The organism is Mesorhizobium sp. CNPSo 4661, from assembly GCF_057784215.1.
Genome location: NZ_JBWGIO010000018.1, coordinates 1 through 54942 on the forward strand (window position 1 = coordinate 1; position 54942 = coordinate 54942).

61 protein-coding genes and 2 pseudogenes (1 of these 63 only partly in view) are annotated in these 54942 nt (G+C 62.8%); 36 read left to right on the forward strand and 27 right to left on the reverse strand.

The features are described 5' to 3' along the window. The 5 genes from AC0YKC_RS25385 to AC0YKC_RS25405 form a co-directional block, all read left to right on the forward strand. Positions 1–288: aminotransferase class I/II-fold pyridoxal phosphate-dependent enzyme (locus AC0YKC_RS25385; protein WP_488513068.1), on the forward strand; the 288-nt coding region annotated here is incomplete at its 5' end. Positions 289–357: 69 nt separating this feature from the next. Then, positions 358–546, forward strand: a complete 189-nt coding sequence (locus AC0YKC_RS25390) for a hypothetical protein (protein ID WP_488513069.1) — start codon at positions 358–360, stop codon at positions 544–546. Positions 547–549: 3 nt separating this feature from the next. Then, complete coding sequence (locus tag AC0YKC_RS25395) at positions 550–1272, forward strand: phosphoribosyltransferase (protein WP_488513070.1); 723 nt, start codon at positions 550–552, stop codon at positions 1270–1272. A gap of 205 nt (positions 1273–1477) precedes the next feature. Beyond that, positions 1478–2011, forward strand: a complete 534-nt coding sequence (locus AC0YKC_RS25400) for a flavin reductase family protein (RefSeq protein ID WP_320293781.1) — start codon at positions 1478–1480, stop codon at positions 2009–2011. A 99-nt stretch (positions 2012–2110) separates the two neighbouring features. Beyond that, entirely contained in the window at positions 2111–2935 is an 825-nt protein-coding gene (locus AC0YKC_RS25405; RefSeq protein WP_488513071.1) for a universal stress protein, read from the forward strand. 135 nt (positions 2936–3070) lie between these two features. Here AC0YKC_RS25405 and AC0YKC_RS25410 read toward each other — a convergent pair whose 3' ends face one another. Further along, positions 3071–3223: a hypothetical protein gene (locus AC0YKC_RS25410; protein ID WP_488513072.1), complete on the reverse strand. Its 153-nt coding sequence runs from the start codon at positions 3221–3223 to the stop codon at positions 3071–3073. Between the two features lie 60 nt (positions 3224–3283). Between AC0YKC_RS25410 and AC0YKC_RS25415 the strand changes: the two genes are divergently transcribed. Next, the gene (locus AC0YKC_RS25415) at positions 3284–3496 is read left to right on the forward strand and encodes a hypothetical protein (RefSeq protein WP_488513073.1); all 213 of its coding nucleotides are present in this window, start codon (positions 3284–3286) and stop codon (positions 3494–3496) included. A 250-nt stretch (positions 3497–3746) separates the two neighbouring features. Here the strand turns inward: AC0YKC_RS25415 and AC0YKC_RS25420 are convergent, their stop codons facing one another. The 6 genes from AC0YKC_RS25420 to AC0YKC_RS25445 are packed head-to-tail and all read right to left on the reverse strand — an operon-like array spanning position 3747 to position 8127. Next, positions 3747–5009, reverse strand: coding sequence for an ABC transporter substrate-binding protein (locus AC0YKC_RS25420; RefSeq protein WP_488513074.1), 1263 nt, complete (start codon positions 5007–5009; stop codon positions 3747–3749). A gap of 50 nt (positions 5010–5059) precedes the next feature. After that, a complete protein-coding gene (locus tag AC0YKC_RS25425; protein WP_488513075.1) occupies positions 5060–5488 on the reverse strand; it encodes a DUF4440 domain-containing protein in 429 nt (142 codons plus the stop codon). A gap of 5 nt (positions 5489–5493) precedes the next feature. Continuing rightward, a complete protein-coding gene (locus AC0YKC_RS25430) occupies positions 5494–6549 on the reverse strand; it encodes an aldo/keto reductase (RefSeq protein ID WP_434723570.1) in 1056 nt (351 codons plus the stop codon). After that, positions 6546–6905, reverse strand: a complete 360-nt coding sequence (locus AC0YKC_RS25435; protein ID WP_434723571.1) for a TIGR04076 family protein — start codon at positions 6903–6905, stop codon at positions 6546–6548. Before AC0YKC_RS25435 ends, AC0YKC_RS25430 begins: the two co-directional genes overlap by 4 nt. Before the next feature lie 3 nt (positions 6906–6908). Next, positions 6909–7397, reverse strand: coding sequence for a DUF3830 family protein (locus AC0YKC_RS25440; protein ID WP_488513076.1), 489 nt, complete (start codon positions 7395–7397; stop codon positions 6909–6911). Position 7398: 1 nt separating this feature from the next. Beyond that, complete coding sequence (locus AC0YKC_RS25445) at positions 7399–8127, reverse strand: GntR family transcriptional regulator (RefSeq protein ID WP_320293743.1); 729 nt, start codon at positions 8125–8127, stop codon at positions 7399–7401. A 138-nt stretch (positions 8128–8265) separates the two neighbouring features. On the opposite strand from AC0YKC_RS25445, the gene AC0YKC_RS25450 reads away from it, so the two are divergent. From AC0YKC_RS25450 to AC0YKC_RS25475, 6 genes and pseudogenes are all read left to right on the forward strand, one after another. Further along, positions 8266–9066, forward strand: coding sequence for an ABC transporter ATP-binding protein (locus AC0YKC_RS25450; RefSeq protein ID WP_320293742.1), 801 nt, complete (start codon positions 8266–8268; stop codon positions 9064–9066). After that, positions 9063–9830, forward strand: a complete 768-nt coding sequence (locus tag AC0YKC_RS25455) for a branched-chain amino acid ABC transporter ATP-binding protein (RefSeq protein WP_488513077.1) — start codon at positions 9063–9065, stop codon at positions 9828–9830. The genes AC0YKC_RS25450 and AC0YKC_RS25455 overlap by 4 nt, the downstream gene beginning before the upstream one ends. Further along, positions 9827–10735 carry a branched-chain amino acid ABC transporter permease gene (locus AC0YKC_RS25460; RefSeq protein WP_488513079.1) on the forward strand — a complete coding sequence of 303 codons (909 nt, stop codon included), beginning with the start codon at positions 9827–9829 and terminating at the stop codon, positions 10733–10735. The genes AC0YKC_RS25455 and AC0YKC_RS25460 overlap by 4 nt, the downstream gene beginning before the upstream one ends. After that, on the forward strand, positions 10732–11709 hold the full coding sequence (locus AC0YKC_RS25465) for a branched-chain amino acid ABC transporter permease (protein WP_434723576.1): 978 nt from the start codon (positions 10732–10734) through the stop codon (positions 11707–11709). The genes AC0YKC_RS25460 and AC0YKC_RS25465 overlap by 4 nt, the downstream gene beginning before the upstream one ends. Beyond that, positions 11706–13004 (forward strand): NAD(P)/FAD-dependent oxidoreductase, encoded by a 1299-nt coding sequence (locus AC0YKC_RS25470; protein WP_488513160.1) that lies wholly within the window; start codon positions 11706–11708, stop codon positions 13002–13004. Before AC0YKC_RS25465 ends, AC0YKC_RS25470 begins: the two co-directional genes overlap by 4 nt. 423 nt (positions 13005–13427) lie before the next feature. Continuing rightward, a pseudogene (locus tag AC0YKC_RS25475) lies at positions 13428–13607 on the forward strand (hypothetical protein); the annotation flags it as partial. A 358-nt stretch (positions 13608–13965) separates the two neighbouring features. Here AC0YKC_RS25475 and AC0YKC_RS25480 read toward each other — a convergent pair. Then, a complete protein-coding gene (locus AC0YKC_RS25480) occupies positions 13966–14163 on the reverse strand; it encodes a hypothetical protein (protein WP_320293737.1) in 198 nt (65 codons plus the stop codon). Between the two features lie 698 nt (positions 14164–14861). On the opposite strand from AC0YKC_RS25480, the gene AC0YKC_RS25485 reads away from it, so the two are divergent. Both AC0YKC_RS25485 and AC0YKC_RS25490 read left to right on the forward strand, forming a co-directional pair. Further along, a complete protein-coding gene (locus AC0YKC_RS25485) occupies positions 14862–15152 on the forward strand; it encodes a DUF982 domain-containing protein (protein WP_488513080.1) in 291 nt (96 codons plus the stop codon). A gap of 441 nt (positions 15153–15593) precedes the next feature. Further along, the gene (locus tag AC0YKC_RS25490) at positions 15594–15893 is read left to right on the forward strand and encodes a DUF1236 domain-containing protein (RefSeq protein WP_320293735.1); all 300 of its coding nucleotides are present in this window, start codon (positions 15594–15596) and stop codon (positions 15891–15893) included. A 397-nt stretch (positions 15894–16290) separates the two neighbouring features. Here the strand turns inward: AC0YKC_RS25490 and AC0YKC_RS25495 are convergent, their stop codons facing one another. The 4 genes from AC0YKC_RS25495 to AC0YKC_RS25510 all read right to left on the reverse strand — a co-directional run bounded on the left by AC0YKC_RS25495 (position 16291) and on the right by AC0YKC_RS25510 (position 18242). Continuing rightward, positions 16291–16800, reverse strand: coding sequence for an Hsp20/alpha crystallin family protein (locus AC0YKC_RS25495; RefSeq protein WP_488513081.1), 510 nt, complete (start codon positions 16798–16800; stop codon positions 16291–16293). 84 nt (positions 16801–16884) lie between these two features. Next, positions 16885–17361: an Hsp20 family protein gene (locus tag AC0YKC_RS25500; RefSeq protein WP_434723577.1), complete on the reverse strand. Its 477-nt coding sequence runs from the start codon at positions 17359–17361 to the stop codon at positions 16885–16887. A 241-nt stretch (positions 17362–17602) separates the two neighbouring features. Then, positions 17603–17881 carry an usg protein gene (locus AC0YKC_RS25505; RefSeq protein ID WP_488513082.1) on the reverse strand — a complete coding sequence of 93 codons (279 nt, stop codon included), beginning with the start codon at positions 17879–17881 and terminating at the stop codon, positions 17603–17605. A 13-nt stretch (positions 17882–17894) separates the two neighbouring features. Then, the gene (locus tag AC0YKC_RS25510) at positions 17895–18242 is read right to left on the reverse strand and encodes a hypothetical protein (protein ID WP_320293731.1); all 348 of its coding nucleotides are present in this window, start codon (positions 18240–18242) and stop codon (positions 17895–17897) included. A gap of 331 nt (positions 18243–18573) precedes the next feature. On the opposite strand from AC0YKC_RS25510, the gene groES reads away from it, so the two are divergent. The 5 genes from groES (at position 18574) to AC0YKC_RS25535 (ending at position 21619) form a co-directional block, all read left to right on the forward strand. After that, the gene (gene groES / locus AC0YKC_RS25515; RefSeq protein ID WP_320293730.1) at positions 18574–18888 is read left to right on the forward strand and encodes a co-chaperone GroES; all 315 of its coding nucleotides are present in this window, start codon (positions 18574–18576) and stop codon (positions 18886–18888) included. Positions 18889–18950: 62 nt separating this feature from the next. Then, complete coding sequence (groL, locus tag AC0YKC_RS25520) at positions 18951–20579, forward strand: chaperonin GroEL (RefSeq protein ID WP_488513083.1); 1629 nt, start codon at positions 18951–18953, stop codon at positions 20577–20579. 67 nt (positions 20580–20646) lie between these two features. After that, positions 20647–20859, forward strand: a complete 213-nt coding sequence (locus tag AC0YKC_RS25525) for a hypothetical protein (RefSeq protein WP_488513084.1) — start codon at positions 20647–20649, stop codon at positions 20857–20859. Between the two features lie 72 nt (positions 20860–20931). Next, positions 20932–21333, forward strand: coding sequence for a helix-turn-helix domain-containing protein (locus AC0YKC_RS25530; protein ID WP_320293727.1), 402 nt, complete (start codon positions 20932–20934; stop codon positions 21331–21333). Beyond that, positions 21314–21619, forward strand: a complete 306-nt coding sequence (locus AC0YKC_RS25535; RefSeq protein WP_320293726.1) for a DUF982 domain-containing protein — start codon at positions 21314–21316, stop codon at positions 21617–21619. Before AC0YKC_RS25530 ends, AC0YKC_RS25535 begins: the two co-directional genes overlap by 20 nt. Before the next feature lie 362 nt (positions 21620–21981). On the opposite strand, the gene AC0YKC_RS25540 is transcribed toward AC0YKC_RS25535, so the two are convergent. Continuing rightward, positions 21982–22935 carry a LysR substrate-binding domain-containing protein gene (locus tag AC0YKC_RS25540; RefSeq protein WP_488513085.1) on the reverse strand — a complete coding sequence of 318 codons (954 nt, stop codon included), beginning with the start codon at positions 22933–22935 and terminating at the stop codon, positions 21982–21984. Between the two features lie 126 nt (positions 22936–23061). Here AC0YKC_RS25540 and AC0YKC_RS25545 point away from each other — a divergent pair, with 126 nt between their 5' ends. The 8 genes from AC0YKC_RS25545 to AC0YKC_RS25580 all read left to right on the forward strand — a co-directional run bounded on the left by AC0YKC_RS25545 (position 23062) and on the right by AC0YKC_RS25580 (position 32213). Further along, positions 23062–24102 carry an aromatic ring-hydroxylating dioxygenase subunit alpha gene (locus tag AC0YKC_RS25545; protein WP_488513086.1) on the forward strand — a complete coding sequence of 347 codons (1041 nt, stop codon included), beginning with the start codon at positions 23062–23064 and terminating at the stop codon, positions 24100–24102. Then, complete coding sequence (locus AC0YKC_RS25550; RefSeq protein ID WP_488513087.1) at positions 24099–25211, forward strand: 2Fe-2S iron-sulfur cluster-binding protein; 1113 nt, start codon at positions 24099–24101, stop codon at positions 25209–25211. The genes AC0YKC_RS25545 and AC0YKC_RS25550 overlap by 4 nt, the downstream gene beginning before the upstream one ends. Positions 25212–25264: 53 nt before the next feature. Further along, positions 25265–26392 carry a histidinol-phosphate transaminase gene (gene hisC, locus AC0YKC_RS25555; protein ID WP_488513088.1) on the forward strand — a complete coding sequence of 376 codons (1128 nt, stop codon included), beginning with the start codon at positions 25265–25267 and terminating at the stop codon, positions 26390–26392. A gap of 149 nt (positions 26393–26541) precedes the next feature. Continuing rightward, entirely contained in the window at positions 26542–27876 is a 1335-nt protein-coding gene (locus tag AC0YKC_RS25560; RefSeq protein ID WP_488513089.1) for an FAD-binding oxidoreductase, read from the forward strand. Continuing rightward, positions 27869–29836, forward strand: coding sequence for a DUF2817 domain-containing protein (locus tag AC0YKC_RS25565; RefSeq protein WP_488513090.1), 1968 nt, complete (start codon positions 27869–27871; stop codon positions 29834–29836). The genes AC0YKC_RS25560 and AC0YKC_RS25565 overlap by 8 nt, the downstream gene beginning before the upstream one ends. Before the next feature lie 72 nt (positions 29837–29908). Further along, on the forward strand, positions 29909–30703 hold the full coding sequence (locus tag AC0YKC_RS25570; RefSeq protein WP_320293719.1) for a transporter substrate-binding domain-containing protein: 795 nt from the start codon (positions 29909–29911) through the stop codon (positions 30701–30703). 111 nt (positions 30704–30814) lie between these two features. Next, entirely contained in the window at positions 30815–31522 is a 708-nt protein-coding gene (locus AC0YKC_RS25575) for an ABC transporter permease (RefSeq protein ID WP_320293718.1), read from the forward strand. A 4-nt stretch (positions 31523–31526) separates the two neighbouring features. Further along, on the forward strand, positions 31527–32213 hold the full coding sequence (locus AC0YKC_RS25580) for an ABC transporter permease (protein ID WP_320293717.1): 687 nt from the start codon (positions 31527–31529) through the stop codon (positions 32211–32213). Positions 32214–32305: 92 nt separating this feature from the next. Here AC0YKC_RS25580 and AC0YKC_RS25585 read toward each other — a convergent pair whose 3' ends face one another. The 5 genes from AC0YKC_RS25585 to AC0YKC_RS25605 form a co-directional block, all read right to left on the reverse strand. Next, positions 32306–33505 (reverse strand): mandelate racemase/muconate lactonizing enzyme family protein, encoded by a 1200-nt coding sequence (locus AC0YKC_RS25585; RefSeq protein WP_320293716.1) that lies wholly within the window; start codon positions 33503–33505, stop codon positions 32306–32308. 9 nt (positions 33506–33514) lie between these two features. Next, entirely contained in the window at positions 33515–33841 is a 327-nt protein-coding gene (locus AC0YKC_RS25590) for an NIPSNAP family protein (RefSeq protein ID WP_320293715.1), read from the reverse strand. Positions 33842–33942: 101 nt separating this feature from the next. Beyond that, positions 33943–35301, reverse strand: coding sequence for a mandelate racemase/muconate lactonizing enzyme family protein (locus AC0YKC_RS25595; RefSeq protein WP_488513091.1), 1359 nt, complete (start codon positions 35299–35301; stop codon positions 33943–33945). A gap of 60 nt (positions 35302–35361) precedes the next feature. Then, positions 35362–36528, reverse strand: a complete 1167-nt coding sequence (locus AC0YKC_RS25600) for a mandelate racemase/muconate lactonizing enzyme family protein (RefSeq protein ID WP_488513092.1) — start codon at positions 36526–36528, stop codon at positions 35362–35364. A gap of 47 nt (positions 36529–36575) precedes the next feature. Continuing rightward, positions 36576–37286 carry a GntR family transcriptional regulator gene (locus AC0YKC_RS25605; RefSeq protein WP_320293712.1) on the reverse strand — a complete coding sequence of 237 codons (711 nt, stop codon included), beginning with the start codon at positions 37284–37286 and terminating at the stop codon, positions 36576–36578. 215 nt (positions 37287–37501) lie between these two features. Here AC0YKC_RS25605 and AC0YKC_RS25610 point away from each other — a divergent pair, with 215 nt between their 5' ends. The 6 genes from AC0YKC_RS25610 to AC0YKC_RS25635 all read left to right on the forward strand — a co-directional run bounded on the left by AC0YKC_RS25610 (position 37502) and on the right by AC0YKC_RS25635 (position 43979). Continuing rightward, entirely contained in the window at positions 37502–38983 is a 1482-nt protein-coding gene (locus AC0YKC_RS25610) for an ABC transporter substrate-binding protein (protein ID WP_488513093.1), read from the forward strand. A 79-nt stretch (positions 38984–39062) separates the two neighbouring features. Further along, a complete protein-coding gene (locus AC0YKC_RS25615; protein ID WP_488513094.1) occupies positions 39063–40022 on the forward strand; it encodes a carbohydrate ABC transporter permease in 960 nt (319 codons plus the stop codon). Beyond that, positions 40019–40909 carry a carbohydrate ABC transporter permease gene (locus AC0YKC_RS25620; RefSeq protein WP_320293710.1) on the forward strand — a complete coding sequence of 297 codons (891 nt, stop codon included), beginning with the start codon at positions 40019–40021 and terminating at the stop codon, positions 40907–40909. The genes AC0YKC_RS25615 and AC0YKC_RS25620 overlap by 4 nt, the downstream gene beginning before the upstream one ends. 12 nt (positions 40910–40921) lie before the next feature. Next, entirely contained in the window at positions 40922–42019 is a 1098-nt protein-coding gene (locus tag AC0YKC_RS25625; protein WP_488513095.1) for an ABC transporter ATP-binding protein, read from the forward strand. Between the two features lie 29 nt (positions 42020–42048). After that, entirely contained in the window at positions 42049–43212 is a 1164-nt protein-coding gene (locus tag AC0YKC_RS25630; protein ID WP_488513096.1) for a mandelate racemase/muconate lactonizing enzyme family protein, read from the forward strand. A gap of 23 nt (positions 43213–43235) precedes the next feature. After that, on the forward strand, positions 43236–43979 hold the full coding sequence (locus AC0YKC_RS25635) for a ribonuclease activity regulator RraA (RefSeq protein ID WP_320293707.1): 744 nt from the start codon (positions 43236–43238) through the stop codon (positions 43977–43979). A gap of 139 nt (positions 43980–44118) precedes the next feature. Here the strand turns inward: AC0YKC_RS25635 and AC0YKC_RS25640 are convergent, their stop codons facing one another. The 3 genes and pseudogenes from AC0YKC_RS25640 to AC0YKC_RS25650 form a co-directional block, all read right to left on the reverse strand. Further along, entirely contained in the window at positions 44119–44712 is a 594-nt protein-coding gene (locus AC0YKC_RS25640) for a DJ-1/PfpI family protein (RefSeq protein WP_320293706.1), read from the reverse strand. Between the two features lie 67 nt (positions 44713–44779). Further along, positions 44780–44979: pseudogene (locus tag AC0YKC_RS25645) on the reverse strand (ABC transporter substrate-binding protein); the annotation flags it as partial. Positions 44980–45138: 159 nt separating this feature from the next. Continuing rightward, entirely contained in the window at positions 45139–45837 is a 699-nt protein-coding gene (locus AC0YKC_RS25650) for a GntR family transcriptional regulator (RefSeq protein WP_488513097.1), read from the reverse strand. A 231-nt stretch (positions 45838–46068) separates the two neighbouring features. Here AC0YKC_RS25650 and AC0YKC_RS25655 point away from each other — a divergent pair, with 231 nt between their 5' ends. From AC0YKC_RS25655 to AC0YKC_RS25665, 3 genes are read left to right on the forward strand one after another with little or no spacing between them, the layout of a single operon-like run. Beyond that, positions 46069–47295, forward strand: a complete 1227-nt coding sequence (locus AC0YKC_RS25655) for an iron-containing alcohol dehydrogenase (RefSeq protein ID WP_488513098.1) — start codon at positions 46069–46071, stop codon at positions 47293–47295. Positions 47296–47310: 15 nt separating this feature from the next. Continuing rightward, the gene (locus AC0YKC_RS25660; RefSeq protein ID WP_488513099.1) at positions 47311–48798 is read left to right on the forward strand and encodes an NAD-dependent succinate-semialdehyde dehydrogenase; all 1488 of its coding nucleotides are present in this window, start codon (positions 47311–47313) and stop codon (positions 48796–48798) included. After that, positions 48798–49631 (forward strand): alpha/beta hydrolase, encoded by an 834-nt coding sequence (locus AC0YKC_RS25665; protein ID WP_488513100.1) that lies wholly within the window; start codon positions 48798–48800, stop codon positions 49629–49631. The genes AC0YKC_RS25660 and AC0YKC_RS25665 overlap by 1 nt, the downstream gene beginning before the upstream one ends. 45 nt (positions 49632–49676) lie before the next feature. Here AC0YKC_RS25665 and AC0YKC_RS25670 read toward each other — a convergent pair whose 3' ends face one another. The 6 genes from AC0YKC_RS25670 to AC0YKC_RS25695 form a co-directional block, all read right to left on the reverse strand. Continuing rightward, positions 49677–50420 carry an amino acid ABC transporter ATP-binding protein gene (locus AC0YKC_RS25670; RefSeq protein WP_320293701.1) on the reverse strand — a complete coding sequence of 248 codons (744 nt, stop codon included), beginning with the start codon at positions 50418–50420 and terminating at the stop codon, positions 49677–49679. Then, positions 50417–51391, reverse strand: coding sequence for an amino acid ABC transporter permease (locus tag AC0YKC_RS25675; RefSeq protein ID WP_320293700.1), 975 nt, complete (start codon positions 51389–51391; stop codon positions 50417–50419). Before AC0YKC_RS25675 ends, AC0YKC_RS25670 begins: the two co-directional genes overlap by 4 nt. 54 nt (positions 51392–51445) lie before the next feature. Continuing rightward, on the reverse strand, positions 51446–52279 hold the full coding sequence (locus AC0YKC_RS25680; RefSeq protein WP_434723593.1) for a transporter substrate-binding domain-containing protein: 834 nt from the start codon (positions 52277–52279) through the stop codon (positions 51446–51448). Positions 52280–52481: 202 nt separating this feature from the next. Beyond that, positions 52482–53309: an alpha/beta fold hydrolase gene (locus AC0YKC_RS25685; RefSeq protein ID WP_320293779.1), complete on the reverse strand. Its 828-nt coding sequence runs from the start codon at positions 53307–53309 to the stop codon at positions 52482–52484. Between the two features lie 2 nt (positions 53310–53311). After that, positions 53312–54388 carry an LLM class flavin-dependent oxidoreductase gene (locus tag AC0YKC_RS25690; protein WP_488513101.1) on the reverse strand — a complete coding sequence of 359 codons (1077 nt, stop codon included), beginning with the start codon at positions 54386–54388 and terminating at the stop codon, positions 53312–53314. Positions 54389–54420: 32 nt separating this feature from the next. Next, on the reverse strand, positions 54421–54942 hold the 3' portion of the coding sequence (locus tag AC0YKC_RS25695) for an aldehyde dehydrogenase (RefSeq protein WP_488513102.1). 990 nt of this gene lie beyond the right edge of the window; only the last 522 of its 1512 coding nucleotides appear in the window; the start codon falls outside the window, past its right edge; it ends in the stop codon at positions 54421–54423.

Consider the following 54942-nt stretch of genomic DNA (forward strand, 5'->3'; position numbering starts at 1 on the left):
CCGGTGCTGGTCGGCGACCCCGAGCTTTGCAAGATGGCGAGCGACCGCCTGCTTGGCGTGCACGGCATCTACATCCAGCCGATCAACTACCCGACGGTGCCGCGCGGCACCGAGCGGCTGCGCATCACGCCGACGCCGTTCCATTCGGACGCGCTGATCGCCGAATTGCAGGACGCGCTGGTCGAGACCTGGGATGCGCTGGGCATCCCCTATGCCAGCTCCGGCCGTCCCGCCGTCGCCAAGACCGACCGGATCATTCCGCTCCTGGTGAACAAGGCAGGTGGGTGAAAACCACAGGACGCCGAACTTGATCCCCGCAACGCGTGTGGATCTCCGCAGACTTGAGAGCCAACGACGATGACCCACTCGGTTTCGCACGCTTCCATCCAACATGCCGCCGACCAGGCGCAGCAATGGGTGAACGAGCTCGCCAGAGATCTGAGCTGGAACGAGCAGAGCGCGTTCCGATTGTTGAAAGCGGTCCTGCACGCTTTGCGCGACTGGCTCTTCCGGAAGTCGCTCCGTCAATTGTGGCCGGAGAATTGACCTATGTTCCGCGATCGCCAGGAAGCCGGACAGATGCTCGCATTCGAGCTCGCCAAACTGACCCTGCAAGATCCGATAGTCATGGCTTTGCCGCGAGGCGGCGTTCCCGTCGCAGTTGAGGTGGCCAAGACCCTCCAGACGCGACTCGATCTGATCCTCGTCCGCAAAGTCGGAGCGCCGGGAAACCCCGAGCTGGCGGTCGCGGCCATCGTCGACGGGGATCCCCCGGACGTTGTTCTCAATCGGGAGATCGTTGAAACCTATGGGCTGGGCGACGATGCGCTCCGGGCGCGGATTGCGAAAGAGCGTCCGGAATTGGCGCGCCTCCGCATGGCGTATCGCGGCGGCGAGGCACCTTTGCCAGTCGACGGCAAAACCGTGATCATCGTTGACGACGGGGCTGCCACGGGCACGACAATGAAAGCTGCCATCAGGGCGCTGAAGCGACGCTCGCCGCGAAAGATCATCGCTGCGCTTCCGGTGTCGCCCCCAGATACCGCGACCGAGCTGGCTCAGGAAGCCGATCTGGTCATCTGCCTGAGTCAGCCGGCTCGTTTCCGCGCGCTGAGTTATTACTACATGAGCTTCCCACAGCTGACGGATCGGGATGTTCTGGATGCCATGAATATGGTCGCGCAGTCGGGACCAGTCGCTGGCAGCGGCAACGGAAAACAGCCCGCCGCGCGCTCCGCCAGAGCACGACGAGAGGCAGACACCAAGGAATAGGCGTCATGCACATTCGGACGCTTTCCTTGCAAGGGCGGGACACGCTCAAGCCGGCATCGATCGTGATCAATCGGTGCCGGTTGTCACGCTGGTCCGAGCGCCCTCCCCGCAACCCGGCATCGAAGCTTTGACCCTGATCAAGGCGAAGGAAGATATTGGCGGCAACAAAGTCGATGGGGGAAGAAGTGCAAAGCGAGGGATAAAGATGAAGGAACTGCCGCTTGCCGAAGTGTATCGGCTCATCGAGCCCGGTCCGGTCGTCCTGCTGACGACGAGGTCCAAGCGAGGCCGCGCGAATGTCATGGCTATGTCCTGGCACATGATGGTGCAAATTGCGCCGCCGACGATTGCCTGCATCGTGTCGAGCGGCGACTTCTCGTTGTTCGCCTTGCGTCAGACAAGGGAGTGCGTGATAGCAGTGCCTCCCGTGGGATTGGCGGACAAGGTCGTCAAGGTCGGCAATTGCTCTGGCCGCGACACGGACAAGTTCGCAACGGCCTGGCTGACACCGTTGCCCGCCGAGCGGGTGTCGGCGCCGCTGGTGGCCGAATGTTTCGCCAATCTCGAATGTCGCGTCGTCGATACGCGCATGGCCAACAGGTACAATCTATTCGTTCTGGAAGTCCTCAAAGCCTGGATCGATCCGGCACAACCGAAGCCGAAAACAATCCACCACGTTGGAAACGGTGCCTTTACGGTGGACGGCGAAGTGATCCATTTCGAGTCTCGGATACCTTGAGGGTCCGATGCCGCGACATTGATCCCCATCAAGGTCTGGTGCCCTGACCACGGGGTAGCGTCAGCTCACCGAAACCATTCAACGTGTGAAGGCGATTCGATGAGCTACAAATCCATTCTCCTGAACCTCGGCATCGATGGTTCAATCGAAGAGCTCACGCGGGTCGGTATCGAGCTTGCCAAGCGCTTTGACGCGCAGCTGATCGGTTTCTGCGCCGCCGACGCTCCGCTGCCCGTCACGATGGCACCCGAGGGTGCTGCCATCGCGGCGGAGCTGTGGGAGCAGGCGCGGGATGAAATCCGGCAAAGGCTGAATGATCGCCACTCCAAGTTCGACAGCCTCGTCGCCGGAGCAGTCACGACGGACTGGCGGCACACGGTCGAGAATCCAGATCATGCCCTCGCTAGAGCTTCTCTTCTCGCTGACCTCGTCGTCACGGGCGCTTCGCTCGGCGCATCCACAGGCGATGCATACCGTATGGCCGATCCGGGCAGTCTGATGCTTCGCGCCGGCAGACCTGTGCTGGTCGCCGCCAGGGGCGCTGCGAGCTTGCCGCTCGGCCAGGTCGTCGTCGCCTGGAAGGACACACGCGAGGCAAGACGCGCCGTGGCAGACGCGGTGCCACTGATGGCCATGGCCAATGAAGTCACCGTGGTTGCGGTCGATCGCAATCCGGCTGATTGGATCAGCGACGGCGTCAGGGACGTTGCCAGTTTCCTCGCCAGGCACGGCATCAAGGCGCGCACCGAAATCCTAAAGTCGGACGAAGAAGGAAATCGCCTCGTAGACTTCTTGGCGTCCGTCAAAGCGGATCTGGTCGTATCTGGTGCCTACGGTCATAGCCGAATGAGGGAATGGGTGTTTGGCGGGGTTACCCGTTCGCTCCTGGATGAGGTCTGGCTCAATCGGCTGATGTCGAGTTGAAGCCAGCTGAATGCATGCCGCTGAGATTCACTTGCGGAAGGGTGTGAGAACAGCGTTGGAGATGGCCGATCGACATGTCCTTGACTTGGATCGAGCAAAGGACGCCGTTCTGTCAGTCGGCCTGTTCGGAGGCTGCTACTTGGGGCAGAAGGCAGAGTGCAGCGCCTCTACGACCGTCAGCACTTCCGGTCTGGTGATGCGGTAGTGGATGGTCGTCCCGTCGCGGCGGGCTAGCCGGACGAAACCCGTCTGGATCGGGCTTTTGAGCAGGCGCGGCAGACGACGCAAACCAACGCGACACTTACCACGCAGGATGCCGATAACCACTTTCGCCACAGCGCTGTCATCGTGATCGCACCGACCGATGCCAAGGCAATGCATCGCGAGGACATTGCCCACGCCAGTGAGGAGCGCCAGGCGCTGATGGCCAAACAAACGGCCATGCTGGTGGATCTCGCGAATCAGAACACGCAGTTGACCGAAACCATCAAGGCTCTCACCGAGCGTGTCGAGGCATTGACGACCGAGCTTCACAGGCGATTGATCGACGCGGCGACCTGAAAGAAAGATCGCACGCTTTCCATTTGCGCCTGGCTTGGCAGAGCGTCGACTAAAGCATGTCTCCCGAAAGTGGGCCCGGTTTCGGGACAAAGACATGCTTAAAATCAAAAACTTAAAGCAGGTCGCGTGAATTCTTTTTCACGCGACCTGCTTTAGGTCGACGCCGAGTACCGGTCCAGATGGTCGGCCGTCTCACGTCCTCCCGCACGAAGACCCCGGATCGGGCGACCCGGGGTCTTTCGCGGAGGGGTTATTTGTTCAATTTCGCCTGCAGCGCGTTGACGTCATCCGTCGTCATCTCGCCGTCGGTCGTCACCTTGCCGTCGACGATCTTCCACAGCCGGAACGGCCCGGTGATGTCGCCATATTTGTCGAAGGAAACCGGGCCGATGACGCCTTCATAGCGGATCGGCTTGCCGTCCTTGATCAGGCCGAGTGCCTTGGCGAATTCCCCCTTGCCGGCATAGATCGGCGTGCCCGTCGGATCGACCGCCTTGTAGATGGCGTCCTTGATCTTGGCCGGCTCGTCGGAGCCGGCGATGGCGATGGCAAGCCCGACGATGGCGCCGGCATCGTAAGAGCGGTCGGCAGCCGGATTCGACGGCTCGATGCCGGAGAACTCCTTGTAGTTCTTGTTGAAATAGTCGGTCGACGGGGTCGGGCTGGTGCCGGAGGATGTGCCATAGGCATCCTTGAGATAGTCAGCCCCAACGGAATCGATGAAATCGGGGCTGTTCATGCCGTCATTGAGCAGGAACTTCTGCACGCCGCCCTGGGAGATCCAGGTGCGGGCGACGGTGGCGCCGTCGACCGGCGTGCTAACGAGATAGAGCCCGTCTGGTTCGCCGGCCATCGCCGCCGTCACTTCCGAGGCATAGCTCGACTGCTTCTCGTTGTAGGGCGTGTCGGAGACGATGGTGCCGCCGAGCGCTTTGTAGGCGCGCGAGAACTCGGCCACCATGTTGGCGCCGAAATCGTTGTTGACGTGGATGATCGACAGCTTCTTGAAACCCTTGTCGATAGCGTATTTGGCGGCGGCCACGCCCTGCAGCGCATCCGAGGTGATGGTGCGGAAGAAGATGCCGTTGGTCTTGCCGTCGCGGCCGAGCGCGGTCAGCGTCGGCGAGGAGGACGCGGGCGACACCTGCACGATCTTGGCCGGCGCGGTCACCGAGGTGAGGATCGGGATCGAGACTGAGGAGATGATGCCGCCGATGATCACAGGTACTTTCTTGACCTGCACGAGCTGGGTCGCGGCGTCGACCGCCACATTGCCCTGGCTCTGGCTGTCGCGCGTGTCGGTCGCGAGATCGCAGCCGCGCACGCCGCCGGCGGCATTGATGTCGCGAAAGGCCATCTCGACCGACTTGGCGCCGGCCTGGCCGTATTCGCCGGCCGGGCCGGTCAGCTCCATGACGAGGCCGACGGTGATCTTGCAATCGGCGGCCTGAGCCGCACCTGCCAGCGTGACGAGAGCAATCGCGCTGGTGAGTTTCAGTATCGTGTTTCTCATTGTTGTTCCCCTTGAGTTACTCGACAGTGGTTTGATCTCTTGAGCCTGTTTCAGCGTTCCGGCACCTGCAGCCAGGTCTCATGCAGATGTCGCCATTCGACGCCGTTGGGCGCCGATGAACTGGTGGTGAAGACGGCGCTCGACTGGCGGCGGCTGCGCTTGCCGTCGCGAAGCTGCGCCTCGACATAGAGGACGACGATCGTGTCGTCAGTCTGCCAGCCGGGCCGGATATCCTCTATCGAAATCGCAAGGCCGTCGTCGCAGGTGGCGCGGCTTTGCCTGACATGGTCGACGACGGCGTCGCGATCGAGGACCGCACCGCTCGGCGCGACCATGGTCAAGCCTTCGCCCATGACGGCTTCGAAACGTGCGAAGTCGACAGTGTCGGCGCGCGCGGCGACGAACCAGTCAACGAAGAAGCGGTGCAGGTCGACGATCTCGGTGCTGGCGCGGGAAAACAGCGAGGCCTCCTGGCTCATGGCGCTCATACCCGGCCAGCATTCAGATTGTAGTGCATGATCGAGCCGTGGCGGCCATAGCGGTCGCGCTCCAGCGTGTAGACGTCGCCTTCGAGACCTGGGCTTTGCGCGATCACCGCCCCGATCGCCGCCTTGTCTTCAAGGCTCAGTTGCACGTCCATGATTGCCGCGTTGGCAAGCGCATGCGCCTGGTTGCGGGCGCCCACGATGACGGCCGCGACCTGAGGCTGTTGCAGCACCCAGGCGCTGGCGATGGTGGCGATGTCGACGCCGTGGCGGTCGCCGACCACCTTCAATACGCGTAGCAATTGCTGGAAGAGATCCCAGCCGCCGAAATCGTCGATGATCAGCTTGTATTTGACCAGCGAACGGTTTTCGAGCGGCGTCGCCGGTTCGGCAGCGCCAAGCCATCGATCGCTGAGGAAGCCGCCGGCGACGGAACCGTAGCAGAGGAAGCTGACGTCGTTCCTGGCGGCAAGAGCTGCAAGGCTGCCCGCCGGCCGCTGGTCGAGCACGGAATATTGCAACTGCTGACTGACCAGCGGAATGCCCGCCGCGAGAATCTCGGCGAGCCGCGGCGTGTCGAAATTGGTGGCGCCGAGATTGCGAACCTTGCCCTCGCGGCGCAGTTCGTCGAGCCAGGCCATAGCCTCGACATAGCGAGGTTGCGCATAGTCCCACCAGTGGAACTGCACGAGGTCGATGCGCTCGGTCTTCAGCCTGCGCAGCGACTGGTCGACGATTCCCCTGATATAGTCGCGGCTGATGCCGGCCAGCCGCTCGAGGTCGGGCACCAGCTTGGTGTGCACCTTCATCCTGGCGGCGGCATCGAGGCCGCGTTCGTTGGCAAGCCGCAGACGCGTGGCGCCGATCAGTTCCTCGACGCCGGTGTAGATGTCGGCGCAGTCATAGGTGAAGATGCCGGCGTCGAACGTGGCGATAAGATCGGCCACCGCCTGCTCACGGTCTATCGCGCCATGGCCGCCGGCCAGTTGCCAGCCGCCGCGAATGACGCGCGAGATGGTGTAGCCCGAGGCGAGTTCGAAAGTCTTGGCGGTCATTTATGCTCCGTCTTCCCGGGCAACGGCACCGCCGTCGTTTCGGCATGACTGAACCGCCGCTTGGCCACCCTGACGATCCTGAGCCGGCTGGCGCAGTTGGGATCGGGACAGGCGATCTCGGCGTCAGACGTCATCCAGTCGTTGGCGTGCGTCGGCCGCTGCTTGGCCGCCAGCAGCGGAAGCACGGCGGCAATCGAATAGATCGAAAAGCCCTGCCCCGCCGGCAGCGACAGCATCTCGCCCTTCAGTTCGAAATAGTCGCCGGTCTTGGCGCCGCAATAGATCGGCTTGCCCTCGGGGATGACTGCCTCGACGCGAAGGTCGAAGAGCTCGAAACTGTCGTCGCGCTCGGCCATTTTTCAGGTCTCCACTCGCGTGAAGGTGACGTCGCAGGCGCCATTGCGGCGGATGACGCCGCAGCCGGCGGCGAACTGTTCCCGCTGCTCCGGCAGCACCTGTGCTACGACGCTTCCAGCGAGCCACCCAATCGGAAACAAGAGCCGCGCGCCCTGCCCGTAGAACAGGCCGATGTCGAAGATCGCGTCAGGATTGCCGCCCCACATGCGGGGCGGCACATAAGAGAGCACGATGTCGCCGGGCTGAGGCGTCAGTGTCGCATTCTCGGCCGGCAACGGCTGGGCATAGAGCTGGCCCTCCAGATGCGACGGCGGCACCGGACAGGAGATTTCAGGACCGGTCCACATCGCGTGGATGCCGGCGACCACGCGCGGCTCCTCCAGATAGCTCCAGAGAAAGGCAGCATTGCCCGGCGCCTTTTCCGGCAGCAGCAGCGCCGTCGCCGACAGGCCCGAACGCGGCTCGGTGATTTTTATGGCTCGCTTCGTCATGTCACTCCGTTCGGGCCTTGGATTGCAGCTTGTCGCGAAGGAAGGCAAAGGGCCGACTGATGTCGGCCACCAGTGCTTCGCGCGCGGCCTGTGCATTCTGCGCCGCAAGCGCGGCGACGATGCTGCGATGGTAATGCGCGGTGTCCACTTCGCCGGCTTCGGAAAAGGCGTAGATGGCGACGCGAATGCATGGGCCGGATTGCAGCCAGAGACTCTCTATCATCGGTATCAGCACTGCAGACCCGCAGGCACGGTAGATTTCGAAGTGAAAGCTCTGGTTGAGCGTAACCTCGCGGTCGACATCCTTCTTGTGCTTCAGCGCCCGGACCTCGTCCCATTCGCGCAGCAGGGCCTCGACGGTCGCGATTCCACGCGGCCCCATCCGCGTTGCCGCGAGCGAGATCGCCTCCCCCTCGATCAGGATGCGCACGCGCAGCAGGTCGTCGATCCGCTCCAGCGTGATAGGCGGCACGCGCACCGAGCGGTTGGGCAGCGCCTCGAGCGCTTTTTCCGTGATCAGCCGTCCGAGCGCCTCGCGCACCGGCATGGTCGAGGTGACCAGCGCATCGGCAAGTCCGCGAATGGTCAGCACCTGGCTTGGTTCGAACAGGCCGCCAATCAGAGCGCGGCGCAGCTCCGAATAGACGCGATCCTGCACAGTCTCGCGGCCGACCGGCGCAAGTTGCGCGGCGAAAGCGTCATTGTTCCGCTCCACGGCTGCCTTGTGCATGCGCTCCCGACTCCAGCCTTTTGGCCGACCTGCCTGTTTTCGGCTTGCGGAGAAAATTAAAGCTGATTAGCGTGATCAAAGCAAGTGTGATCACATATCAAAATCAGGAACGATAAACGCTTCCGGCCCGAGGGACTGATGGGTGAGACAGTGAAACGGCACGGGCCTGGAACTCAGGAGCCGGTGCTGGCGGCAAAAAACGTCGTCAGGCGCTTCGGCGGGCTCGTCGCCGTGAACGATGTCTCGTTCGATGTCCGCCCTGGCGAGATTCTGGGGCTGATCGGCCCGAACGGCGCGGGGAAGACGACAATGTTCGACCTGCTTGCCGGCAGCATCCTGCCATCCAGCGGAGAGATCTATCTGGGCGGTCTGCCCGTTTCCGGCGAGGCCGCGCACCGCCGCATCGGACGAGGCCTCGGCCGCACGTTCCAGATCCCACGGCCGCTTCCCAACCTGACGCTGATCGAGAACGTCATGCTTGCCGCGCAAGGGCAGACCGGCGAACGGCTGCTTGCCAATTTCCTCACGCCGTGGCGGGTCGCCGCCGAGGAGAAAGCCGCTAAGAAGAAAGCCGCCGAGCTGCTGGAGCTCGTCTCGCTGACCCGTCTGGCGTACGAGCCGGCTCGGGTGCTTTCCGGCGGCCAGCGCAAGTTGCTTGAGCTCGCCCGTGTGATGATGGCCGATCCGGCGATCATCCTGCTCGACGAGCCGGCTGCCGGCGTCAACGCGACACTGCTCGAAGTCATCATCGACCGTATCCGCGATATCAACGAGAGTGGCATTACCTTCCTGTTGATCGAGCACAACATCGACATGGTGACGCGGCTTTGCCACCGCGTTCTGGTGATGGCGAGCGGCGAACTCCTGTGCGAGGGCACCGCCGACGAGGTGGCGCGCGACCCACGCGTCATCGAGGCCTATCTCGGGGGTGTGGCATGACCGAACCCGTGCTTGACGTCAGCGATCTCGAGGCCGGCTACGAGCCCGGCGTGCCGATCGTGCGCGGCGCCTCGATCACCGTCAACAAGGGCGAGATCGTCGTCGTCCTCGGCCCGAACGGCGCCGGCAAGTCGAGCCTGATCAAGGCCATCGCCGGCCTTGTCCCGATCAGCCGGGGCAAGGTGCTGCTCGATGGCAGGGACATCACCACGGCGCCCGCCCACACCATGGTCCGCCTCGGCCTTGCCTTCGTGCCGCAGACCGAAAACGTCTTTCCGCGGATGTCGGTGGAGGACAATCTGAAGGTCGCCTGCGGGATCCTCGAACGACGCCAGGCGCCCGCCCGCATCGACGAAATGTACGCAGCCTTTCCCGACCTTCTGCGCCAGCGGTTGACCCCTGCCGGCAACCTCTCGGGCGGACAGCGGCAGATGCTCGCGGCGGCGCGGGCGCTGATTGTCCATCCCAAGGTGCTGGTGCTGGACGAGCCCTCGGCCGGGCTGTCGCCGAAATTCGTGTCGACGGTGTTCGAGATGCTTTCGGCCATTCGCAAGTCCGGCGTCACCATCCTGCTGGTCGAGCAGAACGCCAAGGCAGCGCTCGCCATCGGTGATCGCGCCTATGTGCTGGTCGAAGGCAAGGAACGGCACGAGGGGGCTGCCTCGACGCTGTGGAACGATCCAGTCGTCGCGGAGCTCTATCTCGGCCAGCGGCCGCTTCACAAGGACAGCGCAAGACGCACCGAGACGGGAGGCGCGGCATGAGCCTGCAATTCGTCGTCGACGGGCTGCTCACCGGTTCGATGATCGGACTTGGCGCCATCGGCGTGACGCTGACCTATTCCATCCTGCGCTTCTCCAACTTCGCCCATGGCGATTTCATGGCCTGGGGCACCTATGCGACCTTGGCCGTCGTCGGCGCCATTGCCGCCATGTTCGGCAAGGTGGCGCCGATCGCGCCCTTGTCCTTCGGCTGGCCGCTCATCGTTGCGCTGGTCGCCGGCATGGCATTTACGGCCCTGCTAGCGCTGCTGCTCGACAAGGTGCTGTTTTCGCGACTGCGCAAGCAGGAGCAGGCGATCATCGTGGTGATGGGAAGTTTCGGCGCCTCGATGGCTCTCAGAAGCCTGCTCGAATTCATCTTCACCTCGCGCCCAACCTATTTCAGCCGTGCCATCCAGATCGCGATGCCGGTCGGCTTCGGCATCCGCATCACCCCCGATCAGATCGCACTGCTGCTGCTGACCGCCGTGCTTGTGCTTGGCGTGCACCTTTTGACGACACGCACCCAGACCGGCCGCTCCATGCAGGCGATGAGCCAGAACCCGGCGCTAGCCCGCATCGCCGGTATCGACGTCGCCAGCGTCGTGCGTGTCACCTGGGGCATCGGTGCCGCACTCGCCTGCGTCGCCGGCGTGATGATCGGCGTCCTGGTGCAGATCCGCCCGCTGATGGGCTTCGACATGCTGCTGCCGATGTTCGCCGCCGCCATTCTTGGCGGCATCGGCAGCATTCCGGGCGCCGTGCTCGGCGGCCTGATCATCGGCCTCGCCGAAGCCTGCGCGGTACAGTTGATCGGCGCTGAGTGGCGCGCCGCCGTTTCTTTCATCATCCTGATGGCAGTGCTGATCGTGCGCCCCATCGGGCTCTTCGGGGTGCGCGAAAGATGATCGATCTGGTGGGCTACGGCGCCTTCTTCCTGACGACGGCATTGATCTTCTCGCTGATCACGCTGGGCCTCAACCTGCAATGGGGGCTGACCGGCCTGTTCAATGTCGGCCTCGCCGGCTTCGTCGCCATCGGAGCCTACACCTCGGCGCTACTCACCACGCCCGACGACCCCGCGCGGCTGGGCGGCTTCGGCCTGCCGATCCTCATCGGCTGGCTGGGGGCGATGCTCGTTGGTGGGGTTGCCGCGGCGCTAACCGGCATCGCCACGCTGCGGCTCAGATCGGATTATCTGGCTATCACGACTTTCGGCGTCGCGGTCGTCGTCCAACTGGTCGCGCTCAACGCGCAGAAGCTCACGGGTGGTCCCTTCGGCATCGGCTTCATCCCGCGACCCTTCGGCGACCTCGCCGAAACGCCGTTGCTCTTCAACCTGTCGAATCTGGCTATCATCTCGGCCGTGACGCTCGCCGCATATCTGGCCCTCGAACATCTGACGCGCAGTCCGTGGGGCCGCGTCCTGAAAGCCCTGCGCGAAGACGAACGCGCCGCAATCTCGCTCGGCAAGAGCGCGCGCTTCTATCGTGTCCAGGCCTTTGCCGTCGGCGGCGCGATCATGGCGCTTGCCGGCGCGCTCCAGGCGCATTTCATCGGCTTCATCGCGCCCGACAATTACCTGTCGATCCTCACTTTCCAAGTCTGGGTGATGCTGATTGTCGGCGGCTCCGGGAGCAATGCCGGCGCCGTTGCAGGCAGCGTGCTGGTCTGGGCGATATGGGCAGGCTCGGGCGCGCTCACCAGCGTGATCTTCGCGCCGGAGCAACAGGCACGAGCCGCATCTCTGCAAATCGTCGCCATCGGCGTTATGCTGTGCGTCATCCTGCTGGTTCGGCCAAACGGCCTGTTCGGTCAACGGCCAGGGCAGGTTCGTTTCGGCAAAAAGGCGAAGGTCATCGCCGGCGAGAGCGGGTCCTGAACGCAATGGCGCGGCAGGAGGCGCTTTCCCTGTGGCACGCGGTCAGCCGCGATCGCCATCCCCGGCCAATGCTGGAAGACAGGCTCGATGTCGACCTTGCCATTGTCGGCGGCGGTTTCACCGGCCTGTCGAGCGCGCTGCATGCCGCCGGCAAAGGCCTTTCGGTTGCTGTCCTCGAAGCCGAAATCATCGCCTGGGGCGCGACCGGCCGCAACGCAGGCTTCGTCGTGCCGAACTTCGCCAAGATGGATCCAGACGCCATAGTGGCGCATCTCGGCGCGCAGCTCGGCGAGCGGCTGATCGGGTTCGCCGCAGGCAGCGCCGACCTCGTGTTCAACCTGATCGAGCGCCATGGCATCGCCTGCGACGCCGTGCAGAACGGCTGGATACAGGCGGCGCACTCACAGGCTGCTCTCGGAACAATACAATCCCGCGCCAGGCAGTGGGAGGAGCGCGGCAGGCCGGCGGTGATGCTGGACAGTCAGCAGACCGAAGCGTTGACCGGCGCGCGAGGCTATGCCGGCGGATGGATGGATCGCTCTGGCGGCGTGCTCAATCCGGTTGAATTCGCGCGCGGCCTGGCCGATGCGGCCGAAAAAGCCGGCGCGCGGATTTTCGAGCGCGCGCGCGTCACCTCGATCGACCGTGCGTCCGATGGCTGGACGCTGACGACGCCGTCGGGTCCAGTCCGTGCCGGCAAGGTGCTGATCGCCACCAACGCCTATGGCGGAGCGCTCAACCCGACACTTCAGCGGACCTATTTTCCGCTGAAGGTTTTCCAGATCGCGACACAGCCCCTGCCGTCGAAGATGCGTCAGCGCTTGCTGCCTGGAGGGCAGGGTTTCTCCGACACCCGACGCAATCTCATCACCTTCCGCTTCGATGCCCGAAATCGGCTGATCAGCGGCGGCATGCATGTGGTGGGCGCGGGCGCCGACACGCGAGTGCCACAGACAATCTGGCGAAGACTAGCGCGGTGTCTGGAGCTGCCTGACTTGCCGCCGCTCGAGTATAGCTGGTCGGGGATCGCCGCCGTCGAACCGGATTTTCTGCCGCATCTGATCGACCTCGGCCCAGGTCTGATGGCGGCCCGCGCCTGCAATGGGCGCGGCATTGCCATGACCACGGCCATGGGCAAGGTGCTGGCCGACTGGGCGGCTGGGACAGAAGGCCGCGACCTACCGCTGCCATTCGCGCCGCCGGCGCCGATCCCGTTCCACAGCCTGTTGCGCTACGCGCCCAACATACTGCTGCCTTGGAGCATGTTGCGCGACCGGCTGGATCAGGCTGGTTAGGGCAGGTTCCGACCAAAAGATCGCTGGATTGTGTTTCAGGGCCAAATTCAAACCATCGCCTCATTTCGACAGATGGAAAGGCAGATGGTCCGCGATACCTCGAAGGACGGACAGTGAGGGAAATCGGCTCGCAGCGAAGGTCAGGCTGAAAGCCGGTCCAAGTTGGAGCCGGCTCTTTATGTCTGTCCGATGACCGTTATTGGGCGGCTTGTTTCTGACGACTAACGTCCACTTGGCGGCGCAAAGCAGCCGTTCGCTTCGCGGAAAACGTACGTCGACAACTGGGCAACCATACCGTTCCCTGGTCTTTTGTAGATCCAAGACAGGCCAACTCGTGGAAAATATCAAAGCGTTTCCGAATGTACGAAAACACAATAGCGCTCTCGCGATTCGGCTCAGGCGGCCGACGAGACCATTTCTCTGGATCATCTGCAGCGTCAGGCGGATGCAGCACCCTACCTGGCCAAGCAGGCCGGCCGCAACCGGGTGGTGCCTCACAGACCGGAGTCTGTCGCGCCAAAATATTCGGTCGACACGATGATACCTCGATTAGGCCGCGGGCGCGTAAATCCGCGCGGCGTTAACCACGACAGCATCCAGTAGCGAACTCCCGCGCCGGTTTCCCGTTTCTGAACCATGGAAGGTCGCGGAAAAGCTGGATTCCATTACCGTTCTGAAACATCTGGCACACGGATCGGGGAACGTACCTGCGAGCTTTGTTGGCCGCACTTGGCGGCGCGCCAAGATAGCTTGCCTGAAACGCTTTTATGGCACCGGCCGGAGCTCGATCGTAAGAAGCAGCATGAAACCATCGGTCGAGCCGGCAGACCGCGTCAGCGACCTCATCAAATCCATCCGTAACGGGCGATTGGAAGGCAGCGGAGACTGCAAACCACAATCCTCGTCTCGAGAGAACCTTACGAGTCCGTAAGGTCGTTTTCCATAAGCCGCAGTCACCGGCTTAGGTTCCTCGGGTGATCTTATCCAACCCTAGCCGTATGCGCTGGCCTTCCGCGAAAGCCAACGCATACGATTCCAGTTCGAATGAGCGGGTGAGTTCTTGCTGGTCTTCCACCACGAGGACGAGCCATTCGTCGCTGGCTTTCACCACCTCGACGCGAGCTGACATCTTGGGTCTTATCGGAATGACGTTATCCATCGCATGCTTCCCGAGAAAGCAATGGGAACGTCATGTTTTATAAGTCGGGAAAATTGGGCATTTCAACTGAATTTTTCGTGCGTGTGCTGCGCAATGAAAGAGCCCGCTCTTCTGGCGTGGGGCGGGCTCTTTGTCGGGACCTCCTAAGGAAAGCCGGCGTCTCCCATCTTTGCGGTGAAAGGCGACAATCCATCCCGACGCGGCGCGCTCTAGGTTGGAGAGAAGATGCGCCGTCCAATGAATCAACATGAGCTGAGAACAAAGGTTCCGACCCCATCAGCTCACTCATGCAGAATCGCTAAAATAGCTTGTGCAAATGACTCCTTTGAGGTCGCCGAGTTCGGCCTGTCGGTTCATTCTGATCGCGCGGCGAACTCCGATTCGCCGGGCCGGCGCCAGGACACTCTCCCAACAGGCAACAGGCGCCGGTCACCTATCAAGGGCTCTCCGGCGCGGCAGCCCTCATTGGCCGGTTGCTTGAAGCTGGAAGTCCCGCATCCAATATCTTCCGAATGGCGCAGCGAGCGCTATTCGACACGTTGTGGATGTTTGCTTCTAATGCATGTCGCGCAAAAGTGACCTCGGTTTTGCGGCAACGACATGCATCAAACAAAGGACCTAAAGCGCGTCGCCTGAATCCGTTTCAGCGCGACGCGCTTTAGCCGCCGCAGAGCGGCCGAAACTAAGCGGAGGAAAGTATGGCAGACATTTTTGAACCGCCGGTGCTGGTGGACGACCCATCTTTCGGCATGAGGGCGATCCGGAATGCGATGGACGCGATCGAGTTCCTCGAAGAGTGGCCTTTCGAACAACGAAGCAAGCTGCATGCATGCGCCTGCGAGGCCTGCTACGCCGCGTATGATGGACGCGGTGAGGCCGACGTGGCTCGGAAAGCGTTTATTGCATGGGCACGCTGGGCGGGCATCCGCGCCTGTGGATCGGCGATGTTCGATGGGGTGGAACGGAGCGGCGTCGTCGAATTGTTCTGAGAAAGACCTCGGCCTCAAACAGCCACTCCTGTTTGGGCCCGGCTGGGCAGGATAATCCGGCAGCACGTAAGTCGTGCCCTCGGCAATACCGAGATAGCCCTTATCTATTTCGATGCCGATAAAATAAAAGGGACCTGCTTCACAAGCCACCACCGGACCTGCCCGAGCCCATGACAGAGTCTAGCGACGTCCCTCCCCGACAGGAGGGTGAGGCGAGGCAAAGCGCTACCCCCGGCCCCAGAACTGGCGGAGGATCACCTCCTACTGATCCATGGGACTTTAGTCCAATGGCTTCGCGCATTGGTCTCAATCGACCTTCGCAGTGAAACATCAAAGCCGGAACGACATTGCTTTGGTGGATCGCTGAGAACGGCCCCTATCGGCGGCTCTGCCGGTCTCGCATCGGCATTGGGCAAGGGGCACATATAATGGAGGTATCGAATGAAGACGATGATCACCAATTCTATCGCCGGCCTGTTGCTCTTGTCAGGCATCAGCGTCGCAATAGCGGATACGGTGGTTCTGGCACCTGAACAGGAGACGACCATCCGCGAGTATGTGAAGAAGGAACCTCTTGCCTCGATCAAGTTGCCAGGCGTGGAGTTGAAGATCGGGAGCACGGTGCCGGAAAAGGTCGAGCTGCATAAAGTACCCAACGTGACGTACGAATACACCGTGATCGACAATCGGACCGTGGTCGTCGATCCGAAAACCCGTACCGTCGTCAAAGTTCTCGACTGACAAGCGAACCCTGGCGGGAGCGCAATTCAGCGCCCCGCCATTTATTCGGAGTGGGAAACCACCGGGGGCGACTTTCCTCGCCAATGAAAATACCTTCGCAACATGTTTGGAACTGACGCTCCTACAAACTGAAGGGCAAGCGCAGGATAAATCTCCCGAACGATAGGTGCGATTATCGATCGCAAGCTCTTCAAGCGGGCGCAGGCATCTGGGGCACGCAGTTTGCGCGCCCGAGCTGGATACAGGCTGAGCAGAGAGCTGCGGCTGTGGAGCGACGTGGGTCACGACTGGGGTTATGGCACCTGATTGGGCCTCTACCCGGACGACCAGCTTCCAGAGACCGTCAACGAAGTCGCCCGGGCTGCCGCGTGCGGGCCGCAACCCAGGCGTCGATGCATCAACTCTTGATGTCAATGCGCTTGACTTGCGACTGCGCCTTTTCGCTCTTCGGCAAGGTGACAGTCAGCACGCCATTCGTGAAGCGCGCCTCCACCTCGTCTTCCTTGACCTCGTAGCCGACCGGGATACGGCGCTCGAACCGGCCATAGTAGCGTTCGGAGAACTGCCTATCCTTGTCGTCCGTCTCGGAGCGTTTCTCGCCCCGCAGCGTCAGCACGCCGTCGTCGAGCAGGACCTCGATGTCTTTCTGTTCGAGGCCCGGCACCTCGGCGGTCACCTTGATCTCCTTCTCTCCGTTGGAGATCTCGACGCTCGGCCAACCGGCGCCGAGGGCGGAGACGCCGCCGAAAGACGGCAAACGGCTGTCGAAGCCGCGGAAAACATCGTCGAACAGGCGGTTTACCTCACGATGCAGCGACAGGAACGGATCGCGTTCGCCGTCGTGGAACACGCTTGGAAGCTGGTTGCCGTTGCTCCGGCCCCAGGGGATCAGATCACGGACACTCATAATTTCCTCCTCTCTGTTGAAAAGGCTTCCTATTGCGCCGGGCAATGTGCCCGGCGCTTGCGCGAGTGCGCCGACAAGAGACACTCAGGCAGCCTGCTTGTCGGCTTCGATCTTCTTCGTCGCGCCTTTGGGCATCGCCTTGTCAGCTGCGATCTCGATCCGGCGCGGTTTCATCTCTTCCGGAATCTCACGCTTCAGATCGATCGTCAGCAGGCCATTGACCAGGCTGGCGTCGACGACCTTCACATGATCGGCAAGCTCGAAGCGGCGCTGGAATGCGCGACCGGCAATTCCGCGATGCAGGTATTCACTCTTATCCTCGCCGGCTTTCTGCCCTGAGACCATGAGCATGTTCTGCTCCTGGGTAAGGTCCAGTTCGTCCTGCGCGAAGCCGGCCACCGCCATGGTGATGCGGTAGGCGTCTTCGGCGGTCTTGGCGATGTCGTAGGGTGGCCAATTGTCGACGGTTTCGATGCGGCTCGCCGTTTCGAGCGCGTTCAACATTCGATCGAAACCGATGCTCGACCGGAACAGCGGAGTGAAGTCAAAATTGGTTCTCATAGCTACATCCTCCATTGAGCAACATAGATACGAGGCGCGCCAAGGAAGCGGCGCCCCTTGACCTTGCCGGTCTCTCAAGCACCGGCAAAATCGATCTGGGAATTCAACACCGGAACGTCAAGACCCGGCCGCGAACCCGCCTTCAAGGTCGTGAAAAAGTCACCCTTTTCGTCTGCATCCAGGCGAGCAAATGATGAAGTGAAGGCGGCCGCACGACACGACCGCCTTGCGGCGCTGATCTTCACTGGAGCGCGATGACCCCGTCGACAGCCCGCCATTCTGAGGGCCTAATGAGCCGATGGTGGGCGACCCGGACGGAATGCAAGGCGCCCGCCAGATCGCGTTCCCAAAAGCCTAGAAAGCCCCTCAGCGCGGGGAAATCCGGGGCGAGATCATAATCCTGCCACACGTAAAGCTGGAGCAGGCCGGGATGGTCGGGCAGATGATAATGGATCTCGGCAGTGGTCAAGCCGTAGCCGTTCATCTGCAAGCGGAATTCCCTGCTGACCGCGTTCGCCATCGCCTTCTGCGCCTCACGCGCTCAGCCGATCGATCAACTGCGGATGGTCGTCATCGGCAGCGCCGCTGGGCGGCGGGGCGAGCGCATCAAGCCGGCGCAACGCATCCATGATGTCGTCGAAGGAGACCGGCCGCCCGGTGCCTGGCGGCTGGCGCAGTGCCGGCATCGATTCCACGGCGCAGGCGTCGGACGCCCAGGACGAAAGGATCGCCCGCTTTTCCCATATGTCGAGCGAGCCGTCCTCCAGCACATCCCGCGGGTGCTGAAAATGGCTGGCCGGCGACAGCAGCCGATCGAGGGAAAGGTCTGATATTTCGGGAGCAAGGGAAGGGATGATCGGCGAAAGCGTCTGTCGGTTCATTTCTGTCCTCCGTCTCCAAAACTCCTTGTTTCGGGGTGCAACTTCTCAGCGGCCCCGGCGGTGCCGGGGCGCCGATAATTTTGTTCAGCTCAATCGCGAATTCAAGTCTCTCATTTCGTCGACGTGACCCGAATTTACCGCATGTTTTCAGAGCAGTAGCACTCAACATTCGAGAGTGCCAAAAAATTTTCGGCCCCCTCTTGAAAGTGAACGAAGGCAAAATTAGCTCGACATGCGCGCGACGCCGAAAGGGTCGCGTGAGCCCCGCTCCGGTCCTACCGGCCCGGAGCGGAGGAACCTCAAAAATCTGTTTGTCCTGAAGGAGAACGATATGACGTTCCGTCCATTGCATGACCGTATCCTGGTCCGCCGCATCGAAGCTGAAGAGAAGACCGCCGGCGGCATCATCATCCCCGACACTGCCAAGGAAAAGCCGCAGGAAGGCGAGGTTATCGCCGTGGGCCCGGGCGCCCGCGACGAGAGCGGCAAGCTCGCGCCCCTAGACGTGAAGATCGGCGACCGCATTCTGTTCGGCAAATGGTCCGGCACCGAGATCAAGCTCAACGGCGAGGACCTGCTCATCATGAAGGAAAGCGACGTGATGGGCGTGATCGAGCAGGTCGCGACGCTGAAGAAAGCCGCCTGACCGGGGGCTTCGATCGAACCGCAACCCAGTCAAAGACAACTGCCTAGAAAAGGAGTGATCCAATGGCTGCCAAGGAAGTCAAATTCCATTCCGACGCCCGCGAGCGCATGCTGCGCGGCGTCAACATCCTCGCCGACGCGGTGAAGGTCACGCTTGGTCCGAAGGGCCGCAACGTCGTCATCGACAAGTCGTTCGGCGCTCCGCGCATCACCAAGGACGGCGTCACCGTCGCCAAGGAGATCGAGCTCGAGGACAAGTTCGAGAACATGGGCGCGCAGATGGTCCGCGAAGTTGCTTCGAAGACCAATGATCTCGCCGGCGATGGCACGACCACCGCTACCGTTCTCGCCCAGGCGATCGTTCGCGAGGGTGCCAAGGCGGTGGCTTCCGGCATGAACCCGATGGACCTCAAGCGCGGCATCGACAAGGCGGTGGACGCGGTCGTCACCGAACTCAAGACGAATGCCCGCAAGATCACCAGAAACGACGAGATCGCTCAGGTCGGCACCATCTCGGCCAATGGCGATGCCGAAATCGGCCGCTTCCTGGCCGAGGCTATGGAAAAGGTCGGCAACGAAGGCGTCATCACCGTCGAGGAGGCCAAGACGGCCGAGACCGAGCTGGAAGTCGTCGAAGGCATGCAGTTCGATCGCGGCTATCTCTCACCCTACTTCGTCACCAACCAGGACAAGATGCGCGTGGAGCTCGACGAGCCCTATGTGCTGATCCATGAAAAGAAACTTGGCAACCTGCAGGCGCTGCTTCCCGTGCTCGAGGCCGTGGTGCAGGCCGGCAAGCCGCTGCTGATCATCGCCGAGGACGTCGAGGGCGAAGCCCTGGCTACGCTCGTCGTCAACAAGCTGCGCGGCGGGCTGAAGGTTGCCGCCGTCAAGGCTCCGGGCTTCGGCGACCGTCGCAAGGCCATGCTGGAGGATATCGCCATCCTAACCGGCGGCACCGCCATCAGCGAGGATCTCGGCATCAAGCTGGAGAACGTAACGTTGGCGATGCTCGGCCGCGCCAAGAAAGTGGCCATCGAGAAGGAGAACACCACCATCGTGGACGGCGCCGGCAAGAAAGAGGAAATCCAGGGCCGCGTCACGCAGATCAAGGCGCAAATCGAGGAGACCACCTCCGATTACGATCGCGAGAAGCTGCAGGAGCGGCTGGCCAAGCTCGCCGGCGGCGTCGCGGTGATCCGTGTCGGCGGCGCGACGGAAGTCGAGGTCAAGGAGAAGAAGGACCGCGTCGACGACGCCCTGCACGCCACGCGCGCCGCGGTCGAGGAAGGTATCCTGCCTGGCGGCGGCGTTGCCCTGCTCAGGGCGGCCAAGGCGCTCGACGCCGTTGCGGTCGACAATCCCGACCAGAGATACGGCGTCGACATCGTGCGGCGGGCGATCGAGGCTCCGGCGCGCCAGATCGCTGAAAATGCCGGATCGGAAGGCTCGATCGTCGTCGGCAAGCTGCGCGAGAAGACCGACTTCGCCTTTGGCTGGAACGCCCAGACCGGCGAATATGGCGACCTCTACACGCAGGGTGTGATCGATCCAGCCAAGGTAGTGCGCACCGCGCTTCAGGATGCCGCTTCGGTAGCAGGACTGCTCGTCACCACGGAGGCCATGGTGGCCGAAAAGCCGAAGAAGGAAGCCGCCCCCGCCATGCCCGCCGGCGCCGGCATGGACTTCTAAAACGCAGACGTCGCCCGCTCCCGGTCCGGGGAGCGGGCGCTTGCGACGGACAAGATGGGAGAAATCTATGGACACGATAAGCAGGTCGGTTCCGGGACCGACGCATCCGGCAAGCGAATTCCTCGCCTACGAAGCCGAATGCCGCAACGCGCTGAAGCCGCTACTGGCAGGCTTGCTAGACACCGCCGAATCCGTCGGATGGAACCGGCGTACTGTCGCCTCGACGTTGATGTTTTTGGCAGCGCAGCATGTGTCAGCGGAAACGTCTGGACGAAGTTGACCGGGACGGGCCAGCCTCGGCTTCTATCGCCTCGGGACGACGTTTCATGATCGCGGATGGAGGAGGATAGCCATGATTGCGGGACGATTGCGCGAATGCCTGAAAAGACTGAGGTGGGGCGCCGCCGACTTGGCAGAGGAACTTGACTATCCGCCGAGCGAGGTGGCTCGCTGGCTGGACGGTAGCGCCCAGGTGCCGCTTGCCGTCGCCGCGTGGCTCGAGGCATTGGTGAAGGCTCACAAGGCGCTGCCGCCGCCAGGACTGGCCCAGTCGGGATCCGTGTTGCTGGCTTGGCCAATGGAGCGGTTGGCTGTCCTGAGTTCTGAGACCGACACAACAAAGCATGAAGCGTCGAAAGGGATTGTCCTTCGACCTTCCTATCCGCGTCGCCACGCCGTCGCCGGTAACCGTCGCGCCGGCGGGATGGCGGCACAGTCGAAAGGAGCTTCAGACAATGAAACACGACCACTTTAAGGAAGCGGTTACCATCCTCGTCGGCATGGGCCTGCCGGTGAGACTTGAGACGGTGATGCAAGCCTATGCCGTGCTCCAGGACTGGCCTGCCGCGACCAGGAGCAATGCCCATGCCATTGCTCTCAATGCCTGCAAGGCTGGCCTTGCCGGCGATATCGAGCCCGAAACAGTCAGAGCAACCCTCGTTGCCTTCGCCCGTCGTCACGACATCCTGGTGCCGGATATCGTTTCGCTGGCGCCGGCGGCACTGGCGGGCAAACCTGCCACCACAAGCAGCAACAGCTGAAAGACTGGAAACGCAGCACCCAAGGCAACCCATATGCTCCGTGTGATCTCATATGGCCTTGCGAACCGTAGCCGAACGGAGGGACCACGCCGCATGCTTTGGCAGCGTCGCGCCACCACGTCCTTCCATTCAAGTCTTAGCTGACGTTCGCCGTCGCCAGAGCCGGTCTCGTGTCGACGATGCAGCGATAACCGCTTCCGCCGTCTGGCAATTCAGGCTGTCAGCCATCGGCCGCTGCTGTGGCCGATTCAGGCGAAAACCGCACTCCAAGAAAATGTCTGGAACGGGCCGGAAGCGAACTGGCAGCATAGCGTGCGAAACCGGCCCGAAGGTGCTCTTCTATCCTAGTGGTCCGCGGCGCCTTACCCAAGCGAGGCGCCTACGCCCTCTGAACGCGGCAAATCCGAATACTCCGCCTCCTGGCGGTTTGCGATCGAGACGATCCAGGCGCGAAGCTCCGCGCCATGAGGCTTTTGCAGCGCCGATCGATCCCAGGCAAGGAAATAGGGATCGGGCAGTCGAAGGGGGACGTCGAATGGCACAACCAGCCGACCGGAGGTAATGTCGTCCTTCGCCATCGACAATTGCGCCAGGACGAAGCCGCGACCGTTGATGGCTGCGTCGATGGCCGCGCTAGACAGCGAGAATGCAACCTCGCCCGATGTCTTGCGGTATTTCGCGCCGATGCTTGCCGCCCACTCGCTCCAGGTCGGCGGCGAGCGATGCTCGCGTGCCCATTCGATCGCCAGCAATGGCCGTTCGAGGATGTCGACCGGCTTGCGCAAAGGTAGCCGCTCCAGCAGCGCCGGCGAGCAGGCCGGCACGACCCAGTCGGTGAATAGTTCGACATAGTGGTCGTAGCCACGATTCTTCGCGCCATAGGAAATGCGAAAGTCGAGCTGCTCGTCGCCGAAGCGCGCCTCGGCCTCGGCGCCGATCAGGCGCACTGTGGCGCCCAAATGATGCGCCTGCCAGTCGAAAAGCTGAGGCGCCAGCCACTTGCTGGCGAGCGAAGGCAGGCACGAGACAGTCAGCGCGCTCTCGGTGCGCGCCCGTTCGAGCAGTTCTCCGGCGCCCCGGATGCGATCGAAGCCCTCTGACACCGCCGAGTGGTAGAGCCGTCCCCAAGAGGTCAGCGTGAGTATCCTGCCGCGGCGCTCCAGAAGTTGCACACCGAGAAATTCTTCCGTCTTGCGGATCTGCTGGCTGACAGCGCCGGGCGAAACGCCGAGCTCGTAGGCAGCGCCCGTCACACTGCCCAGACGTCCGAAGGCTTCGAAGGCCTGTATCGCGCGCAAGGGTGGCGAGGTTCTCACGATATATGTTTCCGAGGCTTTGTTTTAGTTTTTCTAAAATAGAAGCCAGCTGCAAGCGCTTTTTGCACCCCCGCCGCGACACTAGAACTTTTCCCGAAGGATCGATATCTCGGAGAGGAAGCGGCCATGTTTCTCAGGAATTGCTGGTATGTCGCCGCTTGGGATCACGAGGTTGGCTCCAATGAGCTGAAGCCGGTGAAGGTCCTCGGCGAGGACATCGTCCTGTACCGCAAGACCGACGGCGCCGTCGCCGCCCTCGAAGATGCCTGCCCGCACCGCAAGCTGCCGCTGTCGATGGGCCGTATCAAGGGCGACGATGTCGAATGCGGCTATCACGGCCTCACTTTCGATTGCACCGGCACCTGCACCCGCGTTCCAGGCGCGGAGAAGATTCCGCATGTGGCACAGGTGCGCAGCTATCCGATCGCCGAGCGCTACGGCCTGCTCTGGATCTGGATGGGCGAGGCTGGCAAGGCCGATCCGGCCAAGATCTTCCAGGTCGAGCATTGGGGCGACCCAGCATGGGGCGTCAATCGCGGCGAGTCGATGATGCTCGAATGCAACTATCTCTACATGACCGACAACCTGCTCGACCCCTCGCATGTCGCCTGGGTCCACCAGAGCTCGTTCGGTAACGCCGCCGCCGAGGAGGCCCCACTCGAAACGACCGTCGGCGAGGACGGCGTCACCGTCTGGCGCTGGATGGTGGATGTCGAGCCCGCGCCATTCTACGCACCCTATCTCAAGTTCCGTGGCAAGTGCGACCGCAAGCAGCATTACGAGGTACGCTATCCAAGCCACGCCATCATCAAGGCGATCTTCGTGCCAGCCAACACAGGTGGGGAGGACAAGCCCCTTCATGAAGATGTCTTCCTCATGGACAGCTACAACTTCATGACTCCTGTCGATGGGAACCACACCAGGTACTATTGGTTTCAGATGCGCAATTTCGCGCCCGACGACGAGGAGATCTCGCGCCAGTTCGCCAAGTCCGTGCGTGGAGCCTTCGACGAGGATCGCGTGGTGCTCAACGCCGTGCACAAGGGCATGGCCGACATGCGCACCCCGAATCTCGACCTGAAGATCGACGTCGGTCCGCTGCGCTTCCGCCGCAACCTGGCGAGGCTGATCGCGGCTGTGGAACAGCAGCTGGCGGCCGCCGAATGAACGCCTACGCCGCGCCCGTCAGCGCAGGCCGGAGCGGGTTTCGCGAACTTAAGGTGGTGGCCAAGGTGCGTGAAAGCGCAACCATAAGCTCCTTCCACCTGGAGCCGCTGGAACCAGCAGGTTGGCGGCCTTTCGAGCCTGGCCAGTTCCTCGTCTTCCGCATACCGGTCCAAGACGGCAACGCGTTCGTGCTCAGGAATTACAGCGTGTCGTGCTCGCCGCGGCGGCAGGGCAGCTACCGCATTACCGTCAAGCGCGAGGCTGCACCGAGCGCCGATGTGCCCGAGGGCGTCAGTTCCTGCTATTTGCATGATCATGTCGAGGTCGGTGACGTCCTGCTGGCCGAGGGGCCGCGCGGCGATTTCACGCTCGATGGCGAGAGCAAGCGGCCGGCGGTGCTGCTGAGCGGCGGCGTCGGACTGACGCCACTGGTCGCGATGCTGCATGCCCTGGCCGCCACAGAACGGAAGGCGTTCTTCATCCATGCCTGCGATAATGGCGTCGTGCACGCCCTGCGCGACGAGGTCGAGGAGGTCGCCGCTTCTCGATCAGGTATGACGGTGCATTTCTGCTACCGCTTCCCGACCGAAAAGGACAGGATCGCCGGCCGCCACCACAGCGAAGGTGTGGTGACGCGAGAGCTATTGCAGCGGCTGCTGCCGCTCGACGACTACGATTTCTATCTTTGCGGCCCTTCGCCCTTCATGCAGGCCGTGTATGGGATGCTGCGTGGGCTCGGGGTTCCCAAGCAGCGCATCAGCCACGAGTTCTTCGGTCCGGCAACCCTGCTGGAAACACCAGCCAAGGCGGCGCCGGTCGAGCTGCAGCCGACGGCACGGGCGGTTTCGGACGAAGCTCCGACGGTGGAGTTTCGCAAGTCGGGCCGCACTGTGCTTTGGGACGCGACTGCCGAATCGCTGCTCGCTTTTGCGGAGGAACAGGGCCTTTCCCCCGAATTCAGCTGTCGCGCCGGCGTATGCGGCACCTGCAAGTCGCGCCTGATTTCCGGCGAGGTCGATTACTTCGAGGAGCCGTTGGACGAGCCGCCTGCCGGCGAAGTCCTGTTGTGCTGCTCCAAGCCAAGAGGATCGGTCATCCTGGACATTTGACCGGGCGGAAGCCCGTTAAAGTACGCACTCCCTCAGAGAACGGAAGCTTCGGCGTGGACAATTCGGTCAAAAGCGGCTCGCAAAACGGCTTGGCATTCAACCCCAACGTCGCTGCCCTGCCGCCCTACAATGCCGGCATGAATATCGCGGTCGCCCGTTCGATCTCGGGGCGCAACGACATCGCGCGTCTGGCCAGCAATGAAAATCCGGACGGGTGCTCGCCGGCCGTCCTCGCGGTGCTCGCCTCGCCGACGCTCGAGCCATGGCGTTACGCCGACCCCGCCTGCGCAGCTCTGCGTGCCGCCCTCGGGCAGAGGCTGTCGATCCAGCCGGACACCATCGTTGCCGGCAACGGTTCGGAGGAACTGATCGCCGCGGTGTCGCGCGCCATGCTTGTTCCAGGTGTGGGCGTGGTCACTGTGGTTCCGAGCTTCGGGCTGCACGAGATCGAGCCGCTGGCGCAGGGCGCGGTCGTGACAAAAGTAGCGATGACCGGCGATCTCGGCTTCGACATAGCGGCACTCGAGCAGGCTGTCGCCAGCGGTCCCCGCGTTGTCTTCCTGTCCTCACCGTGGAATCCCGTCGGCCCTGCGCTCGATCGCAAGTCGCTGGATCGGCTGATTGCAGCGGTGAGACCCGGCACGTTGTTGGTGCTGGACGAAGCCTATTTCGAATTCGCTGACGGTTCCTGTCCCGACGGGCTCGAAGTGCTGCGCTCAAGCGACATTGCCTTCGTCGTGCTGCGCACCTTCTCCAAGGCCTACGGACTGGCGGGACTACGCGTCGGCTATGCCATCTGCTCCGACGCCGAACTGGCGCGCGTTGTGGCGGCGGCCAAGACGCCCTTCAACGTCAACGCCGCGGCGCAGGCTGCTGCCATCGCGGCACTCAGCGACGAGGCGTGGATGCGTGCATCGGTCGCTCGCCTGCGCAGCGAGCGAGCTCGCGTCGGCGCCGCCCTCGAAGAGCTTGGTTTCCGTGTCGCGTCCTCCCAGACGAATTTCCTGTTCTTCGATTGCGGCCGCGACAGCGCGGCCCTGGCGAGCGCCTTGCTTCAAGAAGGCATCATCGTCAAGGCATGGCGTGAAAGAGGCTACGAAGCCTATACACGCCTCACCATTGGCTCACCCGCCGACAATGACCGCCTGATCGGCGCGCTGGCAAGGATCGCGCGTCAATGAACGGCCAACACGTCAGCCAGGCGAGATTGCAACATGCTCCTCGGGCAGTCCCGCATGCGCTTCTCGACGACCTCGGCGCCGTCGTCGGCGCGCAGCACTTGCGAACCGGCGCAGCCGCGGATGTCGATCCCGGCACCAATCTTGAGAATTTGGCCGCCGGCATCATCGTCGCACCCGCCACAACCGACGAGGTTGCCGCAGTGATGCGCTTGTGCAGCCAGTATGCGGTGCCGGTCGTTGCCCAGGGGGGACGCACAGGATTGGTCGGCGGCAGCATTTCAAAGCCCGGCGAGATCGTGCTTTCGCTTGAGCGGATGAACCGCATCGAAAGGCTGGACGCCGTCGAGCACACGGCCGTTGTGCAAGCCGGCGTCGTTTTGGAAAATCTGCAGAAGGCGGCTGCCGAACACAGGCTCGAACCGGGCATCGATCTTGCGGCGCGCGGTAGTGCCACCATCGGCGGCATGATCTCGACCAACGCCGGCGGGGTCATGGCCTTCCGCAACGGCGTCATGCGCCACCGGGTGCTCGGCCTTGAGGCGGTCCTGCCGGATGGCAGCGTCTATTGCGATATGACCCGGGTGGTAAAGAATGCCGCGGGCTATGACCTGAAGCATCTTTTCATCGGCGCGGAAGGCACGCTCGGCGTCGTAACGTGCGCGGTGCTCAAACTCGATCCCATGCCGTGCGCGACGGTAACGGCGCTGTTCGGCCTGCCGTCGGTCAAGGCGGCGCTGGACCTCATCCGCTTGGCGCTCGACTGCGAAACGGGCGAGCTTCGCGCGGCCGAGGCGTTGTGGCCGTCTTTCATCGATCTCACAGCTGCCGCGCGTGGCTGGTCGGAGCCCGACTTCGAGCTCGGCCGGCCGATCTATCTTCTGCTGGGGCTTGGCGGCGCGCGCGAGGAGGCACTGCGCGTCGAGTTCGAAAAACTCTTCGGCGATATTCTGGATCGCCATCCCGGGACGACCGGCATCCTCGCCAGCTCGAAGCGACAGGAAGAGGCGCTATGGGGACTGCGTGAGGACACCGAGGTCATCTATCGAGCACATCCGGCGGCGCCTTCCTACGACGTGTCGGTGCCGCTCTCGGAGATCGACGGATATGTCGAGAGAATCCTCGCGGGGCTGGCCGGTATCGACCCTGAATTGAAACCGTACGTCTTCGGCCATCTCGCCGATGGGAACCTGCATATCGTGCTCAACCGCGGCGGACCTCTACCGGCGGCGCTCGCGGCGGCCGTAGAGGCGGTGCTGTACGTCGATCTTGTCGCTCTTGGGGGCTCATTTTCGGCCGAGCACGGCGTCGGTTCCAAGCGCATCCACTCGCTGCTCGCCACCGCCGACGAGACCAAGCTGAAGCTGATGAGACGCGTCAAAGATACGCTCGACGGCCATTCGCTGATGAACCCGGGAAAGGTGATGCCGCTTGCATCGCATCCCATCAACGACAGCAGCCGGAACGGAGTGGAAGCCCATGCGTGATGTAGCCGCGGCGCGCTCCTATTCGGTCGGCTTTGCCGAGCTTCGCCAGCGCTTCCGCAACGCGGCCCAGCGCGCCGGTGCCGAGCTGACGGAATACGTGCATCCCCTCCACGGCCCGGCCGGGGAGGTGCTGGCCACCGACATCGCCTTCATCGGTCGTCGCAGCGCGCCCAAGGTGATGGTGCTGATCTCGGGCACGCATGGCGTCGAAGGCCAGTTCGGTTCGGCCTGCCAGACGGCCTGGCTGGAGGAGAATGCGCCGTGGCGGCTGCCGGACGATACGGCAATCCTCGCCATTCACCTCATCAACCCCTGGGGCACGGCCTGGTCGCGCCGCGTCAACGAGGACAATGTCGACCTCAACCGCAATTTCATCGACTGGCAGGCCGCGGCGCCGAAGAACGAGAAATACGCAGATCTACATGCGGCGCTGGTCTGCCAAGAATGGGAAGGCCCCGACCGCGTCCGGGCCGACGAGGCACTGGACGCAGCAAGGAAGCGGCTCGGCGGCCATGCCGGTATCGCGCCGATCGTGGAGGCCGGTCAGTACCAGTTTCCTGACGGTCTATTCTACGGCGGTGCGGGACCCGTCTGGTCGAACCGCACGCTCAACGACATTCTGGCCACATTCGCCGCGCAGGCGCGTCACGTCCTGGTCTTCGACATGCACACCGGAGCTGGCCCCTATGGCTATCCCGCGCTGCTGTCGGTCGCCGAAAGCGAGCATGACGGCCTGGCATGGGGCAAATCCGTGTTCGGCCCGGCGCTCTCGGTGGTGCTGACCGGCAGGGACGCCAAGACGGACACCGGTATCGCCGCGACCGCGACAGGCTATGTCTCGGCGGCCGTTCGCAAGGCGCTGCCCGACGCGCGCGTGCTGCCGCTGGTCGTCGAGTGCGGCACGCTGGACGGCGCCACGGTCATGGACGCGGTGCAGGCCGACAACTGGCTGCATCTCTACGGCAAGGTCGATTCCCCGCTCGGACAGCGCATAAAGGCCGCCTTGCGCGCCGCCTTCATTCCCGAGGATGCCGACTGGCAGTGGAACTCGCTGGCAACGAGCCTACGCTATTTCGATCGCGCCTTCGCCGATCTCAAGGCGGTGGACGCCGCCATCGACGACAAGCCGCGAACGGCCGCGCCATTCGCCGTGACCAGCATCACCCTGCCACATCCCGCGGCCGTCGCCGTGCGGCCTAGGCCGGCCGTCGAGATACTCGACCTCCACAAGAGCTTTGGTCAGGTCGAGGTGCTGAGCGGCGTCAACCTCTCGGCCAGCGCGGGCGAGGTGGTGTCGATGATCGGTTCGTCCGGTTCCGGCAAGAGCACCTTCCTGCGCTGCATCAACATGCTTGAGCAGCCCAACGCCGGCCGCATCATCGTCGACGGCGAAGAGATCAGGATGAAGAAGACCTCGGACGGACGCTCTCATCCGGCCGACATGCGGCAGGTGGAGCGCATCCGCGCCCGCGTCGGCATGGTGTTCCAGAGCTTCAACCTGTGGCCGCACTTGACGGTGCTCGAAAACATCATCGAGGCGCCCGTTCACGTGTTGAAGGAGCGCCGTGAAGAGTCCGTCGAATACGCCCATGCGCTGCTGAAAAAGGTCGGGCTGTCCGACAAGCACGCCCAATATCCCGGCCAGCTGTCTGGAGGCCAGCAGCAGCGCGCGGCGATCGCCCGCACGCTCGCCATGCGGCCCAAGGTGATCCTGCTTGATGAGCCCACGTCCGCGCTCGATCCCGAACTGGTCGGCGAGGTCTTGCGCGTCATCCGCCAGCTCGCCGAGGAGGGCAACACCATGATCCTCGTGACGCACGAGATGCAGTTCGCGCGCGAGGTGTCGCACAAGATCCTCTTTCTCCATCGCGGCAAGGTGGAGGAGGAGGGAGCGCCGGCGGAGCTGTTCGCCAATCCGCGCTCGGAACGCCTGCGCCAGTTCCTGGCTCGGACGCTCTGACCGTGGCGCAATCAAGAAGCAACAGGGCGTAAGCCCGATGCACACCCACAAACGCCAACAATGGGGAACTCAATGAAACTGAAAATCTTGTCACTGCTCGCCTTCCTCGCGGTGGGAATGAGCAGCTCTTACGCCGGAGACGAACTCGCGATCGGCACCGAGGGCGCCTATCCGCCTTGGAGCATGGCCGATGCCTCCGGCAACGTCACGGGCTTCGATGCCGATGTCGGCGCCTTGTTGTGCGCCAAGCTCAACAAGAAGTGCCACTTCGTCGTGCAGGCCTTCGACGGCCTGATCCCGGCGCTGAAGGCAAAGCGCTTCGACGTCATCATCTCGGGCATGTCGATCACCGCCGAGCGCAAGAAGGAAATCAACTTCAGCGTCGGTTACGCTGAGCTCGCCAACATGTTCGTGGCGCCGAAGGGTTCCGACCTCGCCGGCATCAAGGACATCGACACGCTGCTCAAGTCGCTCGACGGCAAGAAGGTTGGCGTGCAAGCCGGCACCACCCATGCGCATTTCCTCGAGAAGCGCGCCCCCAATGCCGATCTCAGGACCTACGACACCCTCGACCAGATGCAGATCGACCTCGCGTCCGGCCGCATCGACGCTGCCTTCGCCGACGCTTCGGCGCTGCAGGACTTCCTCGACAAGCCGGATGGCAAGAACTTCCAGTTCGTCGACGTGAAGATCAAAAGCAGCTTCGATCCGTCGCTGGGTGAAGGCATCGGTGTTGGTATCGCGCAGGACAACACCGCGCTGAAAGCCGACATCGACAAGGCGCTGTGCGAGCTGATTGCCGATGGTTCGGTCGGCAAGGCGAGCGAGAAGTGGTTCAAGTCCGACATTTCTCGCCCCTGCAAATAAGCACCCCGAGGCGACCGTCCGCACGAAGCGAGGACGGTCGCCTCGACTAGGTCCGGAGGCGGCAATGTCGCCGTCCGGGCGAAATTGGCATCGGAACGCTTGGGCCACGCAATGGAATTTGGTCTTTGGCAGGTGTGGGAAGGTGGCTGGGTCAGCGCCATCATGCGCGGCGCGGCAATCACCATTGCCGTGGCTATCGCCGCCATGGTGGGTGGCTTCGTCGTCGGCGTGATCTGCGGCCTGATCAAATGGGGGCGCGTGCGTCCGCTGACGTATGTCGTGGACGGCTACACGGCGCTGGTTCGCGGTGTACCCGAATTGCTCATCATCTACCTGCTGTTCTTCGGTTCGGTCGAGTTTGTGACGCGGGTGGCGACGGCCTTCGGCTATGCCGGCCTTGCCGACAGCGGCTATGCTTTCGTCATCGCGGTCATCGCCATCGGCTCTATCTCGGGGGCCTATTCCACCGAGGTGGTGCGCGGCGCGCTCGCCGCCATCCCGCAAGGTCAGATCGAGGCGGCCCGGGCGCTGGGCATCCCCGGCGTCCGCATCTTTCGCCGTATCATCCTGCCGCAGATGCTGCGCATCGCGATTCCAGGGATGAACAATGTCTGGCAGGTCACCATCAAGGACACAGCCCTCGTCTCGGTGGTCGGCCTTCAGGAGTTGATGCGAACGGCCTTCATCGGCTCCAACACAACCCGCCACCCCTTCATCTTCTATCTCATCGCGGCGGTGGTGTATCTCGCGATCACACTGATCAGCCAGGCCGGCGTCGACCAGGCCGAACGCATGCTCAGGCTTCGCGCAAGGAAGTAATGCGATGGACCTCGAACTCATCCAGCAGGCGGTTCCGGTGCTGTTGAAAGGGCTGAAGGTCACCGCCATCCTCACCGTCCTGTCGGTGCTGATCGGCTTCAACCTCGGCCTGGGGCTCGCCATGATGCGCCTGTCGTCGAACAGGCTCGTTTCCGGTTTTGCCAAAGGCTACAGCACGGTCTTTCGCGGCACGCCGCTGCTGGTGCAGATCTTCCTGTTCTATTATGGCCTCGGCCAACTCTCCTTCGTCAAGGACAACGCGGCACTGTGGTGGGTGGTCAGCGACGGCGCGCGCTGCGCGGTGCTGGCGCTGGCGCTCAACACGGCCGCCTACACGTCGGAGATCCTGCGCGGCGGCTTGCTGTCGGTGCCGACGGGTCTCGTCGAGGCAGCGCAGGCCTGCGGAATGTCGCGCGCCTTGCGCTTCCGCCGCATCGAGTTTCCCCTCGCAATCCGCCAGGCGTTGCCTGCTTATGGCAACGAACTGGTCCTGACGCTGAAGGGCACCAGCCTTGCTTCCACAATTACGGTCCTGGAAGTCACTGGCTACGCGAAGCGGTTGATGAGCCAGACCTTCGCAGTGTTCGAGATATTTGCCATCGCCGGAGTGTTCTACCTGGCGATCAATCTCCTGCTGATCACCTTAGTGCGTCTGCTGGAGCGCTATCTCAATCGCCACCAGTCGCAATGAAAATGTCCGCTTGCGGGAAACATCGCAGTCGACGTCGCCCGATCGAGCCGCGACAGTGAAGCGTTGGCGTAGGTTGGCGAAGCAAGCGGGGCTCAGTCGAAGAAGCCCGCATCCTCTTCCTTGAGATACTTCCGGGCGGCTTCGGCGTCGATATCGAGACCGAGCCCCGGCGCTTCCAAGAGGTCCACCATGCTGTCCTTCACGATCTGCTTCGGCAGACCGATGACGAGGTCCTCCCACCACGGGTCGGAGGCGCTCGGATATTCGAAGGCGATGTAGTTGGCGGGCAAGGTGGCGCAGACATTGATCAGCGCGCCGAGGCCGAGCAGGCCGTTCGCCGTGCCGTGCGGCGCCATCAGGATCGAGTGCATATAGGCGTGCTCGGCCACCCATTTGAGCTCGGCAATGCCGCCGATATCAGCCGGATCGGGGCCGATGACGCGCACCGCCTGCGTCTCGATCAGTTCCTTGAAATTGTGCCTGAGGTAGATCTGCTCGCCGGTGTGGATCGGCGTCGAGGTGGACGTGGTCAGCTCGCGATAGGCCTGCGGATTGACCCACGGCACATAGTCGCCGGTCAGCATGTCCTCGAGCCACATCAAATTGTACTTCTCGACCGCGCGCGCGAACTTGATCGCATCGGGCAGCATCCAGCCCGGGCCGCAGTCGAGCGCCAGGCTGACCTTGTCGCCCAGCACCTCCTTCATCGCGATCACGCAGTCGAGCATGTGGTTGAAACCGCGCTCGCTGATCACGCCTTGGTCCATGGCGCCGTGATAGCCGGCCTTCTTCTGCGTCACGCCGTAATGGAAGCCATCGACGCTGTCCTTCATGTTGGAGTGGAACGAGATGCCCTGCTTGACCATGAAGAAGTTCTGCGGCTGCTCCATCATCCATTTGACGTCGGCGGCATAATCCTCCGGCCGGTCGCCCGTGCGCTTGCGGCGGATCGAGCCGTTGTAGACGCGCACCTTGTCGCGCACCTTGCCGCCAAGCAGTTTGTAGACGGGCACGCCCGCGGCCTTGCCGGCAATGTCCCACAGCGCGTGCTCGATAGCGCTCACCGCCGCGCCATAGGGCTTGAACGAGCCGCGCTGGCGGATCTTCAGCATCACCCGCTCGACATCGGTCGGGTCCTCGCCGATCAGCGCCTCGCGGAAGTGCAGCACGAAGGGTTTCAGGTAGGTCTTTGTGTATTCGACTTCGCCCAGCCCATAGAGCCCCTCGTCGGTCACGACGCGGACGATCGGGTGCTTGCCGATGACAGCGCAGCGCAGGTCGGTGATCTTCATGGCGCAGTCCTATTTCACAGACGAGAAAGCTGTCGGCGTGAGCAGCTGGCTGCTGATATTGGCGATGATCTGCCCGTCGCGCTGAGACTCGTCCACGGCCCTGTGCCATGCCGGATCGGCGACGAAAGCCGCCCATTTCGCCTCACGCTCGGCCATCGATTCCCAGGCGAGGAAATAGGTGAGGCGATTGCTGTTTTCGCCGATCGCCGTGGTGAAAAACCCGGCCTGGCGGATGCCATGCCTCTCCCAGATGGCCAGCGTTTGTTCGGAAAAGCGCTTGAGCAAAGCCGGCAGCCTGCCCGGCAGGCAGTCATAGATACGCAGCTCGTAGATCATGGTTTCGTCCGTTACTTTCTTCGCCTCACCCTTGGGAGAGGTCGATACCAATGGTCGGTCGTTGGCCCTCTAAATCTTGGGGAATGAGGCAGGGGGCCGGGCTAACTCCAGGTCCGGTCCCAGCTATATTCATTGTCCCAATGCTCGGTGGATTGCCATATCCCCGTGACACCGGGCTGCAGATGCTGGCTGATCACCTCGTCGACGACGTCGTCGATCCCCAGGCCCGGCTTGTCCGGAACGGTGATGAAGCCGTCCTTGACGAGCGGCTTGGGAAGGCCGGTGACGATATCGTCCCACCAGTCGACATCGACGGAATGGTATTCGAGCGCCATGAAGTTCTCGGTCGCGGTCGCGACATGGGCCGCAGCCATCGCGGCGATCGGACTTTCGGCCATGTGGATGGCCATGGCGACGCCGTGGTCCTGCGCCATGTCGCCGATCTTCTTGGTCTCGAGGATGCCGCCGCTGGTGAGCAGGTCCGGGTGGATAATGGAGAGGCCACCGCTCGCAAGCAGCGGCTCGAAGCCCTCCTTGAGATAGATATCCTCGCCGGTGCAGATCGGCACCGAGGTCGCCTGCTGCAGCTGCCGGTATTGCGCGGTGTACTGCCAGGGAATGACGTCCTCGAGCCATGCGGGGACATATTTTTCGATGCGGCGCGACAGGCGGATCCCGTCCTGCAGCGAGATGTGGCCGACATGGTCAATGGCTAAAGGGATCTCGTAGCCGATGACCTCGCGAACCTCGTGGATATACTGCTCGAGCAGGTCGATGCCCTTTTCGGTGAAATGCAGGCCCGTGAACGGATGCTGCACATTCTGCGCATCGTAGGCGAGATTGCGGGCCTTGCGTTCCTCCAACGAGCCGCCGCGGCCGCGCGGATTGCCGCGAAGCTCTTCGAGCACGCCGGCGGGCGCGACAACCGTGCCCGGGACATGGGCGATCTGCATCAAGCCGAGGTCCATTTTGAGGAAGGTGAAGCCGCGCTCCATGCGCGCCTTGAGGCGCTTGCCGGTCTCGGTGCCGCTCGGCTTCTCGGCGTCGGTGTCGCAATAGACGCGCACGTGATCGCGAAACTTGCCGCCGAGCATCTGGTAGATCGGCACGCCATAGGCCTTGCCGGCGAGATCCCAGAGCGCGATCTCGACCGCTGACACGCCGCCGCCCTGCCGCCCATGGCCGCCGAACTGTTTGATGCGGCGAAACAGACGGTCGATGTCGCATGGGTTCTCACCGAGCAGCCGGCTCTTCAGCATCAGCGCAAAGGTGGCGCTGGCGCCATCGCGCACCTCGCCAAGCCCGACGATGCCCTGGTTGGTGTAGATTTTGAGAAGCGCCGAGGTGAATGGCGCGCCGACGATCTCGGCCACCCGCATGTCGGTGATGCGCAGCTCGGACGGATTGGAATTCGTGTTCACCCGATTGAGGGCCTCATCGGCTCCGCCGGTCTTTGGCATGACTTATCCTCGTTCTGGTCGATAGGGTTTATGCCCCGCCCTTGCCGACTTGGAACGCCGCTAGCCCAACTCGATCTCGTGGGCCTGCAAATAGTCACGGTTCAAATCGACGCCGAGGCCAGGCTTCGATGTCAGCTTGAGGTTGCCGTTCGAAACATCGAGCGGTTTGTCGATGAGGTGATCGTATTTGGAGAGGTCCCACTCCGAGGTTTCGAGCTTGTAGAAATTGGGAACCGTCATCATCACCTGCGCCCCCGCGACCACGTTGATCGGTCCGGCAGCGTCATGCGGTGAGACCGGCACGTAGTAGGCTTCGCACAGGGCGGAAATCTTCTTGAGCTCGGTGATGCCGCCGGTCCAGGTGACGTCCGGCATGATGTAGTCGGCGAGCTTGCCCTCGAGCACCGGCACGAAATCCCACTTGGTGTGGCCGCGCTCGCCCCAGGAGATGGCGGCGCTAACCTTGTCGCGTACCTGCTTGAGGGCATTGAGGCTTTCGGGCGGGCACGGCTCCTCGAACCAGTCGATCTGGCCCGCCTCTTCGAGGCTGCGGCAGAGGCGGATGGCGGTCGGAACGTCGAAGCGGCCATGCGCGTCGATGAGAATGTCGACATCGGGCCCTGCCGTCTCGCGGATCAGGGCCGTGAGCTCGGCGGCTTCGCGCTCGTCCTTGCGGGTCATGCCGCCGTCGAGGTAGCCGTCGCGCCTTTCGCGGGCCACGCCATCGACGCTGGGGCCTTGGTGGGGAAACGGATCGAATTTGAGCCCGGTGTGGCCGGACTCCACGATGTCGCGAATTTCGCGGACCACCGCCTCCTTGCCGGTGAACTTGGCCTGGTTGGGATGGGTGTAAAGAGCGATCTCATCGCGTACCGGGCCGCCCAGCAACTCGTAGATCGGCTTGCCGAGGACTTTGCCGCGGATGTCCCAAAGCGCAATGTCGATGGCGCTGACGCATTCGACCGCGGCGCCGCGACTGCCCATGTAGGTGAAGCTGCGGAAGATCTTGTGCCACAGATGCTCGATGCGCGCCGGATCCTCGCCTGCGACGGCTAGCCCGATCTGGCGCAGGATCGTGCACAGCGCGCGGTTGGCGAGCTTCGTCGTGGTGGTGATCTCGCCCCAGCCGCTCACTCCCTCGTCGGTCGTCACCTCGACGAACAGATACTCGCCCCAATAAGACGCATCGGACTTGATCAGCCATGGCCGAATGCTCGTGATTTTCATCTGAACTATCCTCTCTGAAATGGCCAGGCTGACGTGTTGTGGATCGGCTACCCTGCCCGGGCGGCGCTGCGCGCGCGCATATGTTCCAAGACATGTCGGCCGGAACCCTCGACATGGCGAGCAATGAGCTCGGCCGCCTTGTCGGCCTCTCCCGATTTCACGAGCGCGATGAGTTCGCGGTGCTCGCGGATGATCGCGGCGCGACGGGCGAGCGTGAAATTGAAACGCCGGCTGACTGCCCGCAGCACCTCGCGATGCTTCCACCAGAGCTCGGCGGCGTGGCGGTTGTAGTGCCGCTGGTACATCACGGTATGGAAAGCGGTATCCAGCTCGCTGTGCCTCAACGGATCAGCGAAGTTGTTCTCTTCGATCAGGCCCTGGAGACGTTCGAGCTCGGCGATGTCCTCCTCGGTCGCCATTCCCACAAACCAGCGCGTCAGGGCGGGCTCGATGAGAACGCCGATCTCGTAGATATCGCGCACGAAATCCTGATCTATGGGTCGGACGCGCGCACCCCGGTTGGGAATGAAGGTGACGAAGCCCTCGCCGCGCAACAGCTGAAGCGCCTCGCGCACGGGGTTGGTCGAGGTGCCGTGACGGCGGGCGAGATCGGTGACCACGAGCCGCTCGTTGGCAGCCAGCCGTCCCTCGATGATGTCTTCCCTTATCTGCTCGTAAAGCGAGGCGCCCTCGCTTGATGCTCCAAGAGCGTCAATCCCCTCGGGTGGCTCTGCTTTGAAATCGCTCGTTTCCGCCAAGGCCGTCCCCCTTAGTCCAATACACGATCTGACCGATATCATGCACATCTTCGACAAACAATGTACGATTTGTTGCGTTGACAGCTATTCTGCGATCTGAAAACGTATAAAGTGATCGAAGGGATACATTAGGGCGGAGGAATATCCCGACGATCGAACGACCAAGGACCGCTTGCCTCGACGCAGAGCGGCATGGGAGAACCTGGAGGAGACTTATGAGGAGGATCACAGCCGGCGGTGCCGTTTTGCGCGGCGCTGTCTCCACTGCTTTGACGATATCGTTGACATCCGCTTCGGCGCTTGCCGCGCCGCCGGTCGACCTGAGCAAGTGGTCGCCGGAATATGTGCGTTCTATTGCCGGCACGCAGGATTTTGACACGGCGGGCGATTGCGCCAAGGTCACCCCGCTCGACTACAAGGGGCGACTGACATTCTGGTACCAGGGCGTGTTCGAGGGCGACCCCGACCTCCTGCGCCAGTACTACAAGGATTTCTTCGCTACCTTCCGCAAGACCTACCCGAACATCCAGCTTGAGGAACAGGCCCTCACCTACAACGACCTGCTCGACAAGTTCCGCACCGCGCTCCTCGGCAATGCCGCGCCGATGGCGGTCCGCCTGCAGATCCTGGGCGGAACCGAGTTCGCCTCGAAGGGCTATCTGCAGCCGCTCAAGCCCGAGGACGTCGGCTATTCGACCGAGGATTTCTGGCCCGGCGCCATGAAGGCGGTCACCTGGGACGGCGTGACCTACGGCATTCCGACCAACAATGAGACGATGGCTTTCATCTGGAACGCCGACATCTTCAAGCGTGCGGGCCTCGATCCGAACAAGCCCCCGGCAACCTGGGACGACGTCGTCAAATATTCCAAGCAGATCCACGACAAGCTCGGCATTGCCGGTTACGGCCTCGTGGCGCGCAAGAATGCCGGCAACACGCCCTACCGCTTCATGCCGCAGCTGTGGGCCTATGGCGGCGGCGTCTTCGACGAAGCCACCGCGAACCCCACCTACAAGGACATCGAGCTCAACAGCCCGCAGAGCAAGGCGGCGCTGCAGGCTTCCTACGACATGTATGTTCGCGACAAATCGGTTCCGGTTTCGGCGCTCACCAACCAGCAGGCCGACAACCAGCCGCTGTTCCTCGCTGGCCAGCTCGGCATGATGATCTCGCACCCGTCCGACTACAACGTCATGCTCGACCTGCAGAAGAAGGCGACGGGCACCGACAAGGACAAGGCGCAGACCGTCATCGACAACATGCGCTACGGCCTGATCCCGACCGGCCCGGACGGCAAGCGCGCCGTCGTGTTCGGCGGTTCGAACATCCACATCCTCAAGCCGGAATATGTCGAGGGCGGCAAGGTGGACGAGCCGGCCGCAAAGGCCATCATCTGCATGTGGACGAGCCCCGAATGGTCGCTGAAGATGGCCTATGCCGGTTCGAACCCCGGCAACCTCAACGGCTTCAAGACCAAATGGATGAAGGAACGTCTGGACAGCATCAAGTTCCTCGACGTCACGACCTCGATGCTGCCATACGGCATCCCCTTCCCGGCGCTGCCGCAGTCGCCCGAGATCATGAATATCATCGTCCCGGACATGCTGCAGAACGCCCTGACCGGCGCGATGACCGTCGACCAGGCGGCGGACGACGCGGCCAAGAAGGTGAAAGAGCTGATGGGCGGCGGACTGTAGCCCAGGCCTGACCTGAGATCCGACCGGTTGCGCGCGCAGGGCGCAGCCGGCCCATTCCTGAAAACAAGGGCACGCCACAGTGACGATCGTGACCGGGAAGGCCGAGGCTCGCCCAGGATTGCAACCCGGTGGATCCGGCATGCTGCGCCAGGTCTGGCAGCATCGCGCCGACTACGCCTATGTGCTGCCGGCGATCGTCGTGATGCTCGTCGTCATTGCCTATCCGATCTACTACACGATCGAGCTGTCCTTCTTCAACACGCCGCCCGGCCTGCAGCTGCGCGACAAGATCTTCGTCGGTTTCAACAACTACACGGCGATCCTGACCAGCGAGGTCTTTTGGCAGGTCACCTTCAACACCCTGATCTGGACGATAGGGTCCACCTTGATCTCATTTGTCCTGGGGTTTGCCGCCGCGCTGGCGCTCCACCGCGACTTTCTCGGCCGCGGCGTCCTGCGCGCCATCCTGATCATTCCCTGGGTCATAAGCGCGGTCGCCGCATCCTATATCTGGAAGTGGATCTACCATTCGGATTTCGGGATCATCGGCGCGGTCCTGGTCGAACTCGGGTGGGCCGATCGGCCGCCGAATTTCATCGACAGCGTCTCAACGGTGCTGCCCTCGCTTATCGTCGTCAACATCTGGCGCGAGTTCCCCTTCGCCATGATCATGATGACGGCCGGTCTGCAGACGGTTCCCGAGCAGTTGCTGCGTGCCGCCAAAGTCGACGGCGCCAACGCGTGGCAACGCTTCTGGCACGTCACCTTCCCGCATTTGCGCAATGTCTCGACGGTGACGATCCTGCTGCTCGCGGTCGCCAATTTCAACTCCTTCATCATCCCCTGGATCATGACCGGCGGCGGTCCGTCGAACGCGTCGCATATCTGGATCACCCATATCTACGAGCTCGCCTTCGGCCGCCAGCGATGGGGCGTGGCATCGGCCTATTCGGTGTTTCTCTTCTTGATCCTGATGACGCTTGGCTACTTTTATGTCCGCGCGCTCAGCGGCAACGAGCGGAAGGATGGCGGCGCATGAGCACGGTTTCCGAGACCGCCTTTCGAGCGCAGCCCGTTCGTCGCATGCGCTTCGACGGATGGCGATGGGGCGGGCGCGCCTTCCTGGTGTTTATGCTGCTTTACACCGCCTTGCCGATGATCTGGATGCTGCTCACCTCGATCAAGTCGGGCTTCGCGGCAATGCAATTTCCGCCGCAATGGTGGCCTGACCAACCTACCCTCGCTAGCTACCAGAAACTGCTCGATCCGCAGAACAGCGTCGGCCAGGATTTCCTCCGCTTCTTCTGGAACAGTCTCATCGTCTCGACCGCCACAACCATCCTCTCGGTCATCGTTGCGGTGCCTGCGGCCTATGCGTTCTCGCGCTTCACCTTCCCGGGCCGGAACTTCCTGTTCTTCGCCGTCCTGTTGCGCAACATGTTCCCGGCGGTGATCTTTCTCGTGCCGCTCTTCATCCTGATGCGCGCGATCGGACTGGTGAACACGCACGGCTCGCTTGTTCTCACCTACCTAACCTTCGGCCTGCCGCTCGCGATCTGGTTGCTCAAGGGATTTTACGACAACATTCCCGTGCAGCTCGAGCAGGCGGCGCGCATCGATGGCGCAACGCGGTTCCAGGCCTTCGTCCTGATTGTGATGCCGCTCTCGACGCCGGGCATCATCGCGACCGCGATCTATTCCTTCATCGGCGCGTGGAACGAATACATCTACGCCTACACCTTCCTCTCCAAGAACGAGCAGCTGACGCTGCCTGTCGGCATCCAGCGCTTCTTCTCGGAAAACACGACCGACTTTCCGGGCCTGATGGCGGCAAGCTTCATGATGAGCGTGCCCGTCGTGGTGCTGTTCCTCCTCCTGCAACGATACTTCGTACGCGCCCTCACAGAAGGCGCGGTCAAGCACTAGGGAGCTGCCTGCATGGCCCATGTGGTCCTCAAAGATCTCGTCAAGACCTACGGCAGCTTCAAAGCCGTCAACGAGGTTTCGCTGACGATCAATGACGGCGAGTTCGTTGCGCTCGTCGGCCCCTCCGGCTGCGGCAAGACGACCACGCTCAATCTTGTCGCCGGCCTGACCTCCGCCACGTCGGGCGACATATTCATAGGCGAACGGGTGGTCAACGACCTCGACCCCAAGGATCGGGACATCGCCATGGTGTTCCAGAACTACGCGCTCTATCCGCAGAAGTCGGTTTATATGAACCTCGCCTTCCCGCTGCAGATGCGCAAGCTGCCCAAGGACGAGATCGACAGGAAGGTCAGGGAAGCGGCGCGCGTCCTCGACATGACGCAGCTGCTCGAGCGCAAGCCACGCGAGCTTTCCGGCGGGCAACAGCAGCGCGTGGCGCTCGGTCGCGCCCTCGTTCGAGATCCGGCGGTGTTTTTAATGGACGAGCCGCTCTCCAATCTCGACGCAAAGCTGCGCGTGCAGATGCGGTCCGAGATCAAGCGGTTCCATCAGGACCTGAAGGCAACGATCGTTTATGTGACGCACGACCAGCTCGAGGCCGTGACCATGGCCGACAGGATGGCGGTGATGAATGGCGGCTATCTGCAGCAATATGATTCACCGGCGCAGGTTTTCGCGCATCCCGTCAACATGTTCGTGGCAAGCTTCGTCGGCAGCCCGGCGATGAGCCTAATTCCGCTGGAGGCATCCGCGGCTAACGGCGACGCCGTCCTCACAAGCGCGGAAGGCTGGACCCTCCAGCTGTCGCAACGCAACGCCCGCAAGGTCCAGAACGCGACCACCAGGAAGATCGTGCTCGGTGCGCGCCACTCGACGATCAAGCTGCACAAGAGCGCGGTGCCGGGCGCCATCCCGGCCAAGGCCTATACGGTGGAACCGACCGGAGACGTCACCTTCGTGCAGGCATTCCTGTCCGGCGCGATCGTCAATGTCAGCGTGCCGCCGAGCGTTGCCGTCGCGCCCGATGAGCGGATCTGGCTCGAGTTCGACCAGGAGCGGGTGCATCTGTTCGATGGCGAAACCGAAATGGCGCTCGAGGCCAGTTGAGACGGCGAACGCATGAGACATGAGGGGGAATGACGACGAAGATGAAGATCACCGCGATCAAGCCCTACCCGGTGTGGGTCGGAACGCGCAACCAGATGCTGGTCAAGGTCGAGACCGACCACGACATCTCGGGCTGGGGCGAGAGCGGCTTGAGCGGCCGCGAGAAGGCCGTCACAGGCGCGGTCGAGCATTATCGCGATTTTCTCATCGGCCGCGACGCCATGCAGATCGGCCGGATCTGGCAGGAGCTCTATCGCAGCCAGTACTTCGAAGGCGGGCGGGTCCTGCAAGCGGCGATTTCCGCCATTGACATCGCCCTGCATGACATCAAGGGCAAGGCGCTGGGAGTGCCGGTCTACGAGTTGCTCGGCGGCAAGCAGCGCGACCGCATTCCCACCTTCGCCTCGACCGGAGACGAGGCCGAGGGCGACGCGGCCATCGAACGAGCTCGTGAGCTTCGCTCGCAAGGATGGCAGGCGATCCGCTTCTTTCCCGCAGGGCAAAGCAGCAAGGACATCTTCGAGCCGCGCGAGTCGATTGGTACTACGGCGAACATGCTGAACAAGGCGCGCGAGGCGCTTGGCGACGAGGTCGTCCTCGGCATCGACTATCATCATCGGCTGTCGGTGGCCGAAGCGGCGAGCTTCTGCAGCAAGCTCGACCGCGGCGTGCTCGATTTCCTCGAGGAGCCGATCCGGGACGAGACACCGGAGGCCTACGAATCCCTGCGCAGGATGACGGACATCCCCTTTGCCATCGGCGAGGAATTTGCCAGCAAGTGGCAGTTCCTGCCCTATGTCGAGCGCGGCATCCACCAGTTCAATCGGCTCGACGTCTGCAATGTCGGCGGGCTCACCGAAGCGATGAAAGTCGCCGGCTGGAGCGAGGCGCATTATGTCGACTTGATGCCGCACAATCCGCTTGGTCCGGTATGCACGGCCGCGACTATCCATCTCGGCGCGGCGGTGCCCAACTTCGCCTGGCTCGAAACCAGGGCGCCCGAAAGGAAGCTCGGCTTCGACAATTCCGACTTTTTCCCCGTGCAGCCGCGGCTCGACGGCACCGATTATCCGGTCGGCGATTTGCCGGGGCTTGGTGTCGAGGTCAACGAGGCAGCGATCCAGGCGCAGACTTTCAGTTTCTGGGAAGCGCCGCATCTCAGGCGCCGCGACGGTTCCGTCACCAACTGGTAGTTCCATCCCAATCGGAGTCCATCATGACGCATACCCCCGACATAACCCGGCCGCCCAGGGACCTGATCGACGCGCTGCGGGAGATCGGCGCCGCGACGGTTGCCGGCACGCTCGGCCACATGGGCTTCCGCAGTCCGCACATGGTCGGTCCGGTGGCGCAAAACCATGGCAAATCGATCGTCGGGCCGGCGCTGACGCTGCAATTCCTGCCGCAGCGTCCGGACCTCTTCAACGAAGGAGAATATGCCGATCCGGAAACGCAGTTGCATCGGCACGTGCTTTACCATGCACAGGAAGGCGACGTGGTCGTGGTCGACGCTCGCGGCGACATGAGGTCGGGCGTCTTCGGCGATATGATGTCGACCTATTTCAAGGGTAGAGGCGGCGCGGGCATCGTCATCGACGGATGCATGCGCGACCGACCCAATGTCGAGAAGCTCGATCTGCCTTTATGGCTGCGCGGCTGGACGCCCAACTATCATGTGCAGACCAGCATCTATCCCAATGCCGTCAACGTTCCGATTGCTTGCGGCGGTGTCACGGTCATTCCCGGCGACATCATCGTCGCCGACGATGACGGTGCGGTGGTGGTTCCCGTCGCAATGGCTGCCAAGGTCATCGAGGAAGCGAAGAAGCATCACGACTGGGAGGAGTTTTCCCGCGAGAAGCTGATGCAGGGCGCACCTTTGCAGCGCTACTATCCGCTGCATGACGATGCCCGCGGGGAGTATGAGGCCTGGCGTAACTCCAGGAATATGCCAAGCTAGCGAGGCCGGCGCCAACGGGCGCCGGCCTGATGCTGGTCTAAAGCGCGTCGCGCAGAAACGGATTCAGGCGACGCGCTTTAGGTCCTTTGTTTGATGCATGTCGTTGCCGCAAACCGAGGTCACTTTTGCGCGACATGCTTTAGCTGTGCCGGATTTCCGTGCCGAGCACCTTCAGGCACTCGCGGATGAATGCGGCAAGAGCGGTCCAGCCTTTCGCCGAAACCATAGTGCCGTCGACATAGGCCTCAGTTGGCGACAGATCGATGTAAGTACCGCCGGCAAGCGTCACTTCCGGCTCGCAGGCCGCCAACGCGCCGACCTTCTTGCCGCGCACCACGCCGTCGACCGCGATCAGGATCTGCACGCCGTGGCAGATGGTGAAGATCGGCTTCTTGGTCTCGTGGAAATGGCGCACCATGGCCTGAACCCGCTTGTCGGTGCGGATGTATTCCGGGCCGCGGCCGCCGGCGCAATAGACGGCGTCGTATTGATCGAGCTGCTTTTCGGCGTCGGCGAACGTCTTGTTGATCAGCGCGTAGTGGCCGAGCTTCTCGGTGTAGGTCTGGTCGCCTTCGAAGTCGTGCAGCGAGGTTTTGATCACGTCGCCGGCATTCTTGTCGGGGCAGACGACGTGGACCGTGTGGCCGACCGCCTCCATGGCCTGTTGGTAGACAAAGATTTCGTATTCCTCGGTGAACTCACCGGTCAGCATCAGGATTTTCTTGGCTGGCATGACTTGTCCCTTTCGATTGAGATGACGAGGCGCGAACACGCCTCGCGAAGGATTGCGATGGCGGTCCTCAGAACGGAGAATCGGGGAAGTAATATTCCTTGGCGTTGGCCTGGGGGATCAGCGGCCGTCGAGCTTGACGTGACCGCGAACCGGCGCCTGGCCGATCAGATTGGCAACCGTCATGTAGATGGCGGTCTTGATCATCGCCGGCGGCTAAGGCGTCTCGACCGGCGTCACGGCGTCGCCCTCGATGACTTTCCTGACGACGTGGCAGGACATCGAGCGTGACATCCGTCAGGACCATCGCCGCGCCGTATTGCTTGGAAAGCCCTTGGGCACGCAGCATCGCGGGAGCGACCAGCATGCCGTCTGGCGGCGCGACAACGCAATCTTCGTCGATACGAGCGGCAATGGACATCGGTGCGGTTACTCGAAGGCTGGCAGGAGCCGGTCTCGCGAATTCTCGATATGCACTCGCATGGCCTTCGCGGCAGCGCCCGCATCGCCCGCTGCGAAGGCAGCCAGGATCGCCTCGTGTTCGTCCAACGCCTCTTCGGTGACGCGCGAATGATACATCAGGCGAAAGATGTGGAAGTGCGTGTGCTGGTGGTTCAGCGTCTCGCGGATGAGCTCGTTTTGGGCGAACTCCATGATCTTGTCGTGGAAGATCGCGTCCTGGCGCGCAAAGTTCGAATAGCGCAGACGCTCTTCCTTCCCAACCCGCCGCGCCATCACGCCCGCCGCCTCTTGCAAGGCCGCAAGGCGCTCCTCGTCCAGGGTTGCCACGGCCTTCGCCGCGGCGGCGGGCTCGAGCAGAAGGCGCAGTTCATAGAGCTCGTCGAACCGGCGCCGGGTGATCTGCGGAGCGGCGCGATAGCCGATCAAATGGGTCTTCAACACCAGCCCCTCACCTTCCAACCGGCCGAGGGCTTCGCGGATGGGGGTGTGGGAGACGTTGAACTCCCTGACGAGATTGTCGACGGTGATCCGCGATCCCGGGGGAATCCTCAGCGACATCAACTGTGCGAAGATCGCTTCATAGACATCTCCAGCCAGGCTGTTGGCCCGCTGGATGCGGCCGCTCGCGCGGGCCTCGTTGTCGACGGTCAGACCGTGGTCTTGCATCGTTTTGCCTCTTGACAGGAGAAAGCCCTAACACGATGCTCCGGCCAATTCAATACTATATCCTATACGATTTTATAGAGGATATAAACGGATGGGCTAGAACCCTTTATGGACGCGGCCGTGGTTGGCTGCCGGTCCGCCAAGAAAGCTGAACGCATGAAACTCGCCAAGCCGGGTTCGGTGACGAACACGGCGCTTGGCCAATCAGTTTCGTTTGAAAGATCTTGATCCATGACCTTGTTTGCAGCCGCGCGCCTTCCGCGCGAAATCCTGTTCGGCAAAGGCCAGCGCCATGCGCTGCCGGCGATCGCGGCACGCCACGGCGGTCGCGCCTTCATCTGCACGGACGAGCGCCTGTCAAAGACGCCTGAATTCGTCGAGATCCTCGCCGGCTTCAAAGCCGCCTCGGTCGAGACACTGGTTTATGACAGGACCTTGCCCGACGTGCCGCGCGACAGCGTGGCGACCTGCATCGCCGAGGCGAAGGCGTTCAAGCCGGACATGGTCATCGGCATCGGTGGCGGCAGTTGCCTCGACATGGCCAAATGCGCCGCGCTGCTTCTCAGCCACGGCGGCCGGCTCCAGGACTATTATGGTGAGTTCAAGGTCCCTGGACCCACCCTCCCCGTCATCGCCGTGCCGACGACAGCCGGCACGGGCTCGGAAGTCACCCCGGTCGCGGTGATCTCCGATCCGGACCGGACGCTCAAAGTCGGCATCTCGAGCCCGCATCTGATCGCTGCTGTGGCGCTTTGCGACCCCGACCTGACCGCAACGTGCCCGCCTTCACTGACCGCCATCGCCGGTGCCGACGCCCTGACCCATGCCATCGAAGCGTTCACCGCTTCAAAACGCGGCACCGATGCCGACCTGCCGCAGAAACACGTTTTCATCGGCAAGAGCGCATTGACCGATCATTTCGCGCTTTTGGCGATCAAGCTGCTGGGCCGCAGCCTGGAAACCGCTTGCCGCGACGGCTCAGATGAATCGGCCCGCGCCGACGTCATGATGGGCGCGCTCGCCGCGGGCTGCGCTTTCGGCACCGCCGGAACCGCTGCCGCCCACGCCGTGCAGTATCCGGTCGGCGCGCTGACCCACACCCCGCATGGGCTCGGCGTCGCCACCATGCTTCCCTATGTGATGCGTTACAATCTTCCCGTCGCGGCGGCGGAGATTGGCGAGATCGGCATTGCCCTTGGCCTGTCCGGCCAAGGCCATGATGCCCAGAGCCTGGCCCGCGCGACCATCGCTGAGATTGCCCGCCTTTTCCGCGCCATCGGCATCACCGTGACGCTGGCCGAACTAGGGCTTGCCGAGGACAAGATCGACTGGACGGCCGAGCAGGCGCTGGGCATCGACCGGCTGATCAAGAACAATCCGCGACCCTTCGACATCGCCTCGATGCGCAGCCTGGTCAGAGCCGCCTACGAAGGTCAGATTGCGCCGGGCACCGTGTGAGCTGGAGCCAAATCCATGAACATCCTCCAAGACCAATTCGACCAGGATCAAGATATGTCCGACTACATCACCTTCGCCCACGGCCTCTATATCGGCGGCAAGTGGCGGCCGGCGTCCGACGGCCGTGTCATCGAAGTGGTTGACCCTTCGACCGAAGCCGTGATTGCGGCGGTGCCGGACGCGACGCTCGGCGACGCCGCCGACGCGGTGGAAGCGGCCGCAGCCGCGGCCGAAGCGTGGCGCGGAACCCCGCCGCGTCGCCGCTCCGAGATCCTGCGGCGCTGTTTCGAGTTGATGACCGAACGCGCTGAGACCTTGGCCGCGCTGATCTCCCTGGAGAACGGCAAAACCCTGCGCGATGCGCGCGGCGAAGTCGCATACGCGGCCGAGTTCTTTCGCTGGTACGCGGAGGAAGCGGTTCGCATCAGCGGCGAGTACAATCTTGCGCCGTCCGGCGCAAACCGGATCGTGGTTGACTACCAGCCCATCGGCATTTGCATTCTGATCACGCCGTGGAATTTCCCTGCCGCCATGGCGACGCGCAAGATCGCGCCGGCGCTCGCAGCGGGTTGCACTGTGATCCTGAAGCCTGCCAGCGAGACGCCGCTGACAGCTTATGCGCTTGCGGCGCTCTACGAAGAGGCAGGCGTGCCGCCCGGCGTCGTCAACGTCATCACCACGTCCGATCCTGGACCGCTGACCGCGGCCATGTTGGCCGATGCGCGCGTGCGCAAGTTGTCGTTCACCGGCTCGACCGGTATCGGGCGATTGCTCCTGGCCGAGGCCGCGAAGCATGTCATCTCCTGTTCCATGGAGCTTGGCGGCAACGCGCCGTTCATCGTCTTTGACGACGCCGATCTGGAAGCCGCCCTCGACGGCGCCATGATCGCCAAGATGCGCAATGCCGGCGAGGCCTGCACGGCGGCCAATCGGCTCTATGTCCAGGCCGGCATCCATGACGCTTTCGCCGAGGGCCTGCGCAGACGCATGGCGGCGCTCCGTGTCGGCCCGGGCACGGAGGCCGATACGGAATGTGGTCCGATGATCACCAGGAAAGCTGTCGCCAAGATCGACCGCCTTGTCCAGGACGCGGTGACGCGTGGCGCCAAGGTCCTGTGCGGCGGCGAGGCGCCGGCGGACAGGGGGTTCTTCTATCCGCCGACGGTGCTCGCCGACGTCCCTTCGGATTCAGAAATGGCGTATGAGGAGATCTTCGGACCGGTGGCCCCCATCAGCCGATTCGAGAATGAGGCGGAGGCCATCGCTCGGGCCAACGACACCGAGTACGGTCTCGCCGCCTACATCTACACCCGGGACTTGGCCAAGGGCATGCGGGTTGCTTCCAGGATCGAGTCCGGCATGATCGCGCTCAATCGCGGCCTGATGTCGGATCCCGCCGCGCCCTTCGGCGGCGTCAAACAGAGCGGGCTCGGACGTGAAGGCGGCCAGAAGCACGGCATAGCCGAGTTCATGGAGGCGAAATACATCGCCGTGACGATCTGATGAGCCAGATGCCGAAAGATCCGTTCCGCATTCGTGATCACGTCGCAGAGTTCGACGAGATCGTCGCGGACATCGTTCAGCGCAGCGCCAAGACGAGGCAGAACATCCCGATGGTCGCTGACGTCGCTTACGGTGCTGCGCATACCGAAACCCTCGACCTGTTTTTTCCGCAAGGAGAACGGGACGGACTGCCGGTGCACATGTTCATTCACGGCGGCTATTGGCGCATGTTTTCCAAACGCGATTATTCCTATATCGCCGACACGGTGACGGCCGCCGGCGCGATAGCAGCCATTGTCGACTATGCGCTCATGCCGACCGTCAGAATGGCGACGATTGTCGACCAGGTGCGCCGTGCGCGGCATTGGATAGAGCAGAATATTGCCAGCTACGGCGGCAACGCCGGCCAGTTCACAGTTAGCGGCCACTCTGCCGGGGCGCATATCGCGACAATGCTCTTCAACGATCCTGACCGCCTGTCTGGCGTCAGAGCCGCGCTGCTGCTCGGAGGACTCTATGACTTGAAGCCGCTGCAAGACTCCTTCCTCGCTGCAGAGATCGCGATCACCGACGATGAAGTGGCCCGGTTCTCCCCAGTCACCCATCGGTTCGACAGTACGGTGGCGGTCGAAATTCTTTTCGGCGCCACGGAAACACTCCCATTTCACGCCCAAGCTCAGGCAATGGCCGAACATTTTTCCCAACAGAAACTGGCCGTGTCGATCTGTAGCCTTCCGAACGCCAACCACATGAGCAGTGTGAGCGACCTCGGACTTACGAGCACTCGTGCCGGCGCCAGGTTGGCGGAGCTGATCGAAAGTATCAATCAATAACGGAACTAACGCTTCTAACCGCGCAACCCTGCCTAAAGCGCGTCGCTAATGCTTCAGGATCTGGCTGAGGAACAGCTTCGTCCGAGCATGCCGCGGGCGGGCGAAAAACTCGTCTGGCGTGCCCTCTTCGACGATCTGTCCGGCGTCCATGAAGATGACGCGGTCGGCCACGGCGCGGGCAAAGCCCATTTCATGCGTCACGCACACCATGGTCATGCCGTCACGGGCCAGTCCGGTCATCGTCTCCAGCACCTCCGAGACCATTTCCGGGTCAAGAGCTGAGGTCGGCTCGTCGAACAGCATGACATCAGGTTTCATGCACAGGCTGCGGGCGATCGCCACGCGCTGCTGCTGGCCGCCGGAAAGCTGGACCGGGAACTTGTTCGCCTGCTCGGGAATGCGAACCCGTTCCAGGAACTGGAGAGCGGTCTTGCGCGCCTCCGCGGCGGACACGCCCTTGACCCACATCGGTCCGGCCATGCAGTTCATCAGCACCGTCATATGCGGGAACAGGTTGAAGTGCTGGAAGACCATGCCGACGTTGGAGCGCACGGCAGCGACGTTGTTCATCTTGCCATGCAGGGCAATACCGTTGATGACGATGTCGCCTTCCTGATGCGCTTCAAGGCGGTTGAAGCAGCGGATCAATGTCGACTTGCCCGAGCCGGACGGCCCGCAGATGACGATGCGCTCGCCCTTGTGCACAGTGAGGTTGATGTCCTTCAGCGCGTGGAACTGGCCGTACCATTTTGAAACGGCCTTAGCTTCAATGATGGCTTGAACACTCATCGCACCTTGCTCCTGGCATAGTGCCGTTCGATGCGGGACTGGATCAGCTCGAGGCAGATCGACAGCACCCAGTAGATCATGGCGGCCGAGATCAGCATTTCCATGTGCTGGAAGGTCTTCTGGCCGAGCGTGCGCGCGAGGAACATCAGCTCCCACACGCCGATGACGGAGACCAGTGAGGAATCCTTCAGCATCGAGATGAACTGGTTGCCGGTCGGCGGAATGATGACCGGCAATGCCTGCGGCAGGATGATGCGGCGCATGGTCAAGGCGAAGCCGAATCCCATCGAGCGCGAAGCCTCCCACTGGCCGCGATCGATGCTCTGGATGCCGGAGCGAAAAATCTCGGTCATGTAGGCGCCGTAGCAGAGCGACAGCGCCAGGATGCCAGCGGGCACGGCATTGATGACGAAGCCGAGCTGCGGCAGCCCGAGATAGATCAGATAGACTTGCATCAGCAGCGGCAGGCCGCGAAAGAAGGAGGTGTAGAAGCTGGCGATCGCGTAGGCGAAACCGTTGCTGGAGAGCTTGGCGACCGCGCCCGCCACCGCGATGACCGAAGCGATGACGATGGAGATCGCCGAGACGTAGAGCGTGGTTACCACGCCCTGGCTGATCAGGAACGGCAGCTTCTCGCGGATGAAAGGCAGGCTGAGGTGAAACGTCTCGAAGAAGGCGATGAACAGGAGCAGCAGTTCGAGCCATACGATGCCGATCTGCAACTTAAGCGGCGCGAAACCGATCAGCACGACGTTCAGCGTGAAGATCACCGCAATCGCAAAGCCGATGGCGAAGCGTCCGTAAAGGCCGCTCGTCGAGGGCTCGCCGATCACCGGACGCATCAGTTCGGCGAAGCCGGTGCCAGACAGGTTGAAGGCCATGAACACCAGCAGGACGACGCCGAACATGGTCGCCACGAACCAGGGCTTGTGAACGAGGACTTCGGCCTCGACGGTATCCGGGTAGAGCATATTTGAGCACCGGCGGTTCGGCGGCCCGCCAATGGCAGGCCGCCTTTGGAGGGACTAGTTCGTCTTCGAATAATCCTGGCCGTACCATTTCTCCGAAAGCTTGCTCAGCGTGCCGTCCGCCTTCATCGCCTTCACGGCGTCGGCGATCTTGGCCGACAGTTCCGGATCGCCATGCTCGATGGCGATCGCCAGCGGCTCGTAGAACACCGGCTCGCCCACCTGCTTGATCGGATAGCCGGCCTTCACCGCATCGAGGATCGACGGAAGCGAGGAAACCACCGCGTCCAGCCGCACGCCGTCGCCGAGGCGCAGGTCGTCGAAGGCGGTGGTCGAGTTCTCGTAGGAATGCACTTCCTTCGGGTTGAGCTTGTACTCGAATGGCGGCGCGCCGGCGGCGTCGAGCGTCAGTTCCTTCTTGGCATAGGCTTCGAAGGTGGAGGTGCTGGTGGCGCCAACCACCTTGCCGTCGAGGTCGGCAAGCGTCTTGGCCTTGCTGTCCTTGTGCACGGCGACCGCCGCCGGCGTGTAGTAGTATACTGCCGGGAAATCGAAGATCTCGGCGCGCTTCTTGGTCGGCGTCATTGAACCGACATGCATGTCCCAACGCCCCGCCCAGTTGCCTGCCGTGATGATGTCCCAGCCGGGTGTGACGAACTCGACTTTGACGCCGAGATGCTTGCCGATCTCCTTGGCGACGTCGACGTCGAAACCGTCGAGCTCATTGTTGGCATTCATGAAGGATTGCGGCGCCCAATTAGCGTCTGTCGCAACCTTGAGCGTGCCGGCTGAAGTCACGCGGTCGAGCACAGCCCCGGCGTGGGCGGGATATGCGCCAAGCGCAAGCGCCACAGCGGCCATCGTCAGCTGTCGTCTGTTCCAGAATGTCATGTCTCTATTCCCCTGTTGTTGTTCAGTTCCATGCGGTCACGACCTTCTGTCTGGTCATGACCCGCAATTTCGTGCTGGCCGGGCCGGCGTGCTCCCCCAAAAAGCATGCGGATTTAGCGACGGGCTGGCCGCTCCGGTCTTCCGATGCCGCGGAGGATGTTTGCCGTTCCCCTTCCCCCGATCACAGGGAAAGCCGGCGCTGTCAGCCATGAGAGGCAACTCCCTTCGTCCGACCGGCGCCCGACAGGAAGTCGCCCATCACGGCGGCAACTTGGGCCGGTGCCTCGATCAGGATCGAATGGCGAAGCCCGGGCAGGATGGCGAGCTCGGAGCCCTGCACCTGTTCGTGCATCAGCCGCGCCATGCGCGGGCTGGAGCCCTGGTCGTCCTCGCCGGTCACGATCAGCGTCGGGCAGGTGATGCGATCGAGGATGCCGCCGAAATCGGTTTCGGCCAGAACCCGGTAGGCGGCGGCATAACAGTCACGGTCGTTCTCGGCGTCGCGCCCGCGCAGCTCGGCGATGATCTCCGGGTTCCGGTCCTGGAAATCCTCCGTCAGCCAGCGCGACAGCGAGGCGGCGTGATGCGCCGAGGCGTCGCTCGCCATCAGCGCCGCCAGCCGGCCGCGCACCGCCTGCCGCTCCTCGGGCGTACGGCCGGCGACGGTCGACAAAAGCACCAGTTTTTCCAGCCGCTCGGCATGCGTCAGCGCAAGCCGCTGCGCGATAAGGCCACCCAGCGAAAACCCGGCCAGATTGAAAGTCGAAAACCCCAGATGATCGGCCAGCGCCAGCGTCTCGCCGACGAAATCGTCGATCTCGTAGCGGCCCTTGACCCGGCTGGAGCGGCCATGGCCGCGCAGGTCGAAGGTGAGCACCGCGAAGTGGTTCTTCAACCGGTCGGCCACGCCATTCCAGGCTTCGAGATAGGAACCGACGCCGTGGATGCAGACCAGCGGCACGCCGCCCTCGCCCTCGAGACGCCAGTTGAGCAGCACGCCTTCGACGTCGAGCTGGCCCGAGCGCGCCATGGTCACGCCCTCGCTGCCTGGCGCGCCTTGTCGCGCTCGCGCGCGGCAAAGATCGGCATCACCTCGTCGACCCACAGCTTGATCGTCTTCTTCTGCAGTTCGAACGGCAGGTTGAACGTGAGGCCGAGGCAATATTGATCGACGCCCGCCGCCTCATAGTCGAGCAGTTTCTCGATCACCTCGTCCGGCGTGCCGAACATGAGGTTGCGACGGATGTTTTCGGGATTGTAGTTGTCCTTACCCTTGACGCTCTCGTAGGGCACCGCTTCGGGGAAGCCGTTGTTCACAGTGCCTATGTTCTGGAACAAGTTCTCGAAGGCGCGGCCGTAGTCGATGGCATGCCCAACCGCCACCTCCCAATCCTGTTCCAGTTCGTAGACGCAGGTGCGGCGCTGCATCATCAGGCGCGGACGTGGCACCTCCGGATGATCGGCGACGGCCTTGCGGAATTTCTCGCCGAGCACAGCGATCTCGGCCGCCGGCGCCGACAAGGGCGTCGACAGGATCGAGGCGCCGATGCCGACCGCCCAATCGAATGTGCCGGGATCGCGCGCCGCGACCCAGATCGGCGGATGCGGCCTCTGCAGCGGCTTCGGCACACCGGCGGCTAAAGGAAACTTCCAATAGTGCCCGTCATGGGCATAATCCTCGGCCCACAGTTTCTTCACGGCCGGAACCAGTTCCTTCAGATAGGCGATGCCTTCCTGCTGCGGCATGCCGCCTGCCATGCGGTCGAACTCATACTGGTAGGAACCGCGCGCGATGCCGAACTCCAGCCGCCCGCCGGTCAGGTGGTCGCAAAGCGCGGCCTCGCCCGCCAGCCGGATCGGGCTCCAATAGGGCGCGACCAGCGTCGAGGTGCCGAGCCTTATCTGCTCGGTGTGCTGGGCCAGCCAGGTCAGCGTCATCAGCGGATTGGGCGAGATCGTGCATTCGATCGTGTGGTGCTCCGCCGTCCATAGCGTCTCGAAGCCGCCCTCGTCGGCCATGCGCGCGAGTTCCAGCAGATTGCTCTTCACCCTTTCCATCGGGATGTCGGGCGAGAAGCGCTCCATGGTCAGCGATACGGCGAATTTCATGTCGGTCTCCCGGTCGTTGCGTCGGGTTATGGTCAGCGAAGGCGGATGACGAACGGGTCCTGCATGGCGCCCGAATAGTCGATCACGACGTTCTTCAAGCGCGAGAACTCCTCCATGGCGTCGAAGCCGCCGCGCCGCCCGTAGCCGCTCTCCTTGAAGCCGCCATTGGCGGACATGAAGGAGGACGCGCGATAGGTGTTGATCCAGACCGTGCCGGCCTCGACATTCCTGGCGAAGCGCAGGGCGCGGTTGATATCGCGTGTCCAAATGCCGGAGGCGAGCCCATAGCGTGTGTCGTTGGCGAGCCGGATCATCTCGTCTTCCGACGAGAACGGAATGACGCCGACGACGGGACCGAACAGCTCCTCCTGCATGAACTCCATGCCGTTGTCGGCATCGGTCATGACGGTCGGTTCGAAATACCAGCCGCCCGCGAGCTCGTCCGCCTGCGGCCGCTTGCCGCCGGCCGCGATCCGGGCGCCCTGGCGCACGCCCGAGGCGACATAGGTTTCCACCTTGGCAAGCTGCGCCGACAGCGCCAGCGGGCCGATGTC

Coding starts and splice junctions, on each gene's coding strand:
- AC0YKC_RS25630 (WP_488513096.1), top strand. CDS start 42,049: ATGACGACGAAGATGAAGATCACCGCGATCAAGCCCTACCCGGTGTGG.
- AC0YKC_RS25525 (WP_488513084.1), top strand. CDS start 20,647: ATGGACACGATAAGCAGGTCGGTTCCGGGACCGACGCATCCGGCAAGC.
- AC0YKC_RS25425 (WP_488513075.1), bottom strand. CDS start 5,488: ATGAGCCAGGAGGCCTCGCTGTTTTCCCGCGCCAGCACCGAGATCGTC.
- AC0YKC_RS25570 (WP_320293719.1), top strand. CDS start 29,909: ATGAAACTGAAAATCTTGTCACTGCTCGCCTTCCTCGCGGTGGGAATG.
- AC0YKC_RS25565 (WP_488513090.1), top strand. CDS start 27,869: ATGCGTGATGTAGCCGCGGCGCGCTCCTATTCGGTCGGCTTTGCCGAG.
- AC0YKC_RS25435 (WP_434723571.1), bottom strand. CDS start 6,905: ATGGCCGAGCGCGACGACAGTTTCGAGCTCTTCGACCTTCGCGTCGAG.
- AC0YKC_RS25625 (WP_488513095.1), top strand. CDS start 40,922: ATGGCCCATGTGGTCCTCAAAGATCTCGTCAAGACCTACGGCAGCTTC.
- AC0YKC_RS25660 (WP_488513099.1), top strand. CDS start 47,311: ATGAACATCCTCCAAGACCAATTCGACCAGGATCAAGATATGTCCGAC.
- AC0YKC_RS25510 (WP_320293731.1), bottom strand. CDS start 18,242: ATGAACCGACAGACGCTTTCGCCGATCATCCCTTCCCTTGCTCCCGAA.
- AC0YKC_RS25405 (WP_488513071.1), top strand. CDS start 2,111: ATGAGCTACAAATCCATTCTCCTGAACCTCGGCATCGATGGTTCAATC.
- AC0YKC_RS25610 (WP_488513093.1), top strand. CDS start 37,502: ATGAGGAGGATCACAGCCGGCGGTGCCGTTTTGCGCGGCGCTGTCTCC.
- AC0YKC_RS25635 (WP_320293707.1), top strand. CDS start 43,236: ATGACGCATACCCCCGACATAACCCGGCCGCCCAGGGACCTGATCGAC.
- AC0YKC_RS25620 (WP_320293710.1), top strand. CDS start 40,019: ATGAGCACGGTTTCCGAGACCGCCTTTCGAGCGCAGCCCGTTCGTCGC.
- AC0YKC_RS25675 (WP_320293700.1), bottom strand. CDS start 51,391: ATGCTCTACCCGGATACCGTCGAGGCCGAAGTCCTCGTTCACAAGCCC.
- AC0YKC_RS25580 (WP_320293717.1), top strand. CDS start 31,527: ATGGACCTCGAACTCATCCAGCAGGCGGTTCCGGTGCTGTTGAAAGGG.
- AC0YKC_RS25550 (WP_488513087.1), top strand. CDS start 24,099: ATGAACGCCTACGCCGCGCCCGTCAGCGCAGGCCGGAGCGGGTTTCGC.
- AC0YKC_RS25440 (WP_488513076.1), bottom strand. CDS start 7,397: ATGACGAAGCGAGCCATAAAAATCACCGAGCCGCGTTCGGGCCTGTCG.
- AC0YKC_RS25690 (WP_488513101.1), bottom strand. CDS start 54,388: ATGAAATTCGCCGTATCGCTGACCATGGAGCGCTTCTCGCCCGACATC.
- AC0YKC_RS25545 (WP_488513086.1), top strand. CDS start 23,062: ATGTTTCTCAGGAATTGCTGGTATGTCGCCGCTTGGGATCACGAGGTT.
- AC0YKC_RS25445 (WP_320293743.1), bottom strand. CDS start 8,127: ATGCACAAGGCAGCCGTGGAGCGGAACAATGACGCTTTCGCCGCGCAA.
- AC0YKC_RS25460 (WP_488513079.1), top strand. CDS start 9,827: ATGAGCCTGCAATTCGTCGTCGACGGGCTGCTCACCGGTTCGATGATC.
- AC0YKC_RS25530 (WP_320293727.1), top strand. CDS start 20,932: ATGATTGCGGGACGATTGCGCGAATGCCTGAAAAGACTGAGGTGGGGC.
- AC0YKC_RS25585 (WP_320293716.1), bottom strand. CDS start 33,505: ATGAAGATCACCGACCTGCGCTGCGCTGTCATCGGCAAGCACCCGATC.
- AC0YKC_RS25400 (WP_320293781.1), top strand. CDS start 1,478: ATGAAGGAACTGCCGCTTGCCGAAGTGTATCGGCTCATCGAGCCCGGT.
- AC0YKC_RS25665 (WP_488513100.1), top strand. CDS start 48,798: ATGAGCCAGATGCCGAAAGATCCGTTCCGCATTCGTGATCACGTCGCA.
- AC0YKC_RS25590 (WP_320293715.1), bottom strand. CDS start 33,841: ATGATCTACGAGCTGCGTATCTATGACTGCCTGCCGGGCAGGCTGCCG.
- AC0YKC_RS25655 (WP_488513098.1), top strand. CDS start 46,069: ATGACCTTGTTTGCAGCCGCGCGCCTTCCGCGCGAAATCCTGTTCGGC.
- AC0YKC_RS25420 (WP_488513074.1), bottom strand. CDS start 5,009: ATGAGAAACACGATACTGAAACTCACCAGCGCGATTGCTCTCGTCACG.
- AC0YKC_RS25595 (WP_488513091.1), bottom strand. CDS start 35,301: ATGCCAAAGACCGGCGGAGCCGATGAGGCCCTCAATCGGGTGAACACG.
- AC0YKC_RS25390 (WP_488513069.1), top strand. CDS start 358: ATGACCCACTCGGTTTCGCACGCTTCCATCCAACATGCCGCCGACCAG.
- AC0YKC_RS25485 (WP_488513080.1), top strand. CDS start 14,862: ATGGCAGACATTTTTGAACCGCCGGTGCTGGTGGACGACCCATCTTTC.
- AC0YKC_RS25680 (WP_434723593.1), bottom strand. CDS start 52,279: ATGACATTCTGGAACAGACGACAGCTGACGATGGCCGCTGTGGCGCTT.
- AC0YKC_RS25685 (WP_320293779.1), bottom strand. CDS start 53,309: ATGGCGCGCTCGGGCCAGCTCGACGTCGAAGGCGTGCTGCTCAACTGG.
- AC0YKC_RS25600 (WP_488513092.1), bottom strand. CDS start 36,528: ATGAAAATCACGAGCATTCGGCCATGGCTGATCAAGTCCGATGCGTCT.
- groL (WP_488513083.1), top strand. CDS start 18,951: ATGGCTGCCAAGGAAGTCAAATTCCATTCCGACGCCCGCGAGCGCATG.
- AC0YKC_RS25500 (WP_434723577.1), bottom strand. CDS start 17,361: ATGAGAACCAATTTTGACTTCACTCCGCTGTTCCGGTCGAGCATCGGT.
- AC0YKC_RS25480 (WP_320293737.1), bottom strand. CDS start 14,163: ATGGATAACGTCATTCCGATAAGACCCAAGATGTCAGCTCGCGTCGAG.
- AC0YKC_RS25505 (WP_488513082.1), bottom strand. CDS start 17,881: ATGGCGAACGCGGTCAGCAGGGAATTCCGCTTGCAGATGAACGGCTAC.
- AC0YKC_RS25395 (WP_488513070.1), top strand. CDS start 550: ATGTTCCGCGATCGCCAGGAAGCCGGACAGATGCTCGCATTCGAGCTC.
- AC0YKC_RS25465 (WP_434723576.1), top strand. CDS start 10,732: ATGATCGATCTGGTGGGCTACGGCGCCTTCTTCCTGACGACGGCATTG.
- AC0YKC_RS25575 (WP_320293718.1), top strand. CDS start 30,815: ATGGAATTTGGTCTTTGGCAGGTGTGGGAAGGTGGCTGGGTCAGCGCC.
- AC0YKC_RS25535 (WP_320293726.1), top strand. CDS start 21,314: ATGAAACACGACCACTTTAAGGAAGCGGTTACCATCCTCGTCGGCATG.
- AC0YKC_RS25650 (WP_488513097.1), bottom strand. CDS start 45,837: ATGCAAGACCACGGTCTGACCGTCGACAACGAGGCCCGCGCGAGCGGC.
- AC0YKC_RS25455 (WP_488513077.1), top strand. CDS start 9,063: ATGACCGAACCCGTGCTTGACGTCAGCGATCTCGAGGCCGGCTACGAG.
- AC0YKC_RS25430 (WP_434723570.1), bottom strand. CDS start 6,549: ATGACCGCCAAGACTTTCGAACTCGCCTCGGGCTACACCATCTCGCGC.
- AC0YKC_RS25450 (WP_320293742.1), top strand. CDS start 8,266: ATGGGTGAGACAGTGAAACGGCACGGGCCTGGAACTCAGGAGCCGGTG.
- AC0YKC_RS25670 (WP_320293701.1), bottom strand. CDS start 50,420: ATGAGTGTTCAAGCCATCATTGAAGCTAAGGCCGTTTCAAAATGGTAC.
- groES (WP_320293730.1), top strand. CDS start 18,574: ATGACGTTCCGTCCATTGCATGACCGTATCCTGGTCCGCCGCATCGAA.
- AC0YKC_RS25495 (WP_488513081.1), bottom strand. CDS start 16,800: ATGAGTGTCCGTGATCTGATCCCCTGGGGCCGGAGCAACGGCAACCAG.
- AC0YKC_RS25640 (WP_320293706.1), bottom strand. CDS start 44,712: ATGCCAGCCAAGAAAATCCTGATGCTGACCGGTGAGTTCACCGAGGAA.
- AC0YKC_RS25490 (WP_320293735.1), top strand. CDS start 15,594: ATGAAGACGATGATCACCAATTCTATCGCCGGCCTGTTGCTCTTGTCA.